Source organism: Actinoplanes hulinensis (assembly GCF_019429605.1).
In the GTDB taxonomy this organism is placed as follows: Bacteria; Actinomycetota; Actinomycetes; order Mycobacteriales; family Micromonosporaceae; genus Actinoplanes; species Actinoplanes campanulatus.
On the sequence record NZ_JAHXZI010000001.1, the window covers coordinates 238133 to 293465 of the forward strand.

Genomic DNA, 55333 nt, shown 5'->3' on the forward strand with positions numbered 1-55333 from the left:
GGGGGGGGGCTCCCCCCGCTCCCGGCGCCGGTGGGGGTTGGGGGGCCCCGCCCCCCCCCCACGCCCGCTTCACTATTCACCGACACTTGCCAGTGAAGCCGAGAGTTATTTCCGAGTGGTGACACACAGGCAAACATCGTTTCACAAGACGTGATCAAATACCGTGTGACCTGCGACAGCACGAGTTGATCGATCACTCGGCAGCCCGGCCGGCGCACCCCCGAAGCGGTGAAATGCGTTGCAGTACGCGCGTCCCTTTTCACCACCCGGCCCGACGGACCGCGACCCGCGTGGACCCTCGCCGGGCGGCACCGTCAACCGGACGGGGTCAACTGTCGGATACCCGTCACTTCGCTCATGAAGCGAGCGGGCGGACCGGGAAACGCTCTCCGCCAGGAGGCTGGTCACGCCCAGCCGATCACGTGTTGCGCCCTCGGGCGCCACTCCACCCGGACGCGCGGCACCTGTCATGTTGCTCACAGCCAGCCCCTCCCACGGACGCGAGGGCCGCACCCACGGGACGTTTTCCCTACCGCAACCCAAGCCGCCCGGGAACCGTCCTTCACGGGTCGTCACCAGCGGAAACGTTGCAGCGCTTTCCACCGCACCCGAACCCGGGACCGGTCGCGGCATTTCCGCACCGCCTGCGTGCCGTTTCTTTCGCCCATTCCCCTTTTCTGTCGATCACCCCCACCCGCGCCCCAGCAGGCAAGATCCTTCCCTACCGAGGGGTAGATTGATTTCGTACCGGAAAATTGCGCCGGAAAGTACCTCGGATATCGAGTCGGCGAATGCCATTCGCCCGCCATTTCGGAGTGCGGCCGGCCCGCTCCGTGCTTAATCGGTTCGGTTCACCCCGGCCGCATAGGTCTCGATAACCGCGCGACCGGTCGCGGAATCCGCGCCCACCGTTTCGTGGGTAACCGCCGTCACGGCCGTGAGCAGCCGGCTCCGGGCGGCCCGCAGGGTCGCCATGATCTCCCGCGCGGTGTCGCCCGCGGGCCGCCGGCGGATGCCCTCACCGAGGTCGAGCGCCGTCAGGTCGCCGCCCGCACCGACCGTCACGGTGACCAGGCCGTCGGGGCTACGGGCGGTCTCGGCGAGCTGTGCCAGGCGGACGGAGAGGGTGCGGGCCCGATCCGCCCGCTCGTCGATGGCGCACCGCCACTCGTCGATCCACCGCTCGGCCTCGTGCAGATCCCGGCCGTCGAACATGGCGCCTCCTCATCCAGCGTGACGACTTCGCGGCAGACGGTAGCGAGATCGGCGCGAGCCCGGGGACGGGCCTGTGGACAACCGTGGTCTGTGGATAGCCGTGGTTCTGTCGGGGACGGGCGATACCGTGCCGGGGTGAGTTCGCACGCACTCGTCACGCCGGCCGAGGAGGCCGCCACCGTCATCGCCGCCGTTCTGGGCGATCTGCTCAGCGGCGCCCACCGTGGGGTGGTGGTCGACTCCCCACCGGGCGCCGGCAAATCGACCCTGGTGGTCCGGGCGGCCGGCGAGCTGGCCGCCACCGGCGCGCCACTGATGATCGTGGCGCAGACCAACGAGCAGGTGGATGATCTGATCGACCGTCTCGGCACCCGGTCGCCGGAGATCGGGGTGGGCCGGCTGTCCGCGGTCGACTACGAGCCGACCGCCCGGGTGCGGGCACATCCGCGGTGCCGGGTGGCGGCCAAGGTGGCCGATCTGGGCTCACCACCGGTCACCATCGGCACGGCGGCGAAATGGGCCACCGTGACCGAGGGCAGGTGGCCGTGGGCGATCGTCGACGAGGCCTACCAGATGCGCTCGGACGCGTTGTTGCGGGTCGCGCCACGGTTCGAGCGGGCCCTGTTCGTCGGCGACCCCGGACAGCTCGACCCGTTCTCGACCGTCGAGGTGGACCGGTGGATCGGCCTCTCCTGGGACCCGATGCAGAGCGCGGTGGCCGTCCTGCTGCGGCACAATCCGGAGCTTCCGGTGCACCGGCTGCCGGTCTCCTGGCGACTGCCCGCGTCGGCGGCGCCGGTGGTGGCCCGGGCCTTCTACCCGTTCACCGGCTTCCGCTCGGGCACGGGGCCGGGCGATCGCACGCTCACTTTCGAGCAGCCCGCGCGGGACACGCTCGACACGGTGCTGGACACCGCGGCGGCCACCGGCTGGGGGCTGCACGAGTTGCCGGAGCGCTTCACCGTGCGTACCGATGCGGAGGCCGCCGCTGCATGTGCCGAGCTGGCCGCACGGGCCCTGACCCGGGAGGGGATCGCCGTCTCCGAGGCCGGGAGCGGGCGGCTCACGCCGGAGCGGATCGCGATCGGCGCGGCCCACCGCGACCAGGTGGCGGCGATCCGGTCCCTGCTGCCACCGGAGGCAGCCGAGGTCACCGTGGACACGGCGAACCGTCTACAGGGCAGGGAGTACGACCTGACCGTCGTGCTGCACCCGCTCTCCGGCCGGCGCGACGCCACCGCCTTCCACCTGGAGTCGGGGCGGCTGTGCGTGCTGACCTCACGGCACCGGCACGCCTGCGTGCTGGTGGCCCGCGCCGGGATCGCCGAACTGCTCGACGCACACCCGTCGACCGAGCCGGTCCATCTCAACGTGCCGGTCAAGTTCCCGGACGGATGGGAGGCGAATCAGTCGATGCTGGCCCATTTGCACCGAACGTAACCCAACGGTAACCATCGATACGTCTACCGTGGGAGCATGCCGTTCGACGGGGCCTACCTCCCCATCCTGCGACCACGCCGGGGTGAGCTGACCGCGCTGGCGCACCTCTCCGCGGAGGAGGCCGCCCGGGTGATCCCGGTCGTCGAGCTGGAGCCGGACAGCGGACTGCTCGCCATGCTCCGGGAGCTCCGCCCGCGTACCGGGACGATCGCCGTCGACTTCGGGCAGTTGCCCGAGATCGACGCCCCGGAGCACCTCGCCGGGCGGCTGGCCGACCTCGGCCTCGGCCTGATCCCGGTGCTGCGGCCGGACGAGAGCGGCCCGCGCCTGGCCGCACACGGCCGGGCCGCGCGGATGCACCGGCGCCGGGCCGTGCTCCGGCTACGGCCGCACGCCGACGCCGGCAACCCGGCCGAGGCCGACGCCGTCACCGAACGGCTGCTGCGTGCCTCCACCCTCGATCCGGACGACGTGCACCTGCTCATCGACCTGGCCGAGACGGCCTGCTCGGCACACGCCAGCGAGGTGGAGGACCGTGCCCGCCGGGTGCTGCGCTGGGCCCGGGCGACACCGTGGCGGTCGATCAGCGTGGCCTCCGGCGCCATGCCGCCCAACCTCGACGATCTGCCGACCGACCGGCCGGTCGCGGTGGGCCGCCTGGACGCCCGGGTCTGGGCCCGGCTCGGCGAGCCCGGCGTGGGGTACGCGGACTACGGCGTCACCTCACCGGTCCGGCGCCGCGGAGTCCAGCATCACCGGCAGCTGCCGACACTGCGCTACACCACCGAGGCGGATTGGTGGATCTACCGCTGGGCCCGGCGCGGCGGCCGGAGCGACGACCGGTGCCACGACCTCTGCCGCACGCTGGTGACCTCACCGCAGTGGCCGGCGGCGGGCGCGCGCTTCTCCTGGGGCGATGCCGAGATCGCCAAACGGGCCCGGACCGCGCGGGGCGCCGGCAGCTCGGCCAGCTGGATCGCGTGGAGCACCTCGCACCACATCGCGCACGTTCTGCGGACTCTGCCGGGGCACTGAAGTGTCGTACGGTTGTTCTAATGTCGCTCACGGCTGCCCTCGCGTACGCACGGCACGGCATCCCCGTCCTGCCGGTGCACACGCCTGACCAGGGTGGCGTCTGTTCCTGCCACAGAGGAGCGCGATGCGACAGTCCCGGCAAGCACCCCCGTCTCCGGCACGGCCTCAGCGAGGCGTCCACCGATCCCCATCAGATCAGGCTGTGGTGGACGTTCTGGCCACGCGCCAACGTGGGCCTGCGGACCGGGGTGGTGATGGACGTGGCCGACGTCGACTCCGCCGAGGGCTGGCACGGGCTGCGTCACCTCCTCGGCGGCGACCTCCCACCCGGCCCCCAGGTGCGCACCGGCGGGGGCGGCCGTCATCTGTGGTTCCGCCCGACCGGCTGTGGCAATCGCGTCCGCCTGCTGCCCGGACTCGACTGGCGCGGGGCGGGCGGTTACGTCCTGGCCCCGCCGTCGAGGCACGCCACCGGCGGCGACTACCGCTGGATCCGGCGCCCGGCCGTGGCCCTGCCCATCGGGCCGGCGACGCTGCTGGCGCTGATCGCGGGCCCTCCGCCACCCGTGCGGGAGCGTCCGGTCACGCATCCCGGCCGATATGCGGAAGCGGCTCTGGAGGCGGAGACCGGCCGGGTCGCGCGCGCCCCCGCCGGTTCACGGAACGACACGCTCAACCGGGCCGCCTTCGCCCTCGGGCGGCTGGTCGGAGCCGGGCTGCTGGCGGAGTCGACGGTGTGCTGGGAGTTGACCGCGGCCGCGCGGCACGCCGGGCTCGGCCGGGCGGAAATTCGCGGCACGCTCCGGTCCGGCCTGACCGCCGGCCGGCGCCACCCGTTAGAGCACGGTCCACCGTCTGCGGCCTGACCGGCGGATACGTCCCGGCTACGGGGTCGGGTCATCCGTTCGGACGAGGCGAAACGGATGATCGGGTCAGGGCTGGAGCGGCGGCTCCCCACCTCCCGCCGGTAGCCTGGCAGCGGACCGGCCGGGGGGCGATGGTGCTTCAGTGGGACCTGATCGGCGAAGCCGAGCGGAGAGTGCTCGCTGATCCGCTACGCCTCAGGTCGGTTCGCCGGCTGATCGGTGGCCCGCTGCCCGACGAGGCCTTCGACCGGGTGGCAATGCTGGTCCGCAAGCTGGTCGACGCCCCGATGGGCGTGGTCTGCCTGGTCGACCTGGACCGTCAGGTGCTGGCCGGTCAGGTCGGTGTTCCGGACCCGCTGGCCTCGACCCGCGAGATGCCGCTCACCCACTCCTTCAGCCGCCACGTCGTGACCGCCGGAGAGATGCAGGTCGTGTCGGATGTGCGCTCCGACCCGCGGATGCGGGACAACCCCGCCATCGCCGAGATCGGCGCCATCGCGTACGCGGGAGCGCCCATCACCGACCCGGACGGGCTGATCGTCGGCACCCTCTGCGCCGTCGACCACGAACCCCGCGTCTGGACCCCGAGTGAGATCGCCCTGCTCAGCGAGCTGGCCGCGGTCTGCTCCTCGGAGGTGTGCCTGCGGATCGCCCGGGCCGCCGCGGACGAGGCCCGGCGGACCGCCGAGTCGGCGCATCAACAACTGGAGCTGCTGGCCGAGCTGACCGAGTCGCTGGCCGCCACCATGGACGTGGAGGAGGCCATGCGCCGCCTCGGTGGCATCGTCACGAGCCGGCTCGCCGACTGGTGCGTGGTCGCGATCGCCGACGATCCGGGCGGCCCGGCATCCGTCGTCGCCACGCACCGCGATCCGGAGCGCGCCACCGACATGGGCCGCCTCGCCGCACTGGCCGACTTCGCCCGCGACGATCTGCGCTCGATGCTGCTCGCCGTCCGGCGGGGCGGGCGGCCGTTCCGCAGCGGCGACGGAGCGGCCGACCTGCGGAGCCGGATCGCCGACACCGAACTGGCCGAGATCACCACCCGGGCCGGGTTCGGGGCGTCGCTGATCGTCCCGATCAGCTCACCGGTGCGGCGGCGTGCGCTCGGTGCGGTGCTTCTCGTCAACCACCCCGAGCGGCGGGGCTTCACGGCCGCCGAGGAGTGGACCGCCGCCGAGATCGGCCGCCGGGCCGGGCTCGCCGTGGAGAACAGCCGTCTCTACCGGGAGCAGCGGCACGTCGCCGAGGTGCTCCAGCGCAGCATGCTCACCGATCTGCCGGAAATCCCCGGCGTCGAGCTGCACGCCCGGTATCTTCCCGCGCAGGACGGCGCGGCGGTCGGTGGCGACTGGTATGACGCCTTCGTCCAGCCCGACGGCAGCGTCATCGTCGCGGTCGGGGACGTCTCGGGGCACGACATCGAGGCCGCCGCGACCATGGGGCAGCTGCGCAATCTGGTCCGGGGAGATGCGTACGGGCGGGACGAGGAGCCCGGCGCCCTGCTCACCGCGCTCGACAACACGCTGCACGGCCTGCGGGTCCCGGCCTCCGCGACCATGGTGCTGGCCCGGGTCCGCAAGTCGGCGACCGGTTACGCGATCGGCTTCGGCAACGCCGGCCACCCACCACCGCTGCTGCTCCTGCCGGACGGCTCGGTCCAGGTCTGGTGGGTGCCACCGGAGCCGCTGCTCGGCCTGCCGCCACGCGAACCGCGCAGCACCGACCATCGCGACGTGCCACCGGGCTCGACGCTGCTCCTCTACACCGACGGCCTCGTCGAGGATCGCGACCAGTTTCTCGACGACGGCATCGACCGCCTGTCCGCGGTCCTGCGCACCTACGCCGGCAGCCCCGGCGACGAACTGTGCACCCGACTCCTGGAGGTCGCCCCCCACCGCAGCGACGACATAGCCCTACTGCTGGTCCGGTTGGGCTGAGCTGAGTTGCTCCGCTGGGCCTGATGGCTCCGCTTCGCTCCGCGGCAAAACGCTGGGCCTGATGGCTCCGCTTCGCTCCGCGGCAAAACGCCTTGTAACCGGTGTCGAGGCAGGTGATCTCCCGCCGCCAGCAAAACCCGCTGGCGTCGGCAGATCACTTGCCTCGACACCGGCGGCGTTTTGCGGGGGACGTCGAGTGCACCGCCGTACCGCTCAGGGTGACCGTTCCGTGGCTGGGACGAGTTCCGCGGGAATGGATCTTCGCGGCTGGCTCTCCGAGATGTCTCAAGGGGTCTCAAACAGCCCGGAGAGCCAGCCGGACAAGATCAACGGCGGGGGCGCCTGGGAGTTGTCAGCTGCGGTGATCGGCGTTCCGGGCGGCGGCGACGGCGGGGGGTGCGTCGGGATCGGCAGCGAGGGGTGCGTCGGCGACGGCGGGGGCTGGATTGGAGTCGCTCGGTGTGCCGGGGGCGGTGTTCGGGTGGGGAACGGGGGCGGACGTGGGTTGTGGTGTGGGGGTGGGAGTTGGGATTTGTGTGGGGGTGGGGGTCTGGTCGGCGGGGGTTGGCGGGCCGCCGTGTGTCCATGGGGTTTCGGCGGGGTCGGGCAGGGCTCCGCTCGGGCGGTAGGCCTCGCTCAGGGTGGTGAGTATGAGGTGTTCGCCGACGGCGGGGACCGAACCCGGCTCGGCCACCAGCTTGCGGCCCATCCCGCCGGAGAGTTCCAGGAGGACGTCGTGGCCTTCGGGGGCCGCCGGGGTCACCGAGACGACCCGGGCCTTCTGGGACGGGCGGGTGGGCGAGGTCAGGGAGGTGCCGGGTTCCACCCGTACCGGCTCGGTGGTGTGGACCATGATGCGCGGGCGGAGGACGGGCCGTTTGCCGCTGTCGTCGATGCGGTCGGCCTTGGCCAGGGTGACGATCCCGGCGAAGGCGGCCCCGGTGAGGCGGTATTCGGCCAGGACCAGCGGGTCGTCGAAGGCGCGCTGGACCGCGTAACGGGTGGCGGCGTTCTCGAGGCGCTGCAACCGGGCCGCGGCGGCGACCGCCCCGTCGCGGCGGGGCTGGGGTGGACCGCCTTCGGCCAGGTGCTGGGTGAAGGCGGTGAAGGCGTCGCGGTCGGTGTCCCAGCGGAGCCGGACCCGTTCTCCGGCCGGGAGCCGGCGGAGCAGGGTGAGCGTGCGCCACATCCGCTCCCAGGTGGGGAGCAGCAGGTCGCGGAGTACGCCCGGGAGTTCCGGGGCGGACCGTTCGATGAGCGGGGCCAGCACCCGGTTGTCGAAGTCGGGGTCGGTGGCGGGGCCCGCGACCGGGCCGTTCTCGGCTTCCCGGGCGGCCGCCGCGCCGGACTCGATCCACGCCAGCTGGGCGCCGAACTGGGCGTCCTCGGCGCCGCTCTGCCCGGTCGCCCAGTGCAGGCCGAGCGCCTGTACCGCGTTGACCAGCAGCGATGAGCCGGGCACCTCGGCGGTGTTGGTGAAGAAGGTGAGCCATCGGCCGAGCAGCGGTACGGCGGCCGGAACCGGGTTCTCGCCGTCGACCGTACGGAAGCGGGTGGATCGCCCGAAGAGCCGCAGGAAGTCGATGCCGCCCGGGTTGGGCACCCAGAGCTGCGGGGCGTCGACGTAGCGCCGGCGGACGTCCTTACCGCGGTCGACCGGGACGTCCTCGGTCTGGTCCGTGAACGAGTCGAGGTACGGGACCAGCACTCCGGCGAGTTCCGCGGCGAAGCCGAACCGGTCGTCCCGGTTCCGCGGCTGCGCGACGGTCAGCAGCCGGGGCCGTGCCGGGTCGGTGCCGACCAGTGCGGCGAGGGGCGCGTTCGCCTCGCCCGCCATGGCCAGCGGGATCAGGATCAGCGGATGGTCGTGCACATGCAGGTGGCGGACGGTCGCGATGGGCTGCGCCCGCCCTTCCGCGACGGCCAGCGCCCGCGCGAGCGCGGTAAGCGTACTCACCGAAACACCACCGGAAGCACGGCGAAAAGAAGGTGGGTCAAGGCAGGACCTCGGTGCGGAGGCGGAGGGCGGCCCGCAGCATCGCCGCCGCCTCGGCCTGCTCCTCGGTGGGCTCGCGCTCACCGGAGGCCAGCGCCAGCACCTCCTCGACGCTCTCGATGCCGCCGAGTGACTCCCGGACCGACCGGCCGAGCGCCGCCGTGCTGCCCGCCGCCTCGCTGCGGCAGAAGACGGAGAGTTCGCAGGCGGAGAGGCACTCGGGCGCGTACCGCGGCTCGATGTGCCCGAGAGCGGTCACCAGCATCGCCGGGTCGAGGGCCAGGTCGAAGCTGAGGTCGTCGGGGAGGGCGGCGGCCAGCGCGTCGACGGAGGCCAGCCGGGAGAGCTGGCGGCGCAGGGTGGAGAGCTGTTTGCGCACGTCGAGGACGACCGCGACGGGCCGGAGCGAGAAGTTCTCCGGGCAGACGAGCACGACCTCGTGGCTGACCAGCGACGGGTCGAGGCCGAGCCGCTCCAGCAGGGCGCGCAGGGCGAGCACGTAGACGGCGGCCTGTACGGCGGCGCCGGACACCTTGGCGCTCTCCGCCTGCCCGTCGAGGATCGCGAACGACTTGATCTCGACGACCTGGAGGCGGCCCTGGTGGGCGTACGCGATCAGGTCCGGTTCGAGGTAGACGGTCTGCCCGGCGACGTCGAGGGTGAGCAGCGGATGGTCGATGAGGGCGGCCGTGGCGCCGGCGAGCAGGCCGGCGGTCCGGTCGTGCCGGGACCCGAGGGTGTCGTCGTCGTCCGCACCCAGGTCCTGGTAGCCGACGCCGAGGTCGACCTCCAGCACGGACCGCAGCAGCGCGCAGTCGTCGGCTTTGAGCATGGCCTCGAAGGCGTTGCCGCGGGTCAGGGCGAACCGCGACTGGCCGAAGCCGCCGGGGAAGCCGACCCGTTCGGCGAGCTTGAGTTTGTCGATGCCGGCCGCGTCGAGGACGGCCCGGCGGTTGCAGCCGGGGTTGCCGGTGAGCGCGGCGATGGTCCGGGCGTTGTGGCGCTTGGCCCGCCCGGAGCCGCGCAGCTGGTCGAGACGAGACATCGGATCCGTTCCTGAAGATCGGAAACTCGACTCTAGAACGTCGGAATCGAAGCGGCAATTCACCCACGGGAGGTGAATAAATCGCACATATCAGACACAAAGCCGCGAGCGCGCTACGTTCGGGACATGCCGAAGGCCATCTGGAACGACGAAGTGATCGCCGAGAGCGACGACACGGTGGTACTCGAGGGCAACCACTATTTCCCTCTCGCCAGCGTTCGTGAGGACGTGCTCGTCCCGTCGGACACGCACACCGTCTGCCCCTGGAAGGGCCGGGCGTCCTACTACTCGCTCCGGGCGGACGGCGAGGTCGCGCCGGACGCCGCGTGGTTCTTCCCGGATCCGAAACCGGATGCCTCGGCGGTCCGCGACCGGGTGGCGTTCCGTAGAGACGTCCGCGTAGAGGCCTGAACCCACCCTCGGAGGCCCGCTCACGTGATACGGGGGTGGGCCTCCTCGATCTTCCCGACCTCCAGATAGTCGAGCAGGTCACGCTGCCCCTCGGGCTCCAGCGCGAAGAACGCCGCGTACGCCTCCTCCCGCGCGTGCGTGGTCTCCGCCGCCAGCAGCGCGATGATCGCCGACCAGGCCAGCGACACCCGGTCGAAGAGCCGCGCCCGGCGCAGGGACGTGAGCCGCGACAGCATCGCCACCTTGGTCGCCGCGTCGTCGTCGAGCGCGACCCGGTCGCAGAGCTCGAAGAGGGCCCTCCCCCGGTAGGGGTGCTCGGACTCGATCATCCGGGCCAGCTCGGCGTTGCTCATCCGGTCGACGGCCGGCGCCGGCCCGCGCCGCGGCAGGGACGCCCCGGGTTCACCGTGCACGGCTGTCCCGCCCGCTCTCGAACCCGTTGCCCGGCAACTGGTGCGGCAGCGTGGGGGTGTGGTGGAAGGTCGGGAACTCCGGAACCGGCATCACCGGCTCATCGACGTCGGCCACGAACCCGGCCGGCTCCGGCTCTTCGCCGGTCCGCGCGGCGGCCTCATCGAAACCCAGCACTTTGCCCTCCGTTACCTGATTACTGCGGTGATGTCCCATGAGATCACGGCCGTACAAACCCCGCGAGCACCCGCCGCGATGACGCCCACCCCTCACCCGACCCGGCGACCGCCGTAACCTTTCAAACAACGCATCGATCGCCACAAGCGGCTCGCGGAGGAGAAGACAGTGCACGAGGGGCAGGACGACGGCGGGCCGGCGGAGTGGCGCTCCGTGATGATCGACCTCTCCGATTCCTCCCTCGCGGACTTGGTCGAGCTGACCGGGCAGGAAGACTCGGCCCTCGCCCGGGCGTTACGCCGGGTCACCGGGGACGGCCGGTCCGGCGAGCCGATCGCCGGGTTCAACTCCGCACTGTGAGCGCCGGTCCGCCCATGACCGTACAACCCTTCCGGCTCAGCGACGCCGCCTTCGCCGCGCTGGGCGCCGGGCGTCCCTCCGGCGACACCCTCGGCGCGTTGCGCCGCGCGGAGTTCAGCCGCCATCTGCTTCTCCTCCGCGAGGTGCGGCGCGGCCTTCCGTCAACCCCTGTCTGGTACGCGGAAAGCGCGGCCGGCGACTCCGGTTCCGCCCGGGACTGGATCGCCGACCCGATGACCGGCCTGTGGGCGGCCGAGGCGCTGCGCCGTGGCCCGTCGGCGATGCCCGCCCCCGCTCCCCGCGACGGTCACCCGCTCACCGCCTCCCACGACGGCCTGACCCTGTCGGTGCGCCTGGAGGACGCCGATCCGGTCCGCGCCCACCTGGGCCTGGTCCCGTCCGCGCCGGTCACCCCCGAGGAGCTGGCGCACTGGCGGTCCTGCCTGGAACAGGCCTGGACGCTGCTGGCCGGCGAGCACCGCGCGGCCGCCACCACCCTGGCCGGGGTGCTGCGGGTGATCGTCCCGGTGCGGCCGGACCCGACCGCCGACGGGATCAGCGCCACCTCGGCGGAGGCCTTCGGCGCGGTGGCCATGTCGGTGCCGCCGGATCCGGTGGCTCTGGCCGTGGGCCTGCTGCACGAGACCCAGCACAGCGTCCTGAACGCCGCGGGCCTGCTCTTCGACCTGGTCGAACCGGACGGCACGAGGGGCTACTCGCCGTGGCGGGACGATCCGCGCCCGGCCTTCGGGGTGTTGCACGGCGCCTACGCGTATCTGGCCGTGACCAGATTCTGGCGAGAGCGGGCGCGGCGGGACCGGAACGCCGGGTTCGAGTTCGCCCGCTGGCGCACGGCCGTCGCGGAGGCCGCGTCCGAGCTGCGGGACGGTGGCGCGCTCACCCCGGCCGGGGACAGGTTCGTGTCCGCCCTGCTCGACGAGGTGCGCCCGTGGCTGGCCGAACCGGTGGACCCCGAGGTGGAACGCCTGGCCGGCATGGCCAACGCCGACCACCGGCTGCGCTGGCGGCTACGGAACCTGCGCGTCGGCCCGGTGGACACGGCCCGGCTCGCGGCGGCCTGGCGGTCCGGGCGGGACGCGCCGGAGGTGACGCCGGTTCAAGTGCCGTGGTCGGGGCGGGAACTGGCGGACGGTTCCCGGTTGCGGCTGGTGAAGGCGCTGCTGAAGGGTGACCCGGCAGCTCCGCCCGGCGGTCGCGGCAATGGCGCGGATGCCGCCTGCTTGCGGGGTGCCCACGGCAGCGCGCGACGAGCGTACGAAATAGATCTTGAAGTTGATCGTGGGAACGACGCGGCCTGGGCGGGCCTCGCCCTGGTCTCCCCGCACCCGGCCGTGCGTGCCCGGCCCGAGGTGATGCGCGCCGTCGCCCAGGCCGTCCCGGAGGCCTCGATCGCGGTGCTCGCCGACTGGCTCGGGAAACCCCGCCGCGGATGACTCAAGCAGGCCCGGCCGGTACCGATGTTCCTCGCCGGAGGTGCAAAATGGGTCGCAACGCTCTGTGGGATCGGGTGCGGATCGTCGTCGACGACGCCGTGGTGCTCGCGTCGCTGGTTCTGCTGGCCTGGCCGGCGGCCGATCCCGCGCAGCCCGGTGGGCTGAGCGGCCGGATCGTGCCGCTGCTCGCGGCGCTCTGCCTGGGCACGGCCGTGCTGCTGCTGGACACCCGGCGCGGTCTTCTGCGGTATGCCACGGTGGCCGCAGCGCTCACCACGGTAGGCATCCGGCATCTCACCGGCGGGTTGCACCCGGGCGCGGTCTGGTTGCTGCTGCTGCTCGCGGCGGCCGGGCTGCTGCGGCAGTTCCTCAGCCACCGGGCCGACCCGGACCGGAACCGGCAGCAGACGCTGCTGGCGCAGCAGGCGTTCCGCGACCCGCTCACCGGGCTCGGCAACCGGCGGATGTTCGTCGAGTTCGCCGAGGACGTCCTGGCCGAGCCGGCCCGCACCAAGACCGCGGTGATCGTGGTGGACCTGGACGGCATGAAGGACGTCAACGAGATGTTCGGGCACGCGGTCGGCGACGACCTGCTGCGCGCCGCGGCCGAGCGGCTCGCCGAGAACGTGCGCGCCAACGACACCGTGGCCCGTCTGGACGGCGACGAGTTCGTGGTGCTGTTGTCCGGCCTGGAGGACGAGCACGCCGCCGTCGGGGTGGCCGAGCGTGTCCTCACCGAACTGCACCGCCCGTTGCAGCTGAACGGGCTGGCGATCAGCATCCGGGCCAGCGCGGGTGTCGCCGTCTCCGACGGCGGCGACGGGCTGGACGGTGTGCTGCGCCGCGCCGACCAGGCCCTGATCCGGGCCAAACGGGACGGCGGTGGGGTGGCCCGGCGGTTCGACCCGGTGCTGTTCGCGAAGGCGGAGCAGCGGCGGCTGGCCGAGCAGGATCTGATGCGCGGTCTGGAGGCCGGCGAGTTCGAGGTGCACTACCAGCCGATCGTGGACCTGAACGCCGGCGGCATGACCGTCGGTGTGGAGGCCCTGGTCCGCTGGCGGCACCCGGAGAAGGGCCTGGTCCCGCCCGCGCTCTTCCTGGAGCTGGCCGAGCAGCTCGGGCAGGTGCCCCGGCTCGGCGGCTGGGTTCTGGAGGAGGCCTGCCGGCAGGCGATGAACTGGCAGAACCAGTTCCCCGGTTTCGAGATGAACGTCAACCTGTCGGCGTCCCAGCTGACCGATCCGCGGCTCGTGGACGAGGTGCGGGAGGTGCTCACCCGTACCGGTCTGCCCCCGAAGGACCTGGTGCTGGAGCTGACCGAGTCGGTGGCGCTCACCGACCTGGTCGAGTCGGCCCGGGTGCTCAGCGCGCTCAAGGCGCTCGGCGTACGGATCGCGCTGGACGACTTCGGCACCGGCTTCTCGTCGCTCAGCCACCTCAGCACCCTGCCGGTGGACGTGGTCAAGATCGACCGCTCGTTCGTGCAGGCCATGCCCGAGACCGGTGGGGCGTCGGTGGCCGAGGCGGTGCTGCACATCGCGCGGACCTTCAACCTGGACCCGGTGGCCGAGGGTGTGGAGGACGCCGGGCAGGCGGAGCGGCTGCGCGAGCTGGCCTGCGGCCGGGCCCAGGGCTTCCACTTCGCCCGGCCGATGCCGGCCGTCGAGGTGACGAACCTGCTCGACAAGCAGTCGGCGGAGATCCTATAGCGGCGGCAGATCGATCTCCGTCTCCACAGCATGACCGGCGGCGGTCACCCGGAACACCGGGTGGCCGTCGCCGTACGCCTTGGTGAACCCGTCGAGCGCCTGCTGCCGCGCCGCGTCGTCGCCGCCGGTGAGCGCCAGGTTCCACGAGCAGGCCACGGTGTCCGGATGATCCGGCCCGCGGACCGCCCGGGAGCGGCGCAGCGTGTCGGCGGCCAGCTCCCGGGCCTGCTGCGCCCGGCCCACCGCCGCGAGATCGGCGGCCAGCCCGTTGGCGCAGCCCAGCGCGAACGGATGATCGGCCCCGACACTGCGCCGCAGCCCGCCGAGAACCTCCTCGCCGATGGTCCGCGCCTCGGCGTGCCGGCCCGCGGCCCGGATCATCCCGGCCAGCCCGGCCGACGCGGCGAGCGTGAACGGATGTTCGTCGCCGAGCACGGCGTGATATCGGGTGACGGCGCGTTCCAGCAGCTCGTGGGCATGATCGAGGTCGCCGTCGGCGCGGGCGCAGTGTGCCGCCGACACGGCGGCGGCCAGGGTGTCGACGCTCAACTCACCGAACCGCTGCCGGCAGACCCGGAGGTTGGCCTCGGCCAGGGCGCGGGCCGACGGGTCGCCCCGGCGGCGGGCGACCATCGCGGCGGCCCGGCCGGCCCACAGTGCGAAGATGTGGTCCTCCGGCAGGTCCGCGCCACGGGCGGCCAGCACCTCGGCGGCGCCCGCGTAGTCGCCGAGGCCGAACAGGTCGAAGGCCAGCCCGGCCCGGGTCGCCACGATCTCCGGATGGCCGTCCACGAAGATCGCCTGGCGGTGCCGCAGCACCTGCTCGTCCAGCACCCGGGCGCCCCGGAAGTCGCCGAGCAGCCGCAGGTCGGCGGCGAGGTTGTTGGCGCAGCGCAGCGCGGTCGGGTAGCCCTCGCCGAACAGCCGGCGGTAGCGGACCAGATTGTCCGCGTCCAGCTGCCGGGCCTGCCCGAAGTGGCCCTGGATCCGCAGGTCGCCGCCGACGCTGTTGGCGGTGGTCAGGGTGACCTCGTCGTCGGCGCCGGCCACCTCCCGCTGGGTACGCAGGGTCTGCAGGTTCAGGTTCCGCGCGTCGGCCGTGCGCCCGACCGCCCGCAGCGCGTTGGCCAGGTGGAACGAGGCCAGCAGGGTCTGCTCGGCGGACTCGCCCAGCACGTCGCGCCAGCGGGTCGCGGCCGAGCCGGCCAGATCCCGGCTGGAGTCGTAGTCGCCGCGGGCGAAGTGGTACCGGATGCAGTTGACCACCAGCTGGCGGACCTCCTCGGCGTCGCCGCCGAGCAGGTCGGACTGGATCAGGTGCGGGGCCAGCTCGGCGTACCGGTACCAGCCCGCCGGGTCGTCGGGGTCGCCCGGATCGGCGGCCGCCAGCATCCCCCGGACCGTACGCCGGAGCGCCGCGTGCCGCTCCGGGCTGAGCTCCCGACTGAACATGCCCCGGATCAGCGGATGCACGGTGAGCCGCTCCCCGGCCGGGTCGAGCTCGGCCAGGCCGTACCGGCTGATCCGGCGCATCGCGGCCCGCAGCCGGCGCTCCACCCGGACGATGCCGGCCAGCTCCGGCTCCAGCGGCAGGGTGCGGGCGGCCCACAGCAGCCGCCAGGAGATCGGCGCGCTGGCCAGGAAGGTGCACAGCTCCAGCAGCATCCGGTCGCCCGGGACACCGGCGCCGAGCGCCTCGGCGGCCAGCCCCCAGGCCACCCGGATCGGGGTGGCTTCGGCGGCGCGGCGATCGTAGTCGGACAGGTAGGCGGAGGCGCTGCGGCCGGTGGCGTCGCGGACGGCGGCGGCCAGGTCGAGGGCCATCGGCACGTCGTCGAGGCGGGCGGCGATCCGGTCGGCGTCGGCCGCGGACAACTCCGGCGCCCGCGACCGCAGCAGGTCCACACTGTCCGCCCGGGAGAACACCGGCACCGGCAGGGCCTGCGCCACCTCGGCCGTCCATCGTGGGTCGCGGCTGGTCACCAGCACGTGCCCGGCGCCGCTGGGCAGGTACGGCGTGATGTCCTCGGGCCGGTTGGCGTTCTCGAAGACGATCAGCCAGTTCCTGTACGGCTCGCCCCGGCTGAGCGCGTCACGCACCGCGCCGAGTGTCCGGTTGAGGTCGCGGGCCTCCGGCACCCCGAGCCGCTGGGCCAGCCCGGCCAGTGACGCCCGTGTCCCGGCGGTCTGCTCGGCCGGGATCCACCAGATGAGGTCGTACGCGTCGGCGTGGCGGTGGGCGTACTCGATGGCGAGCTGGGTGCGCCCGGTGCCGCCGAGCTCCTGCTCCGGACTCGGCAGCAGCACCACCGGACCGTTGCCGAGCAGGCCGCGGACCCGGGTCAGCAGGTCATCGCGGCCCACGAAGCGGGGGTTGCGCGGCGGCAGACCACCACGGTTCGGCATGCCGATTACCGTACGTGGATCCCTGGCCACAGAAAAGGAGGGCCGGTCACGCCGGGACGCGCAGTTCCTCGATGACGGGGAGCCGCTTCCCGGCGTAGAGCATCAGGCTCAGGACCGCGCCGAGGATCGCCAGGCCACCGGCCACGTACCAGGCCGTCGTGTAGTCGCCGAACCGGTCGCGGGCCAGCCCGGCCGCGGTGGCGGCGGCCGCCGCGCCGAACTGGTGGGAGGCGAAGACCCAGCCGAAGACGATCGGCCCGGCCGCGCCGAAGTACTCCCGGCAGAGCGTCACGGTCGGCGGCACGGTGGCCACCCAGTCCAGCCCGTAGAAGAGGACGAAGATCAGCATGCTGGGGTGCGCGGTGGCCGCGAACAGCGACGGCAGCACCAGCAGGGACAGCCCGCGCAGCGCGTAGTAGGCGCCGAGCAGGATCCGGCTGTCCACCCGGTCGGTCAGCCAGCCGGACGCGATGGTCCCCACCACGTCGAAGACGCCGACCAGCGCGAGCAGCGTCGCGGCGGTGGTCTGCGGCATCCCGTGGTCGTGCGCGGCCGGGATGAAGTGCGTGCCGACCAGTCCGTTGGTGGTCGCCCCACAGATCGCGAACCCGCCCGCGAGCAGCCAGAACGCCCTGGTCCGGGCAGCGTCGCGGAGGGCCCGCAACGCGTTCCCCGCGGCCCCTCCGGCCGGTTTCACCGGCGTCTCGATCTCGGTGGCCCCGAGCGCCGGGACGCCCACCTCCGCCGGGTGGTCCCGCAGCCTCCAACCGAGCAGGGGTACGACGGCGAGCGCCGCGATCGACACGGTGACCGCCGCCGTACGCCATCCGTCCGACTCGACGATCCGGGACAGCACCGGCAGGAAGATCAGGTTGCCGGTCGCGCCGGCCGCGGTGAGCACGCCGGTGACCAGACCTCGGTGCCGGACGAACCAGCGCCCGGTGATGGTGGCGACGAAACCGAGGGCGAGCGAGCCGGTGCCGAGGCCGACCAGCACGCCCCAGCAGAGCACCAGTTGCCAGCTCTGGGTCATCCACAGGGTCAGGCCGGAGCCCGCGGAGACCAGCAGCAGCGCGGCCATCGCGATCCGGCGGACGCCGAACCGGTTCATCAGGGCCGCGGCGAACGGCGCGGTCAGGCCGTAGAGCAGCAGGTTCACCGAGACGGCGGCCGAGATGGTGCCGAGCGACCAGCCGAACTCCTCGTGCAGCGGCTGGAGCATGACGGACGGGGTGGCGCGGAAGCCGGCCGCGCCGAGCAGTGCCACGAAGGTCACCGCTGCGACGGACCAGGCGGGATGGATACGTCTCACGGCATCGATCCTGCTGTGTGGGTAGGTCACAGACGAGTGGCCGGGGAGCCATCATGCGCAAGAATCGGGCCATGAAGCCCATCCAACCGCCCCACCCACCGCCCTCAGATCGGATTGAAGAACATCTCATTGCCGTCCTGATCCTGGAGGGTCTCGTCCCCTTCGACCTCGGCACGCCCACACAGGTGTTCCTGTCGGCGCGCGACGACTCTCTCCGCCGGCTGTACCGCGTCCGGGTCTGCGGCAGCGGCCCGGTGCGCTCGGAGGCCGGCTTCACCGTCGTCCCCGACTACGACCTCTCCGAACTGGCCCACGCGGACACGGTGATCGTCCCGGGGATCCACAAGGGCGGCCCGGTGACCGACGGGACCCTGCCGGACGACGTGCGGGAGGCGCTGGTCGCCGCCGCGGCCCGGGGCGCCCGGATCGTCTCCATCTGCACCGGGGCGTCGGTGCTGGCCGCCGCCGGCCTGCTGGACGGCCGCCCGGCCGCCACCCACTGGGCCTGGGCCGAGCGGATCGGCGGGCTGTACCCGCGGGTGCGGTGGGACTTCGACGTGCTCTTCGTCGACGACGGGGACGTGCTCACCTCGGCCGGCGTGGGCGCCGGGGTGGACCTGTGCCTGCACATCGTCCGCAGCGACCACGGCGCCGCGGTGGCCAACCGGACGGCCCGCCGCTGCGTGGTGCCGCCCTGGCGGGACGGCGGGCAGGCGCAGTTCATCGAGCGGCCGGTGCCGGACGCGCACGGTTCGGGCACCGAGCCGACCCGGGCGTGGGTGCTGGACCGGCTGGCCGAGCCGGTCACCCTGGAGGAGATGGCCGGGCACGCCCGGATGAGCGTACGGACGTTCACCCGCCGGTTCCGTGACGAAACCGGGCTCAGCCCGCGGCAGTGGCTGCTCCGTCAGCGGGTCGAGCACGCCCGCATCCTGCTGGAGTCGACCGACCTGGCGGTGGAGTCGGTGGCCCGCCGGGCCGGGCTGGGCAGCGCCACCGCGCTCCGGCAGCACATGCACGCCACGATCGGGGTGGCGCCGTCGGCGTACCGGCGGACCTTCCGGCCTGATCTTCGCGCCCTCAGTTCCGGGCGATACCTTCCGATGGGGCAATGAGCACTCTTTCCCTCCGCCGCTCCGAGGTACGCATGGATCAGACCTTCCGCCCGCTGCTCGACGCCCTGAAACAGATCGGCGTGGACCCCGCCGCGGTCGACCGTGCCGCCGCGGAGGCCCAGCGCAGCGGCCGGTCGGTGCGCGCGGTACTGATCAACGATCAGGTGGTCACCGAGGAGCAGCTCACCGAGGCGGCCGCCGCGGCGTTCGGGATCAAGACGCTGGACCTGGTCGGGTTCACTCCGGAGCCGGCCGCGCTGAAGCGGATCCCGCTGCCGGTGGTGCTCCGGCACCGGGTGCTCGGCCTGGCGATCAACAACAACGAGCTGGTGGTCGGCGTCACCGACCCGGCCGACGTGGTGGCGCTGGACGACGTACGGGCCTCCACCGGCATGACCATCCGCCCGGTGGTGGTGGCACGCAGCGAGGTCCGCCGCTACATCGAGCGGCTCCAGCGTGAGGGCGCCGACCTGGCCGACCTGGCCGACGAGGGGCAGGACGACCAGGCCGGCATGGCGGCGCAGGCCACCAGCACCGACGACGCCCCGATCGTCCGGTACGTGAACAGCCTGATCGAGCAGGCCGTCATGAACCGCGCCTCCGACCTGCATCTGGAGCCGACCGAGGACGACATGCGGGTCCGCTACCGGATCGACGGCGTGCTGCACGAGGTGGACATCGTGCCCCGCGGCGTGATGTCGGCCCTGATCTCCCGCATCAAGATCATGTCCGGGGTCGACATCACCGAGAAGCGGATCCCGCAGAACGGCCGGATCACCGCCCTGATCCGGGACCGCACGGTCGACCTGCGTACCGCCACGCTGCCCACGGTCTGGGGCGAGAAGATCGTGCTCCGGGTCCTGGACACCGGCGGCGGCATCGACCTGGACCTGGCGAAACTCGGCTTCACCCAGCACAACCTGGAGCGATTCTCCGCATCGTTCAGCAAGCCGCACGGGATGGTGCTGGTCACCGGCCCGACCGGCTCCGGCAAGTCGACCACCCTGTACGCCACCCTCGGCAAGATCAGCCGGCCGGAGATCAACGTGATCACGGTCGAGGACCCGGTCGAGTACCGGCTGCGCGGCATCAACCAGGTACAGGTCAACGCCAAGGCCGGGCTGACCTTCGCGGCGGTGCTGCCGGCGATCCTGCGTACCGACCCGGACGTGGTCCTGATCGGTGAGATCCGGGACGGCGCCACCGCACAGATCGCCGTCGAGGCCGCACTCACCGGCCACCTGCTGCTCTCCACGCTGCACACCAACGACGCCCCGGGCGCGGTCACCCGGCTCACCGAGATGGGCATCGAGCCGTTCCTGGTCGGCTCGTCACTCGACTGCGTGCTGGCCCAGCGTCTGGCACGGCGGATCTGCGACTGGTGCAAGGAGCCGTACGCCCCGACCGAGGAGGAGATCGTCGGCGCCCACTGGCCGCTGGCGGATCTGGCCTTCCCGGAGGTGCTGTACCGGCCGGTGGGCTGCCGGAACTGCGCGAACACCGGGTACAAGGGCCGGATCGCGGTGCACGAGGTGATGCCGGTCAGCCCGGAGATCGAGTCACTGTGCATCCGGCGGGCCGCGGCCGGCGAGATCCGCGAGGTCGCCGTGGCCCAGGGCATGTACGACCTGCGCGCCGACGGCCTGGCCAAGGCGGCGGGCGGCCTGACCTCGATCCGCGAGATCTCCCGGGTGGCCGTCTGAACGGTTGCAGAGCTGTACCCGCACCGCACCCGAGCGCTCCTAAACCGGACTTCCCCGGTGCCGAATCAACAGGTGTTGGAAACACCGAGCGGGACCCGGGGGAACAGATGAGCACGCTCCAGCACGAGGCACGGCCCGGCGCCGGCGCCTCCCCGAACGACCTGGACGTGCTCAACCATCTGCTCATCACCCTGGTCGAGGCGAACGGCTCCGACCTCCACCTGACCGTCGGCTCCCCGCCGATGATGCGGGTGAACGGCTCGCTGCGGCCGGTGCCCGGTTACGGCAGGCTCAACACCTCCGACACCGAGCTGCTGGCCCGCGCGGCGGTCACCCCGGAGCAGTGGGACATCTTCATGCGGGTGCAGGAGATGGACTTCGCGCACAGCATCGTCGGCGTCTCCCGGTTCCGCGGCAACCTGTACCGCCAGCGGGCCTCGTACGGCGCGGTCTTCCGGGCCATCCCGCACAAGATCAAGCCGCTGGACGAGCTGGGCATGCCGGAGTCGGTCGCCCGCTTCGCCCATCTGCCCCGCGGTCTCGTCCTGGTGACCGGCCCGACCGGTTCCGGCAAGACCACCACCCTGGCGTCCCTGCTCGACCTGGCCAACCGCAGCCGGGCCGACCACATCATCACGATCGAGGACCCGATCGAGTTCCTGCACCCGCACAAGCGGTGTGTGGTGAACCAGCGGGAGGTCGGCGCCGACACCGACACCTTCGCCACCGCGCTCAAGCACGCGCTGCGGCAGGACCCCGACATCATCCTGGTCGGCGAGCTCCGTGACCTGGAGACCACCGCGACGGCGCTGACCGCCGCGGAGACCGGTCACCTGGTGATGGCGACCCTGCACACGCAGAGCGCCACCCAGACCATCGACCGGATCATCGACATCTTCCCCCCGCACCAGCAGCTCCAGATCCGCGCCCAGTTGGCGGCCAGCCTTCAGGGCGTGGTCACGCAGGCGCTGGCGCCGACCGCCGACGGAAAGGGACGCCTGGTGATCTGCGAGATCCTGACCTGCACGCCGGCCATCCGGAGCCTGATCCGGGAGGGCAAGACGCACCAGATCCCGTCCTTCATGCAGGCCGGCGGCAGCGAGGGCATGCTCGCCTTCGACCAGCACCTGGCCGAGAAGGTCCGGGAGGGCCTGGTCACCATGCCGGCCGCGCTGGAGATCTGCCATTCCGCCGAGGAGCTCAAGCGCCTCGTGGGACGGGTGTGATCCGATGCCGTCAACCAAGACCTTCCGGTACGAGGCGATCGACGCCACCGGAAAGAAGGCCAAGGGCACCATCGAGGCGCCCAACGAGGCCGCCGCCACCCACATGCTGCGCCAGCGCGGTGACGTGCCGCTCGGCGTCACCGAGTCCGGCAAGGGTCTCCAGATGGAGATCAAGATCCCCGGCCTGGGCAGCGGCGTCAAGCTGAAGGATCTCGCCGTGTTCGCACGGCAGTTCGCCACGATGACCGCGTCCGGCATGTCGCTGCTGCGGTCGCTGGCGATCCTCGAGGAGCAGACCTCCGCGCCGGCGTTGAAGAAGGCGATCGCCGAGGTGAGCACCGATGTGGCCGGAGGCGCCGGGCTCTCGGCGTCGATGGCCAAACACGACCGCGTCTTCCCGCGCCTGATGATCGCCATGATCCGGGCCGGTGAGACGGGCGGCATGATCGACCAGGCCCTCGAGCAGATCGCCGAGAGCCTGGAGAAGGACACCGCGCTCCGCGGCAAGATCAAGGGCGCGCTGACCTATCCGGCGATCGTGCTGGCATTCACCTTCGTCATGATCGCCGGCGTACTGATCTTCATCGTCCCGATCTTCGAGGAGATGTTCCGAAACCTCGGCGGCGAGCTGCCGGCGATCACCCAGTTCCTGGTCACCACCAGCCACAACATGGGCTGGATCGGGCCGCTCGCGCTGGGCTCGATGATCGGTGGAAGCGTCCTCTACAAACGCCGGATGCGCGCCAGCGAGGAGTTCCGCCTCAGGGTCGACAAGATCAAGGTTCGGATGCCGGTCTTCGGGCCGCTGCTACAGAAGCTCGCCATGAGCCGCTTCTCCCGCAACCTGGGCCTGCTCCTGAACGTCGGCGTTCCGGTCATGCAGGCGCTGACGGTGGTCGGCGAGACCACCGGCAACGAAGTCATCAACGCCGCGATGAAGGACGTCCAGGCGACCGTCCGGGACGGCAACCCGATGTCCTCGGCACTACGGAATCACCCGATCTTCCCGGCCATGGTCACCCAGATGATCGAGGTCGGCGAAGAGAGCGGTCAGATCAGTCAGATGCTCGACAAGGTTGCCGATTTCTACGACCGCGAGGTCGACGCCGCGGCCGAGTCACTGACCGCGTCCATCGAACCCATCATGGTGCTCGTCATGGGCACCGTGGTCGGCGGCATGGTCATCTGCCTCTACCTGCCGATGTTCACGATCTACCAGAACATCCAGGGCTGACGGCCCGGCAACGACGCCACCGCCGTTCTCCCGGCCGACTCCCGACGGCCGACAGCAACACCCTTCCGGGCGCCCGAGCCCGGCCCTTCCCCAACCACCCCACGCCCATGGAGGCACCCCTAATGCAGGACATCATCGCCCGACTCCGCGCCGGCAAGAAGAACGACGAGGGCTTCACCCTGATCGAGCTCCTGGTCGTGGTGGTCATCATCGGTGTGCTGGTCGCGATCGCCGTGCCGGTGTACCTGAACTACCGGCAGGGCGCTGCCGACAAGTCGGCTCAGTCGGACGTGCGCGGCGCGATCAGCGCGGTCGAGCAGTTCTACACCGAGAACAACAACTCGTACCCGACGACCACGCTCCACGAGAACAACGCGGATGGCCAGAAGCCGACCCTGAAGATGTCGACCGCCACTGACGCCAAGGTGATCACCCTGTCCGACAAGACCGAGCTCACCTACGTCGTCGGCACGAAGGCCGGCACCTACAAGATCTGCGCGACCAACTCCGGCGGCAGCGGCAAGGTCTACCTGTACGACAGCGAGAAGGGCGGCTCGGTCAAGGACGCCGCCGTGAAGATCGCATCCTGCGTCGCCTGACGCACCACTCCCGGGTGGCGCCGACTCCGGCGCCACCCGGCCCCGTTCCCATCCCCTGACGAACCCGAGGAGGACCGCCGTGCCCCAGACCCTGCTGATCGGCATCGTGGCCCTCCTCGGGCTCGCCGTCGGATCCTTCCTGAACGTCGTGATCCACCGGGTGCCCCGCGACGAGTCGCTGGTCCGCCCCGGATCACACTGCCCCGAGTGCGGCAACCCGGTCCGGGCCCGGCACAACGTGCCGGTGCTCGGCTGGCTCGTGCTGCGCGGCCGGTGCGCCGACTGCGGCACCCGGATCAGCGCCCGCTATCCGCTGGTCGAGGCCGGCACGGCCGTCCTCTTCGCGGCGGTCGCGGCCCGCTTCGGCTGGTCCTGGGAACTGCCCGCCTACCTCTACCTGGCCGCCGTCGCGATCGCCCTGGCGATGATCGACCTGGACGTCATGCGGCTGCCCAACAAGATCGTCCTTCCCTCGTACGGCGTGGCCGTCGCACTCCTGGCGCCGGTCTCGCTGGCCGCCGGCTCCCCCGGCGACCTGCTCCGCGGCGCCCTCGCCGCGGTCCTGCTCTACCTGGTCTACCGGGTGCTCGCGATCTGGGGCATGGGCGGCGGCGACGTGAAGCTGGCCCCGCTGCTCGGCTTCTACCTCGGCTGGCTCGGCTGGAACGCGGTCACGGTCGGCGCCTTCGCCGCGTTCCTGCTCGGTGGCCTTGTCGGCGGCGTCCTGCTGGCCCTCAAGCTGGTCAGCCGCAAGAGCCGGGTGCCCTTCGGCCCGTACATGCTGGCCGGCGCCTTCCTGGCGGTCTTCGCCGCGGCGCCGCTCGCCGACTGGTACACCACCACCCTGTTGCTCCCCTCCGCCTGAATCCGAATACCGCTGAGAAGGAAGGAAGACCGATGGCTGGCGCACCGCCGATCGGGCTCGACATCGGCTCGTCCTCCATCCGGGCCGTCGAGGTCCGGCGCAGCAAGGACGACTACTCCCTGGTCAACTTCGGCCAGTTCCCGCTGGAGCCGGGCACCGTCTCGGCCGGCGTGATCCAGAACCCGGGCGCGGTCACCGCGGCGCTCAAGCAGCTCTGGGCCGCCTGCAAGTTCGGCACCAAGCGGGTCACCCTGGCGGTCACCAACCCGCAGCTGGTGGTCCGCGAGACGTCGATCGCCAACCTGCCGGCCGGCCAGATGCGCCAGGCCCTGCCCTTCCAGGTCAAGGAGCAGCTGCCGCTGGCGGTCGAGCGCTCACTGCTCGACTTCTATCCGCTGGAGCAGCCCGGGGACAACCCGACCGTACGCGGACTGCTGATCGCCGTGCCCAAGGAGGCCGTGGTCACCCTGGTCCAGGCGGTCCAGAAGGCCGGCCTCAAGGTCAAGGGCGTCGACCTCGCCTCGTTCGCCATGCTGCGCGCCGCCTCCCGGCTGGACGCCCAGGTGGAGGCGATCGTCGACATCGGCGCGAACATCACCAGCGTGGTGGTGCACGCCGACGGTGAGCCGCTGTTCGTGCGTACCCTGCCCCGGGGCGGCGCCGAGATCACCGAGAGCATCGCCGGCCGCCTGGGCCTGGAGACGGCCGAGGCCGAGGCGCTCAAGTGCCGGTACGGCATGCACGGCAACGGCAACCCGGACGCGGTGGCAGCCCTGGTCGACGCGGTCCGCCCGCTCTCCAGCGAGCTGCGCAGCTCGTTCACCTACCTGGCCTCCGGTGAGCGGCAGAAGCAGGTCACCCGGATCTCGCTGTGCGGTGGCAGCGCGCTCATGCCCGGCCTCGCCGAGCACCTCCAGGAGCAGCTCGGCGTCGCGGTCAGGTACGCGGACAGCGCGGCCCGGCTGCGCGACACCCGCAAGGCGCGCGAGCGTGGTTTCGACAGTTTCGTGCCGTCGGCGGCGGTGTCGATCGGCCTCACCCTCGGAGCGGCCTGATGACCCCCACCGCACTGATGCCCGTGGACCCCACGGTCTCGCCGCAGCAGGCGGCCCGGGTCCTGACGATCCGCGCCGACCTGCTGCCCCCGGAGATCCGGGACGGCCGCCGGGCCCGGCGCACCCGCTCGCTGGTCATCGTGCTGGTGCTGGTCACGCTGGCCGGCCTGGGCACCTGGTACTGGCAGGCCGGGCTGGCGAAGCAGGCCGCGGACGACGAGTACAACGAGACCTTCCAGTCGCTCACCGACGCCCGGTCCGACCAGAAGACCAAGAAGCTCGAGGCCCTGGTCGAGTACCAGGAGGGCGGCGAGGCGCTGGACACCGAGCTGAAAGCGGTGCTGGCGAACGACCTCTCCTGGACCAACATGATGAACCTGCTGCGGAACAAGGCCCAGAAGGGCGTGACGATCGATGAGATCACCGGCGGCCTGGTCGAGGAGGAGAGCGCCGAGGCCTCCGACGGCGTCGTCGGCACCCTGACCGTCACCGGCGCCGCTGAGGACAAGCGCCTGGTCGCCGACTACGTGAACCGGCTCGGCGCCCTCAAGCACGTGGCGAACCCGTTCGTCACCAGCGTGGCGAAGGAGACCGACGGCGAGTTCACCTTCAGCGTCTCGGTCTCCATCACCGACAAGGCCCTGTGCGGCCGGTTCACTTCCGACTGCCCGAGTGGAGGCAAGTGATGACCGCACGCCGTATCGACCATATCTGGCTCTTCGGCGGCCTGGCCCTGACCGTCCTGCTGGCGGCGGGTGGCTGGTTCCTGCTGATCAAGCCGCAGTACACCAACCGGGACAGCGTGCAGGCCGACACCGCCGACACCCAGATCCAGCTCATCAAGGAACGGAAGAGGCTGGCCGAGCTCACGGCCCAGCTCAAGAAGGTCGACACCTACAAGGCCACCCTGGTCGAGGCGCAGCAGGCGCTGCCGTACGGGGAGAACACCAACAAGATCCCCGAGTTCCTGAAGCAGCTCCAGACCCTCGGCACCAAGTACGGCGTCGACGCCAGCGGCTACAGCGCCTCGGCGCCGGAGGAGTCCGAGACCACCCCGACGGTGAAGCGGCTGCCGATCACCCTCAACATCGAGGGCGAGAAGGTCGACGAGATCCTCAAGTTCGTCAAGCACCTGCAGAGCGTGCAGCCGCGCGCCGTGCTGATCCAGAACGCCAAGCTCAGCGGCAACGACAAGGACGGCTGGGAGGTCAACCTGACCCTGAGCGCCTTCGTCACCACCACCGAGACGATCACGGTCGGCTCATGAGTGACCGCTGCAACCGGCTCGCAACCGGTTAGCTCTCCTCGACCGGCCTTCCTCGCCGAAGAGCCAGACGTCACCGAGGAGGAGCTGCCGATGAACCAGAACCTGATCCTGATCGCCGACGACGACAGCGACGTGCGCGACATGCTGACCGTGACGCTGGAGGAGGCCGGTTACCAGGTTCTCGCCGCGAAGGACGGCACCACCGCGGCCCGCATCATGACGCGCGCCAAACCGGTCGGCCTGATCACCGACGTACGCATGCCGGACATGAACGGGATGGAGCTGTGCCGCCTGGCCCGCAACAACCCGGAGCTGCGCGACATGGCGATCCTCATGGTGTCCGGCAACAGCCACACGTACGACGTGGACGCGGGCCTCGGCGCCGGCGCCGACGGCTACCTGTCGAAGCCGCTGTCGCCGCGCCATCTGGTGGCTGAGCTGCAGTCCCTGATCAGCCGCCGCTACGTCGGCGCGGCTTCCTGAAAGAACCGGGAATTCCTGTGGAATTCCTATGCATGGTCGCCAAACTCTCGCATTCTCCCGAAACGACGGATATCGTTACGCTCGGCCCGTGCCGCTCCCCCCGTAGCGGCACGGGCCATCCCGGTTCGCCGGGGTTACCCCCGGATCAAACCTTGGCGCAGGTCAGCACCGGCGTTCCGGAGCTTCCCGATCCGATGAGCCCGAACTGGGCGCTCCCGCCGGCCGGCAGAGTCCCGTTCCAGGCCGCGTTGCGGACCGTGACGGTCGAGCCCGACACGCTGAGCACTCCGCCCCAGACCTGACTGATCGACTGACCGGAGGCCAGGGTCCAGGTGACGGCCCAGCCGTTCGGCGTGCCACTGCCCGCGGCGACGGTGACCTCACCCTGGAAACCACCCTGCCAGGAACTCGTCGTCCGGAAGGTGGCCGTGCACGACCCGCCCGTCGACGGCGATCCGGACGGTGACGGCGATGTCGAGGGCGAGGTGGACGGCGACGCCGAGGTCGAGGGTGACGGTGACGCGGTGGACGGCGTCACGCTCGGTGAGGTCGACGGGTCCGGCGCCGAGCTCGCCAGGCTGTACGCGAGGTCCGGCTGGAACGACCCGGCCGCGTAACGGCATCCATCCGCCTCGCCCGGCGGCTTGACCCACAGGTATCCGTCGATGTTCGCGTCGCCGGTGTTCGTGGTCGGGTACTGCCCGATCCGCCGGTCGGTGTTGTCGTCGCCGCACCAGTCACCGCTGGCCCCACCGTTACGGCTGGTGTCGATCACCTGCCGCTTGCCGGTGATGCCCTGGCCGTTGAGCGCGCTGATGATCGACCGCCCGTACGCCGACTCGGCGGAGGTCCCGTTGAAGTTGGACACGTTGGTGTAGAAGCCGTCGGCGGCGGCGACACCGGCGGCCGCCAGCCGGGACGCCTGGTCGGCGGCGCTGTTCCAGGCGGAGTGGCCCGCGTCGAGGTAGACCTTGGCGTTCGGGTTGGCCGCCTTCAGCGTCTGGGTGGCGGTACGCAGCGCCTGGTTGCGGGCCGCGATCTCGGTGCTGTTCAGACAGGTGAGCAGCGCGATCGAGTCGGGCTCGAGTACCACGACGGCCGTCTGGCCGCCGAGTCCCTGCGCCGCCCCGTTGATCCAGGTCTGGTACTGCGTCAGGTCGGGCGCACCACCCGAACTGGCGCCACCGCAGTCACGATTGGTGATGCCGTAGAGCGTGAGGACCGGAATCTGCCCGGCCGCGTTGGCGGCGCCGACATACGCCGACACCTCGCTGCGGATGGTGGAGACGTTGAACGAGGCGAACCAGCGCGAGGCGGGCTGGCTGGCGACCCGGTTACGGATCACCGTGGTGCGCGAGTCGTTCGGATTGGCCTGCACCCAGCGCGCCACGGCGCTGTCCGGGTCACGGTAGAGCGTGCCACTGATGGTCCCGGCCGAGGCGGCGCCGGTGGCCGCCCAGAGGCCGGCGCCCACCGTGGCACAGACCACGGTGGTAGCCAGGATCTTGGAACGAGAACGGAAACGGGGACGGGTGGGGAACACGGGCCACTCCTGGGGATGAGGGATGCCGAGTGGGAGCGCTCCCAAGATACGGCCGACACCGTGTCACCACAAGAGACAGCGAAGCCAGGAACGCCCGGACCGAAGTCCGGGCGTTCACAAACGGGGCGAAGAGAGCATCAGCCGGTGTAGTCGGTGAGGATCTGCTGGTACTGCCGGGCGGTCTCGCTCATGCCGCCCTGCACGCTGACCTTGCCTTGCAGGATGCGGCCGAGCGCGGTCTCGAACGGTGTGTACAACTCGCCGCCCTTGGCGACCGCGGGCCGGGCCCGGGCGATCTGCAGTGCCGGCTGGAACCCGGCGATAGTGCTGTTCTTCTTCACTTCCGCGGTATACGCCGAGACCCGGGTGGGCATGGTGTTGTTCTTGACCGCGACCTGAGCCTGGCTCTCGGCCGAGTTGATGAACTGGATGAACGCGTGCGCGGCGGCCGCGTTCGGCGAGTCCGCGGACACCACGAGGTTCTGGCCACCGGTCGGCGCGGCCGCGGCGCCTGAACCTCCGGCCGGAACGGGGGCGATGCCGAGGTTGGCCGCGTTCTTGAACGCCGGCCCGGAGGTGGCGTCCGGCACGGACCACGGCCCGTTGATCACCATGGCGACACGTCCCTCCTTGAACGCCGACTGCATGCCGCCGTACAGATCGGCGAAGTTCGGCGCCACGGCCGCCCCGGAGGAGATCAGATCCTGAGCGGTACGGATCGCGGTGGCGACCTTCGACGAGGTCACGGTGATCTTCTTGTTGTCGGCGTCGACCCAGTCGGTGCCCTCGCCGTACAGGAAAGGCAGGAAGAAGTAGGCGCCGGTGTTGAGGTAGAGGCCGTCGGCGCCGGTCTTGGCCTTCACCGCGCGGCCGGCCGCCTTCAGCTCGCTCCAGGTCTGCGGCGGCTTCGTGACGCCGGCCTTCTTCAGCAGCGCCTTGTTGTAGAGCAGGCCGAGGGTGTCGGTGACCTGCGGGGCGCCGTAGACGTGGTCCTTGACGACGGCGGTGTCCAGCGGACCGGGAAGGAAGTCAGGCGCGTCGTCGAGGGCGGGGGTGCCGTCCAGGGGCGCGATGGCACCGGCCGCGGCGAGCGCCGGGATGGCGCCGCCGTCGATGCGCAGCACATCCGGAACGTCCTTACCGGCCTCGGCCGCCGCACTGAACTTCGACTGCGCGTCACCGAAGGCAACGTAGACGTGATCCACCTTCACATCGGGGTACCTGTCCTCGAAGGAAGAGATCAACTGCTCGTAGACCGGCCCCTCCGTCTTGGGGTCGGCGGTGTCCCAGTAGGTCACGGTGCCCGAAATCCCGGCGGTACGCCCCCCGGCGGGCTGGACACCACCAGTCCCACCATCACCGCAAGCGGTGAGCGTGAGAGTGAGCGCACCTACAGCGGCGACCGCCGTCAGTCCTGCACGACCCACGGTATCCACCAACCCTTCAGGTCGAATAGCCCTCGCCGGGGCCGGCATTCCGATCCCGGTATCGCGTTGCATCGGCCCTGGCAGCCCCGACATGACAAGCCCGCCAGCACTGTGAGCTACTACACTCCGTGGTGATCCAATTACTCTGCGGGTCCGTGTGGCCAATGGAGATGACGCCCACGCCGAATGCGCGGACGCCGCGGCCGGGCCACTCATCCGGCCGACCAGACCAGCCAGACATTCAGCCAGCCGGAACTCGGTGAGCTGCCATGGGAGGGACTCGCCGATGAAGGCCGAAGCCACCAGTCACAGCGGGCTGCCGGGCCGCAAACCCACCCGCTCCCCCGTCGCCTGGTTCGCCAACCGTCGCCTGGCAACCAAAATCATGATCACGGTGGGCTCGGTGGCGCTGACCGCCCTGGTCGCCTGCGTCTTCGCGATGACCCGCATGGCCAAGCTGAGCGACAGCCTGGACCAGATGCGCTCGGTCAACGTGGCGGGCCAGGAGCGCCTGGACACCGTCCGCGAGGGCGTTCAGCTCGCCAACGGCAACCTCGCGGCGTATCTGGCCGCCCGCGGCATCGACGCCAAGGCGCAGGTCGTCGAGCAGGCCAAGGAGGACGGGGCCGCCCTGGACCAGGCACTGGACGTGTATCGCGCCGGCATCAGCGCCGACGACCCGCGTCAGGCGGAGATCGCCAAGTTCAGCCAGGCTTGGGCGGACTACCAGAAGGTGCGCGACACCTGGGTGATCGGGGCGAGCGGCACGCCCGGCCCGTCGGTGATCCTGCAGCTACGGCAGACCGCCGACCAGATGGGCGACGCCCTCAGCGCCCTGATGGCCAGCGAACGCGCCAGCGCGGACGCCGCCGCCGACGAGGGCCGTAGCCAATACCGCACCGCACTGGCCGTCACCATCGCCCTGACCGTGAGCGCGCTGGTACTCGGCCTGGTGCTGTCCCTGCTGATCGCCCGCCCCATCGTCCGCCAGCTGCACGAGGTGGCCGCCGCCCTGCAGGCCACCGCCGAAGGCGACTACACCCACTCGCCGCAGGCGCGCAGCAGCGACGAACTCGGCCAGATGGCCGCCGCGATGCAGCGCGCCTCCGAGGCCCTGCGCTCAGCCATGGCCACCATCTCCACCAGCGTCCGCGGTGTCGCCGCCCACGCCGGCACGCTGTCCGAGACCGGCGCGTCGATCCGGGAGCTCTCGCGGGAGGGATCCGCCCAGGCCGCCACCGTCGCGGAGACCGCCGACGAGGTTTCCCGCAACCTGCAAGTGGTCGCCGCCGGCGGCGAGGAGATGGGCGCCTCGATCCGCGAGATCGCCTCCAGCGCCGTCGAGGGTGCCCGGGTCGCCGCCCAGGCGGTGGAGATGGCGGACTCGGCCGGCCGGACGATTGCCAGCCTGGGCACGTCGTCCGCCGAGATCGGCAGCGTGATCGCCACGATCACCTCGATCGCCGAGCAGACCAATCTGCTCGCGCTGAACGCCACCATCGAGGCCGCCCGGGCGGGCGAATCCGGCAAGGGCTTCGCCGTGGTCGCGGGAGAGGTCAAGGACCTCGCCCAGGAGACCGCCAAGGCGACCGAGGACATCTCACAGCGGGTGCAGGCGATCCAGGCCGACACCGAACGCGCGATCGCCGCGATCACCGAGATCAGTGAGATCATCAGCCGGGTCAACGGCCTGCAGGCCACGATCGCGTCGGCGGTCGAGGAACAGAGCGCCACCACCAGCGAAATGAACCGCAGCGTGGGTTACGCCGCCGCCGGTGGCGCCACGATCGCCGGCAGCGTCGACGGCCTCGCCGACTCCGCCCAGGCCACCGCCCGCGGCGTCGAGGACAGCCAGCAGGCCACGGCCCAGCTGGCCGACCTCACCGAAGAACTCGATGCCATGATCAGCCGGTTCCGCTTCTGAACCGGCGCGGACCGACAAAAAACGCCCGGACCGAAGCCCGGGCGTAAACAAGGGTGGAGCTGAGGGGACTCGAACCCCTGACCCCCACACTGCCAGTGTGGTGCGCTACCAGCTGCGCCACAGCCCCTTGCATGATCTTGCCTGTCCCCGGCGTTTCCCCCGGGCACGCTGGAAATACTACACACCTCCGCGACGACCCTTGCGGCACCCCCCTCAGTTGAGGGAGACGTCCGGCGGGAAGTGGGCGACCGCGGCGAGGATGTCGCCCTGCCGGCGCAGGACCATGGCCCAGAGATCGTCCGGGCGCTCGACGAACGGGTCGCCGGGCAGCGCGTCGAAGACGAACCAGGAGCCGGCGGCGATCTCCTCCTCGAGCTGGCCCGCGGACCATCCCGAGTAGCCGGCGAAGACCCGGATGCCGGTGACGTTCTCCCGCATCCGCTCCGGGTCGGCGGAGAGGTCGAGCGTGCCGAGCGCCCCGCTGACCGGGTGGAAGCCGGACAGCCGCTTCTTCACCTCGGGCCGGGTCCGGGCGAGGCAGATGGCCGACTCCGGCTGCACCGGGCCGCCCTCGAAGAGGACCGCCGGGTCACCGGCCAGCTCACCCCAGGTGCCGAGGACCTCGGCCACCGGAACCTCGGTCGCGCGGTTGAGCACGACCCCGAGCGCGCCGCCCGTCTCGTGGGCCACCAGCAGCACGACCGTACGGTCGAAGTTGGGGTCCTTGAGGGTGGGCGTGGCGACGAGCAGCCGACCGGTCATCGACTCCACCGACCGGCCTCCGATCCGCTGCTGCTCACCGAACACCTGATTACCGCCGTCCAGTCGACGTAGCCATGTCAGCACATTAGCTTGGCTTTCCGGCCACCGATAAGGTCTGGACATGAACCCGCCACCTACGGCAGCAGAGATCGGCGTCATCGGCGGATCGGGGCTGTACGCGCTTCTCGACAACGCCACCGAGCACGAGGTCGACACCCCGTACGGCCCGCCGTCGGACCGGATCACCGTGGCCGAGGTGGGTGGCCGCCGCCGGGTGGCGTTCCTGCCCCGCCACGGCCGTGACCACCGTTTTCCCCCGCACAAGATCCCCTATCGGGCGAATCTGTGGGCGCTGCGTTCACTGGGTGTCCGGCAGATCGTCGCCCCGTGCGCGGTCGGTGGCCTGCGCCCGGAGCTGGGTCCGGGCACGTTCGTGGTGCCGGACCAGCTGATCGACCGGACCAGCGGCCGTGAGCAGACGTTCTACGACTCCGGCGCGGTGCACGTGTCGTTCGCGGATCCGTACTGTCCGGTCGGCCGGTCGACGGTGCTGGATTCCGCCGAGCGGGTGAAGGCGGTGGACGGCGGCACCATGGTCGTGGTCGAGGGCCCGCGCTTCTCCAGCCGGGCCGAGTCCCGCTGGTTCACCTCGATCGGCGGCACGATCGTCAACATGACCGGCCATCCGGAGGCCGTCCTGGCACGCGAACTGGCCCTCTGCTACACGGCGATCGCCCTGGTCACCGATCTGGACGCGGGCGTCGAGGGCGAGCACGGCGTGACCCAGGAGGAGGTCTTCCAGGTCTTCGCCGACAACACCGCCCGGCTGCGGGACGTCCTGCTCGACGCGGTGGTCAAGCTGCCCGCCGAGCGGACCTGTGCGTGCAAGGACGCCCTGGCGGGCATCAAACTGCCGATTCAACTTCCCTGATCTGTACGACCGTACGCGGCGCCGAGTCGGGGACCCGGCGCCGCGGCGACGGGTCAGACGACCGCGCAGGTGGCGTTGTTGAGGGTGAAGGCGCCGGGTTCGGCGGTGCTGCCGGTGTGGGTGCCCTGGAAGCCGAAGGTCTGGGATCCGCCGGCGGTGAGCGTGCCGTTGTAGGAGACGTTGGTGGCGGCGACGGCCCCGCTGGTGGGGCTGACGGTGGCGTTCCAGGCGTTCGTCACGGTCTGCCCGGTGGGCAGGGTGAACCGGAGGGTCCAGCCGTTGACCGCCGCGGTGCCGGTGTTGGTGATGGTGATGGACGCGGTGAACCCGGTGTTCCAGGCGTTCACCGTGTAGCCGACCCGGCAGCCACCGGCCGGCGACGGGCTGGACGCGGAGGGACTCGGCGCCGAGGGGCTCGGTGACGACGGGCTGGGCGACGACGGGCTGGGCGACGACGGGCTGGGCGACGACGGCGTGGTGGTGTCGAGCCCGAGGAAGTGGACGGCGGCGGCCGCGTCGACGGGCAGGTTGTGGCTGACCCCGTTCATGCTGATCGCCTCCACCGGCGCGGTGTCACCGGTGCCGCCGTACCGGGTCCGGGTGTTTCCGCTCTGCGGGGTGTCGGTGAACGACGGAGTCTGGGTGAGACCGTGCACGTTCGTCCACTGGTCGATCTGCTCGCCGAAGTTGGGGTAGCGCAGGATCTCGTCGTTCGTGCCGTGCCACGTCTGCATGCGCGGGCGGCGCCCGCTGTAGCCCGGGTAGGCGTTACGGACCAGGTCACCCCACTGCTGCGGGGTCTTGGTGACGAGGCCGTTGGCGCAGTCGCTGTTCCACTCCGAGCCGTTGGTGGTGGCGAAGCACCCGAACGGCACGCCGGCGAACGCCGAGCCCGCGCTGAACACGTCGGGGTAGAGACCCAGCAGGACGTTCGTCATCATCGCCCCGCTGGAGACGCCGGTGGCCACGATCCGGTCGGCGTCGACCGGGTACCGCGCCCGTACGTAATCGATCATCGACTTGATGCCGACCGGGTCACTTCCGCCACCGCGGGTGAGCGCCTGCGGGGAGGCGACGTCGAAGCACTGGCTGCTGCGGGTCACCGACGGGTAGATGACGATGTAGCCGTACCGGTCGGCGAGCGCGGCGAATTGGGATCCGCTGTAGAAGGCCGGCCCGGTGCCGGTGCAGTAGTGGACGGCCACGAGCAGACCCGGCCGGGGCGCCAGGTTGTCGGGCACGTAGAGGTACATCCGCAGGTTGCTCGGATTGGTGCCGAAGCCGGTGACCTCGGTCAGCGCGGCCGCGGATGCGGGCCCGGGAAGGGCGACCGCGCCCAGTGCCGCCATGGTCGCGGTGACCAGTGCGGCGAGCAGGAGCTTGAGTCTCTTTCGCATCGGGGATTCCTCGCACTCGGGGTGGGAACGGGGACGCTTCGGTGTGGGGAGCACCCTAAGCATCGACCAGTATTTATCTTCGGCCGTGACCGCACCAGGGCCGTCCCAGGAGCCGCGCGAGCGGGGAGCGGGGGCGTATGATCCGTCGGATTTCACGCACAGCGACGACCCACGGCCGTCGAAGGGGACCCCCGGTGACTCGACCGCACATCATCCGAACCGTCGGCGCGCGCGCCGCCGCGGCGGCACTGCTGCTGGCCGCCCTGGCCGGTGGCGTCCATCTGGCACAGCGACCGGACTCCGGCCCGAACGCCGCCGGCGCTGCCGAGACCCAGCGCCTGCTGGCCGAGCGCGAGCGGCAGCACGCCGCGGCGCGGGCCGTCCGCGACGAGGCGAAACGACTCGCCGAGCAGAAGGCGAGCGCCGTGGTGAAGACCGCCGTCGCCGACGCCCGGGCGCTGGAGACCGCCCGGAAGAAGGTGGAGGCGGAGAAGGCTGCCGCCGCCAAGCGGGCCGCCGAGGTGGGCCCGGTGCCCTACACCGGCACGATCCCGGCGGCGTGCCGGAGCCTCAGCGGCAGCCGCGAGGTCGGCTGCGCCCTGATGATCGAGGCGGGCTTCGAGTTCAGCGAATTCTCCTGCCTGAACAAGCTGTGGGACCACGAGAGCGGCTGGAACTACCGGGCCACCAACCCGTCGTCGGGCGCCTACGGCATCCCGCAGGCCTACCCGGGCAGCAAGATGTCCTCGATCGCCGACGACTGGAAAATCAACCCGGCCACCCAGATCAAGTGGGGCCTCGGCTACGTCAAGGGCCGCTACGACTCCCCATGCGGCGCCTGGAACCACTTCCAGGACGCCGGCTCCTACTAGAGATGACGAGAGCGGCCCGCAATTCGCGGGCCGCTCTGTTTCTCGGCGAACCTGACGCACCCGGTCCTCGGCTCAGCATCGCCGCCACTTCGGGGATCCGAAGGTCGTCGCCACCAGGCCGGCGGTGCTCGCCGAGCCTCCGGCGACGCGCATCGTCTCAGCGATGGACAGGTTCACCGAGGTGCCGCACGGGGCCCACGCCGCCTGGTGTGGGACAACGCTGGTGTTCCAAGTACCGGTTCGCGGGCCCGCCACCTTCCTGGTGCCGATTACGGTCCACTCGATGCCGGTGAACCACATAGCAGTCGAAAGGGTCGCGGTCGCGGCCCCGTCGAGAGTGACGGTGGCCTGATTGGCCACCGAGGGAATCAGATAGGTCCACCCGGCCGGAGCCGCCACGCTCACGAAGAGGACACAGCTCTTGTAGTCGTTGCCCGAGACCGAAAAACCGCGATACCGCACCGTGACCGCCCCGGACGGCAGCACCAACGCATCGACGGGCGGCTTGGTGGTGGCGCTGCGGCGACAGCCGCTACCGTTCGCGTTGAGCAGCTTCACGGTGAGTTGCGGTTGTGTCCGCGGTGGTAAGGGACTTGCCGAGGCCGCCGGCACGAGCAGGGAAGTGCCGACGAGCGCCATCACGATGATCTTCAATCCGAACACGGGAACCCCTCGGTTGTTTCACGGCTCACCATCCACAACGGAGACCTTGGCGGCGAGTGGCCGGCCGGCCACGGGGAGCCCCGTCGCCGGCCGGTCGGTGTTCGCATGTCAGCACTGCTTCCAGGACAGGTTGAAGATCGTCGACGCCTTCGAGTCGGTGTCGATGAGCTCGGCGGAACTCGAGGTCTTCCCCTTCACCCGCAGCGTGTTGTTGACGTTCAGGTCGAGCGAGTCATTGCACGGCGCGTAGATGAGGTTGTGGGCGGCGCTGGTCGTGGTCCAGAGGTTGGTATCCGGGCCGCTGATCGAATTGTCGGCCGACGCGTTCCACGGGCTTCCGGTGAACCACGAGTTCATCTGCAACCTGGCCGACGACTGCGCGCCCAGGTCAGGCGTCACCCGGTTGATCACCGAGGTGATCGCATAGGTCCAGCCCTGGGGTACGGACACCCGGATCGACACCTTGCAGTTCTTGTAGTCGTTGCCGTACACGCGGAACGCGCTGTAGGACAGACTGAACGCGGTGTTGTCCGCGGTGGACTGAGCGGAGGTGGTGCCCGCGGGGCAGCCGCTGCCGAAGGCACCCAGGACCTTGAGGGTGATCACCGGCGCCGGTGTCGGCGCCGCCTGAGCCGCCGCCGGGAGAAGCGGCCCGAGCAGCGCCCCCGCGAGGATTGCCGCCGCCTTCTTCTTCGTACGGAACATGAGAACTCCTTTTAACAGTGGTGTTTCCGGAATCAGCATTCCTTCCACTTCAGAAGGAATTTGGTCGATACTCGGACGTCCTGAGCGAACAATTCCATCGAACTCGTCTCGGGCCCGGCGACCCGCAGCGTGGTGTTGAGAATCAAGTTGGCCGACGCGCCACAGGGGGCGAAGATCAGCGAATTGGCGGCGCTGTCCGTCTGCCAGAAGTCGTCGTACGGCCCCTTGAACGTCTGGTCCGCGCGCAGGGTCCACGGGAAACCGGTGAACCACGAGTTCATCATAATTCGGCCGGACGCGCCTCTATCGAGAACGGCATAGCCCCGATTGAAAGCCTCGTACACCGAATACGTCCAGCCCGCAGGAATACCGACTTTGATCTGGACATTGCAGTTCTTGAAGCCAGGCCCAGTCGCCTTGAACTGGCTGAAACTCACGGAGAACGCCGTCTTGTCCGGCACGTCGGTGGTGACGCTCGAATCGTGCAGGCAACCGCTGCCTTTGACAGCCTTGACCTCCAGCGTGACGGCGGGGTCCACCAGCCGCGCCAGCGCCAGCGCCGTCGAGGGCATCAGCGGCACGATCAGCGACACTCCGGCGACCGCGGCCGCCATCATCCGCCCCAACCTGAACATGGGATCCTCCCATTCACTATATGCGTTGGAAATTGCGGAATTGCTGGACACTCTGCCGTCCCGCCACGAATGCAGTGGCCCCGCGCAGTTAGGTGAAAACGGCAAACGTGACCGCTACGCCCGATTCGGCGCCTGCAGATCCACGTCAATCTGTCGCCGCCGGCCCGCAATCACCTTCGGAAAGATGAACATCAGGACGATTGTCGGCTACGCGGACAGTCCGGTGATCTTATAAATGACCCGGTGGCTCATACTGGCACACCGCCCGGATCGCTCCGCCGAGCCTACCCATGCCCTCGCCCGATGGGCTCGAAAGAGCAGCGATTACTCGGAAGCCTGGCCCCTCCACGCCGCGACCGCCCATTCATGGAACTCGGCGTGTGGTGTGCCGGTATCCGGGAAACACGCCCGCGCGGACGTTCTGCCACCTGCGGCACGGCTCCGCGGAGCGGATCTGACAAGGCGGCCAGTATCACCCGGCACCCGGCGCCGAGCACGGCATCGTCGCGGGACGGCCTCCGCTCATCCACCGAGACCCGTTCGATCGGATGCTCATCGCCCAGGCCAAGGTAGAGCATTTGACCTTATTGACCCGCGCCGCCGAGATCCAGAAGTACGACGTCGACATCCTGGCCGTATAACGGCGGCGGTTACGAGACGCGTTCGGGCAGCCGACCATCGTTGACAATCGCCTGGGATGAGGATGCCGGGCGCAACCTGCGGGAGACAGCAATGACGCGAACACTGACAGCCGCGGTTCACCAGGAAGACGACTGGTTCGTTGCCCGCTGCCTGGAACTCGACGTGGCCAGTCAAGGCGAGTCACTGGACGAGGCCCTGGCGAACCTCCGCGAAGCGGTAGAGCTGTACCTGGAACAGGTCTCCGACTTCCTGCGGTAGAACGGTCAAGCAACGACATCGGCCGCCCCACCTAGGCGATGGCAGGGCGGCCGATGATCTTTCAGTGGAGCTGATGACCGCTTACTTGAACCTCGGCGAGCGGGTCGAACAGCTGCGGACGGCCGTCGACAGATAACCGACTGGACCCCACCGAGCACTCCAAGGCCGGGCTAACCTCTTAGCTAAGGAGGCCGTCATGCCTGAAGCAGCCGCGCAGTTCAATATCCACGACGCGAAAACGAACCTCTCGCGGATCATCGACCGCGTCGAGCACGGCGAAGAGATCATCATCAGCCGGGCCGGCACACCCGTCGCCAAGGTGATCCCGCTCAATCGCAGGGTTGACAGGGTCGGCAGAGGCTCCCTCGCCGGTCAACTCGTCGTAGCGGACGACTGGGACTCCGCCGAGGTGAACGAGTCGATCGCACGGGATTTCGGCCTCGCATGAGCCTGCTCCTCGACACTCACGTCGTGCTGTGGTGGCTCACTGACGACTCCACGCTTGCCGCCGAGATCAAGGAACGGCTCGATCATGAACCGGACGTCTACATCAGCCCGGCAACGATCTGGGAAGTAGCGATCAAGCAGTCGCTCGGCAAGCTGGAGAAGCCGGCCGATCTCGCTGAGCGCATCCGCGACAGCGGCTTCCGGCACCTGAACATCACCGTCGAACACGGCATCGTCGCCGGACGGCTCCCGCTGATCCACCGAGACCCATTCGATCGGATGCTCATAGCTCAGGCCAAGGTAGAACACCTGACCCTGGTCACGCGTGACGCGCACATCCACAAATACGACGTGTCCGTCCTACCCGTCTGACTCGCCCACCGCGATGCGGCGTCACCGCAACGCCACCACCCGCCGCGCCCACCGTGATGCGGGGGTTCCGGGGCTCGGCCCCCGGAGCGGAATACCGAAACGGCCCCCGGTTCGCGCCTTCCGCGAACAAGGGGCCGCAATGCCTGGAACCAACTGTCAGAAAGTCGGTGTCTTCCGGGCCTGTGTCTTCCACTTTCGGCTCCCCGGCCACCGGAAGATGTCTTCCACGGAAAGCTTGTGTCTTCCGGATACAACGGCCAAGGGGCCGGGTTCTCCGCCAACGCCTCGGCCCAGTACGGCCTGGCCGCCATCCAGTGCCTAGCCCTCATCGGCGACAAGCTCCCGGGCTGACGCCACCAGGTGATCCAGCACCGCGAGGGTGAGATCGGCCAGCTGGAACCGGTCCACCCTCGTGACGTCCAGGGTCAGCTGGGTCGCGAGCCGCCGGTTCCAGTCGTTGCGGAACACCGGATGCAAGCCGCTGAGGTCGCCGTTGCGGAACTCGTCCAGCACGTCGGCGTCAGCGGGCCGGGCCAGGCCACCGTGCTCGTTCGCGGACAGCGCCTGGCCTAGCTCCGGCCGGCCCCGCTCGGTGAGCATCCGCTGGATCGCCGGCAGCACCAGGGCCGGCAGCAGCGCCACGGCCAGGTCGTGCGCCTCCCGCCGGGCCTCGACCGCGGTCCCGTCGCCCACGTCGACCTGCACACACGGCCGGAACAGCCACCGGGCCGCCGGGGTCTTGCGGCCCTCGGAGCGCACGTCCACACCGATCCACGCGTCCGGGTCGCCGTTCGGGTGCCGCCGCCAGGCCAGGAACATCGGGTTGCCGGGGTTCGAGCGGGTCGCCTCGGCCTGTCCGTCCCGCTTCCGCAGTACCCGATCGAGGTCGAGCGCGACACGGCGGGTGACGAGGTCGGGCACATACCAGCCCCGGGACTCGCCGATGACGCCCTCCGCCTGCTGGTCCCAGCTCGCGAACAGCCCGGCGATCTCCCCGCCGAGCCAGGCGGCGTGCGGATCGGTGCTGTCGCGCCAGGCCCCGTAGAGCTCGACGAGCCCGACCGCCCGCCACGGATCCGGCGGCACATCGCCACGATCCAGAGTGCAGTAGAAGAGAGCCGCCTGATGTTTCGCCGCCCACGCCTGATACCGGTCGAGCTGATCTCCGTGCTCGGTCGACGCGCCCTTCAACTCGAGCACCGCCACCGGATGGTTCCCCTGAAACACGACCAGGTCGAACCGGCTCCGCGCGGCCTTGCCCTCACGCCGGACTCGGTACTCCCCGTCCGGCAGCCCCAGCACCCGGACCAGCGGCGCCGGATCCCGCTCGAACAGAAACGCCAGCAGATCACTGGCACTGTTCTCGTTGGCGATCAGGCGGCCCAGCGCCTCGTTGTTCTCCGGCACTTCAAGATCATAAAACCTTTTCGATGGTACGACCTACCCCTCCATGTGGCACTGGGGGGGTCGTCCCGGCGCCGGATCGTCGCCCGCCGCCGGGCTGGTGCGGTGGTCCCGGCCGGCTGAACCCCAGCCCGGCCTATGCAAACGCTGTGAAGCGTAAGATCAACGTCGAGGCGCTGCTGGCCGAGGCCGCCATCGCCGCATGCGGGCCGATCGTATTCATCGGTCTGGTCCTGCCGCACCTAGCCCGGTTCCTGTGCGGGCCCGGCTACCGGTGGATCCTGCCGTACTCGATGTTGCTCGCCTCAACGTGATGCTGCTCGCCGACGTGCTCAGCCGGGTCGCCAGCGCCCCGGCGAACTGCAGGTCTTCGGCCTGTGCTGCCTGATCGTCCCCGACCCCGTAGCCGGCACCCACTCGTCGTCCCGACTGACAACAAGTGGGTGTCAGCAGTGCGGAAGAGACTCGGGCGAGGCGCTGAGGACCTGAGTCCGGGGAGTCAGAGACTCCCCGGACCTGACCAGTGGAGGTGTTGACCGCCTACTTGAACCTCGCCGAGCAGGTGATAACGCTGCGGAGCTTCCTCGGCGGGTAAGCCGAACCGTCAAAGTTGGTTCACGAAGCGACGCGAGCCGGACAGCGTCGCGAACGCGCGCCCAGTTACGCCGCCGTTTTGACCTCGTAGCCAGCCAGCACACGAGCGCCGCCCGACGGCGAGTCAGAGACCCCGTCCATCGGCGGCATCCAGTTCTCCATTCTCATCGGGCTCGATCTCACTGGGGTACGAACGAGATCTGGCCTCCGGCAGCCGACACCGTTCCGGTGAGATAGAAGGTCACATCGTCGCTGTACGGGGACGTCTGGCCCGACCAGCTCGGCACCTCGGTCCCGGTGACGCTCGCCTTGCCCGGCTCCTCGGTGCGGACGCGCAGGCTCCCGCCCTCCTCCACCAGGATGTGCTGCGGGTACTCGTCGATCGTCCAGCGTGCGTTCCGTACCTCCTGCCAGCTGTAGGAGGAGAATGGACACCCGGGCGGGCTGGTGGTGGTCGACTTGGCACAGCCGTCCAGATAAGCGCGGATCCGCTCGTCGACGACTGAGCGCGCGCTCTCCTTCAGGGTCGGCTGGAGCACCGCCACGACCTCGCCACCGCCCTCCGGTGCGGGCTGACCGCCCACCCGTGTGACGACCTCGTCAGCCGACCACAGCGGATGCTCAGCGAGGCCGACCCGGTACGTCCCGGGATAGGCACCCAGCCCGATCCAGCCCTGCTCGGGATCCGGCGTCAGCGTGGTACCCGCCACGATGACCATGTCGATGCCCGGCGCGGACACGGCGAGGGTCTCGACCCCGTTCATGATCCGCCAGCGTTGGAAGATCCCCGCTGAGGTCGCCTCATCCTGTCGCAGGTAGAAGATCTTCTCCGCACGTTCCCCGCCCAGCCTGAACTCGACACGGACCGTCGCCATCTCCACCGGGGTGTCGTAATAGGGATCCTCGGAGGGGGCCGCACCGCCTTCCGGCATGGTCGACTCCAGCACCTTGACGTCGATGGGCGGCTCGTACCCGGAGGAACCGAGCACCTGGGAGGTCAGCAGGCTGACCTCGCCCGCGGCGCCCGGCACGAGCGTGTTCATGACCTCGGCGGCGTCCCGGTCAGCGAGCGCGGAGAAGTACGCCTCGACGGTGTTCGCAGGGTCGAAGAAGACACTCTGCACGGCTTTGACAGCGGACACACCCAGAAACAGCACCCCGAGCACGACGGCCGCGACGATCAGCGGCCGGGGAGTCCGCGACGTGGTACTGACGAAGATCTCGTTCGCTGCGGCGGCTGCGGCGGCTGCGGGGTCACCCGGTGACTCCGGCGGGGCGGCCGACGTTCCCAGACGATGCCCGCAGTGCGAGCAGAAGCGGGCCACCACGGTGTTGAGGTGCGCGCACTCCGTACAGGCCTGCACCGGGGCATCGACCGGATGTCCGCAGCGCAGACACTCGTCGAATCCTGGCAGCAGGGCAGTCCGGCAGTGCGGGCACGCGGCTGTCACGACCATGCGATCCACCACCCGTTCAGACGCCGGGTTCGGTGACGATGACGGGGAACGGGAAGGCCGGGGCGTCCTCGTCCGGCAGCGGGTAGTCCTTGCCCGGTTCCTCGATGGCCTCCAGCCGCAGCTCGTTGGCCGGGTGGGTGGCGCAGATGGCGGCGTTCCAGCCGTTGCGGCCGCCTTCGAAGGAACGGAGCCGGTTCAGAACCTTCCGCATGCCGGCCCGGTATCCGGCCAGTACGGCGCCCTCGTCGGCACGGAACTCCGCCCGACGTGAATCCGAGGCCTGCATCGGCGCCACGAAATACTGCACGGTGATGAAGACCGGCCAGAGCGCCAGCCAGATCAGGAATCGCAGGAAGCCGTTCTGGGTCCGGTCACGCAACCATCCGCCGCCTGCCTGCACGACATAGAGCGGAAGAGCCACACCGCGTACGAAGGCAGTGGAGATCGCGTCGCCGTTTCGCCAGTGAACGAGCTCGTGGGCGATGGTCGCGGCAATCGCATCGGGGGTGTGGATGAAGCTGTCGATCATGCCCTTGTGAATGACGATGTGCCGGGTGTGGGCGTAGGCGGCCGCCTCGGCACTGTCGTGGGTCAGCACCACCGGGTGGTTCCGGAGTCCTAGCCGATCCGCGGCACTGCGGACCAACGGCAGCAGCAAGTCGGCCTCCCGGCGGCTCAACCGCCGTGCCCCGGTGACGACGAGGATGCGGTGCTCGAACAGCACCCGATAGAGCGTGTAGAGCAGGCCGACCACGAACCCGATGATGATCGCGCCCACGACGGTCGCCACCCCGTCGACGACACCCTCCTGGAACGGCCCGAGGAATACCCAGATCATCCCGAGCAGGAAACCGATCAGCGCGCCGAGCAGCACCGCGAGGACCGCGGCCTGGACACCGCTGGACTTGTTCAGCAGGTTCTCCATGGCGTCGCCGAGAAACGGCACCGACCGCGCCGATTCCGGAAGAGTTCGCTCACCGCGCAGCCCGCTGTAGAAATAGGCCCCGATCCCACTGAAAACGGCGAAAACCGCGGCCGCGAACAGCGCACCGGGCACGTAGAGCCAGGCCGCGATGAACGCCGCGACGACACCGCGCGCGTTCCGCAGAATGCCGGCCCGGAGCCACGACGTGACACTCACGAACTCCGCAGGGCGCCCGACGGTGAACCGGCTCGCAATCTCACCGCTCGGAACGGGCCGGTCCGGGACGGCTGTCACCGGCGGTGTCGTCGCGGTGCTGATCTGGCCGCCGTCCTGGGTTTCCTCCGCCACCGATCCCCCCGAGAATCACGCTCTTGAATAGTGATGGCAGTGAGTATTGTGCAACCGGGCCGCTTCGTGCTTCCCCGTTTCGGACCACCATCCGACAGGACGGCAGCCGGCCCCGATCCACCGTTTTTCCGCAGACACGAGGGGGCGACGCGGTGCGAATCACCGTGCGGGCAAGCGACCACCGCGATCCGGACCGGCAAGAGGGCGCCCTGGCAGCCTTCCTCGATCAGCAGCCGCAACTCCGGGGCCGCGTTCAGCTCATCGGCGACGGCCAGCAGGCCGGAGGCATCAGCCAGTCGGTCGCCATGATCATCATCGACCTCGGCCCCACCGTCCTGGGCACCTTCGCCGGCCTGGTGATCGCCTGGCTACGCCACCGAACAGGCAGCACCCAGGTCACCATCACCCGAGCCGACGGCACGAAGTTGGACCTGCAGGCCCAGCGGGTGAAGAACCTGTCCGGCCCCGAGCTGACAGCCCTGGCCGCCGAACTAGGCAAGGCCCTGAACCCCCCACCCCCCGCCGTCAGCCCGGCCCAGCACCAAGAGCAAGCCCCAACACCAGACCCCCGCAGCATCAACGACCCACAAACCCCGTGACCAACCACAGGACGTGACGATGCAGGGCCGGTGCGGGATGAGCCGATCGATAAGCACGATGGATCGGAACCGGGCGCCTTAACGTGATCGACTGGCCGCCGCCGTCAGAGGGGTCGGAACCAGTCCTCGATGATCGAAGCTCCGGAGGACCTGCCTCGACCAGGCGTCCAATGCCCGGACCAGTGCGGCGGGTCCGCGTTCGTCGATCTCGCGGACAAATCTGACCACTTCCCAGACGCCAGGCCCATATGCCTGAATCGCACGACGCCCGGAAGGCCCTTGCGCCTGGTGTTCCGGCCTCACGGAGCTACCGATTCGCTCTTCACTCTCCCCAGCCGACGCTCACAAACGAAATGATGCCCCGGCCGATTGGCCGGGGCATCATTTGATCTTGAAGTGGAGGTAGTGGCCGCCTACTTGAACCTCGGCGGACAGGTAGCCAACGTACGGCTCGCCCTCGCCAACACCCCGGCGGCCGCCGGCAACGCTGACCAGCCTGACCCTGCGGGTCATCGCGACCGCAGGAGCAAACTGTAAATCCGTCGCAAAGCTACAGAAGTTCGGATTCCTACCCGCCACAAGCTAGAGGAGAGGCCCTGGTACCGATGGAACGCTGATTGGGGCCGTTCTCGTTGTGATCCAGCGAGTCCGGCAAGATCCGGTCGCAGAAGGGCGACTACGGGAACGCGCAGAGAGCCTCCCTCACCGCTATCCGTCCGCCGACGACCCAGGAAGCAGACAGGCAACGGTGCCGCCACTGATCACTTCATAGAGATGATTTTGGACGCTGGCGCCCGGCACCGGCCTGTTCGGCTATGCCTGGGTCGACGGTGGCCTGAATAGCCACCCCATCCCAAAAGCTAAAGATCGCCGCCGGATGCGTCCGATCGGGCTGTCTTCCTCAAAGCCACGATCGCGGCCACTCACCGCTGACTACAAAAGACGTGAAGCCGTCTGCTGCAAGATCCTCCACCCACAGGGGTGGAACGGCTTGCACCAGCAGAGATGCGGGATACCCGGGCACACCCGTGTTCCGGAGGACTACGGCAGGAGTCTGCACAGCGACTGTCAGCACCCTGGGGTTCGTAGCAGCCTCGGCACGGGCGACAGCGCTGTTCGTAAAACCTGAGTAGGAGTACAAAACACCGATACCGGCGCCAACGTCAAGTAGCTTGCCGACGAACTGGTCAACCACTTCGATAGACACTGGCCGCCGGTAGCGCTTGCACTCGATCGCTACGTGAACCTCGATCGTTTCCAGGACCGTGCCGACGACCCAGACATCGATCTGTCTGTCGGTCTGGCTGAGTCGTCCTCTGACTTTCTCGTTATGGACGATCTTCGCGCCGGGGTCCAGCTGCTTGAGTAGATCATGCACTGATTCCTCGTACCGCCTCCACAACACGTCATCCGGCGGCCCTGGGTTCGCGTCCATCAAGTCCCATCGTAGGTGCTGTCTCGCACCGAGCCGCATTGAACGGAGGGGCAGATCGAACACTCGTCGCCGTACCTGGGAGATCCGGCCGAAGGCTCGTCGACGCGCTGGCCGATGCCGGACGGAGGACGCCAGCAGGCCGAGCGCCGCCGACCCGCGCCGCGCTCGCGCGCGAGGCCTTGATGGCGAGATCAAACTCGGCAAAGTCGCCTTGCTGTAAGCAGTAAGCTCGCCGCCAAGACCGGCGAGACTATCTCAGGACGGGCGAGCAGATAGGTACCGGATACCGGGACATAAGGGGCGAGGTCGTCCTAACAAATCAGTAGTTATCTAAACCTTAAAAAGGAGATTTTGGTGGAACCGGCATACATCCCTCTCTCGCAGGCAGTTGGCGAACTTCGCACTGAAATTATTGCGGCCGTCAAAAACGCGAAGGGCGAAGACCTCCGCTTCGCTCTGGAACAGATCGAAGTCGAATTTCAGGTTGTTGCCACGACTACGGGGAAGGCAGAAGCACGGGCGAGCATCTGGCAAGTTGTCACCCTTAAGGGATCGATCGAACATGCGAACGCCGCAACCCATAAGGTCAAGCTGGTTCTGAAACCACGTCAAGAGGGATCTCCCGATGAAACCCTAATTGGAGACGAGGTCTCAGAGCGACCGCAATAATCCGAGAATGTATCAGACAGTGAGGGAAGAACTAATAGTAGAAGTTTACGGATCAAGGCTCGGGACGGGCTATGCCATTGCACCTGACCTTATCCTGACAGCACGGCATGTCGTCATAGGTGACACGAACGATAAGCCGGTCAGCATACGCCCGCTAGGATTACCCGATTGGACCAGCGCATCAGTGGTTTGGGCTGGCACACCAAGCCTCGATGCAGCGCTTCTTAAGGTTGAAGAACCGCTCTTTCAGGAATCGCTGGCTCTCCAACCGATTGACTGGGGTCGCCTATCGCCGAGTCAATCCGTACTCTGTCGGGCAACCGGTTTTCCGGCGTCTCAAGCCAAGATAAATGGAACCAGAGATACTGACACGATTGCCGGTTCAACGCTTCCTCTGGCATCTCAAAAGAGCAATCGGATAGTCGTCGCATCACCCTATGGCGGACCTACAAAGACACCGACTGAGGGATCGCCGGACGCCTGGGGCGGAATGTCAGGAGCAGCGCTTTTCTCCTCACCCGATGCCTATCTAATTGGAATTGTTACTCACTCTCCGAAGAATTTTGGAAGCAACCGCCTAGAGGCTACGCCGATAACGCAAGTGATATCTAGCCCGGATTTTTCATCCTTAGTAGGCAATATCAGTCTCAAGACGGTCGGCGAAGATGGGGTTCTTCTACGTCCTATAGCTAAACGCCTCCCTCAACGCTATCCGGATTCGTGGCTCCTGGATCCGCAGTACGCGGTCGTTGACTTCGTTGGGCGATCGACCGAGCTGGAACAGCTAAAGGGCTGGGCGGCAGAGAACACAAACTTGAGCGTGGCCATTGTTATCGGCTCTGGCGGGAGCGGAAAAACCCGGCTTGCTATCGAACTGGCCCAGCATTTCGCAATGAAGGGCTGGGATGCCGGACTTCTGTCATCTGAGGACTCTGAACGATGGTCATTCAATAGCCTTCCATATCCAACTCTTCTTATAGTTGACTACGCCAGCCGTCATCAGAGCTCTCTGAGTAAGTTGCTCATTCACTTAAATAGCATGGCTTTACATCAGCCCGTCAAGATACTCCTCTTAGATCGCCGTATGGGATTCTGGTGGGAGAACTTAAATCGTGCGACCAAGCGGGTGGCTGAGGAAATCTGCGACTTAAAGCTCTCTCTAACATCAGCAGATATCAGCGATTCAGAGCGGAATTCCCATGCTCAGCACGCTTTGACTGCATATAGCAGAATATTTGGGATAGATCTACCAAAAATTGACGAAGCTGGATATTCGAGGTTAGATACGCCGCTGCTAATTCACATGAACGCCCTTCTCCTATGCCGGACAGGAGAAGCAACGGTTTCTTCCCGCTCTCCCAAAGACGTTATCTTAACTCGACTTCTTGATCGCGAACGTGAACGCTGGGAGGAGGCCAGATACATACACGAATTGACGGAGCTAAGCTCAATACAGTCTCAGCGGGCGGTAGCACTTGTTGCGCTCACACGTCCCGCACTGTCTCAAATTGAGACGATGATTGAGGCCATCTCGGACTTCGGCGCACCCTCTCTCCGCTCGCGGATTGCAAACTGGCTCGAGGACCTGTTCGATGACAACGCAGGGAGCCTGGGAGCACTGGGGCCAGATCTTCTTATTGGGAAGCTTCTAGCAGACACAGCAGATCTTAGATCGCTACTTATGGGGTTACTGGATTGGGGCGGGTTAACCACTGATCAGCGGGTTCGCGCGCTTCACATTCTTACGATATCTGCGGAGGACTCCGTCCGAATTAAGGAAATTTTTGCTGATTTCCTTATTGCGAATCTAGAGGGGTTGATCGAAGCCGCCGTCTCTGATCAACAAGATGACGTAATTGACTCGCTGCACACAGCGCTTTCGTCGGCTGAAAGCTCGCACAGACTATCGAAAGCTACGGATCTTGTTTGGGCGAAGTTGCCACGCCGAAATGATCGACTTGCGTTTCTCACGTCGGAAATTGCGGTCCTTCGCGCCCAGTGGCATCGGAAACGAACACCTGGACTCGTATCAGATGTCGCAAACCTCGGCTCAGATGACCTACTGAGCGAACGCTTCCGCAATCTTGGAGGCGCACTGATGGACAGTGCCGAAGCAAGGTCGAACGTTGGGTCTTGGGGAGAAGCTGTCAATGATATCGCCGAAAGCGCTTCGATTTACAGAGCACTCTATATAGCCAATGACGACATCGATGATGCCGACCAACTCGCCATATGCCTCAGTCGGGCGGGACTCTATCAGCGAAACATGGAATCCAACGAAATAGCGGTTGATGCTGGCGAGAGAGCCGTCCGCCTTTGGCGGGAAGTAGTTCAACGCAAGCCACATCGCCGCACCGAGCTCGCAATCGCATTGACTAATCTTGCTGGCTCTTACTGTTCCGCCGGCAGGCCGTCAGCCGGATTTCGGCACTGCACGGAGGCGATCACGATACTTAGCAACGAGATTCGGGCACATGAATCCGAACAGGTTCGAGACGCTCTCGAAACCGTCTATGTTGAATTCGCACACCATTGCATGGAAGCCGGCTACTTGAAAACCGCAAAGACGAACCTGCAGAAGTCTTTGCGGTTCTCGAACGCCTCAGATCCGGACAACGGATACTATAACAAACTTATGGCAGAAATCTCTTTGCGCGAAGAAGAATTCGATGCAGCCATCGCGTATGCCGAGACCGCCGCAATGGCGTATCTCGCGAAGGCCAAGCAAAACATTTCTAGAATCTTCTGGTTCCGCGGCGCGATGCGCCTACTGCTTGAAACGTTCGAGAAGGCCGGCCGGACAGCAGAAGCGCTACAGATGCGCGAAGAGTTTCCCGAACTATTGCGAGAAAGCACATCGCAAGAATATGAGTCCGAAAGAAGCAAGATTGGGGATCGAGCACTTATACTGCTTTTCGGTGGAAACTAGCGCCAGCCTTCCGGAAGCCGGGTGCTCCCGCCGAAGGCATCCCTCGGGTCGATACCACAGCAAAGGATCGGCCGGCGCGCCGGGCGATGCCGTGCATGCGCGGCTCCTTGATCGAAGAAAGCCAATTCATCGATTGCACGGGGCCTGCCGCTGGCCGGACCACAGTAGGGACGACAAGACATTCCCTAGACGTCCGGCAAGACGTGGTTGGGTTGCTGCTAAGCAGGTTCGAGGCTGTGAGCAACGCCGAGGCAGCCACGTTCCAGGGGTCACGACGCGCCCTGAAGCCGTGCGGTGCGGGGTGGCAACGGCGTCAACCAGGGTCCGGTCGTACATGCTCCCAACGCTGTGCGACCGGGCCTCTGTTTGCTCGTCAGCTTGCGGAGGAAGCGATGCCACGTTCACGTCGGCATGCACCGACCTCGACCCCGCCGAAGCACCGCCTCGGAAACGATCATCGACCGTCACGCCGCTGGTGGGCGCCATGGCGTTCAGGCTGCACCTGTGGGCTCAGCGGTTGGCCCTGCCAAGCCAAGCGGGCATCCCCTTCGCCTGCACCAACCCGAACGTCAGGCCCGGCGTCCGCCGGTCCGGCATCGAGGATCTTGCCGGGTACGTCCTGGGATGGGCCGACGATCCTGCTCACCCCGCTACTCACCCGCGGGCAGCGGTGGCGCAGCAACGGCGGTGCCGAATGAGCGCCGGCGTGCTGCATGTTCCCGACCGCCCGTCCTGGCAGTGCCGTCAATGCGGCGCGGCCTGGCCCTGCGAACCGGCCAAGGACGACATCGTCGCCACGACGGACCGAACTTGTCGGATGATCTATCTGGGCCTGCACCTGGCCGATGCGATCGTCGATCAGCCGGGTGCCGATCCGGCCGCCGTCTTTGACCGCTTCGTCGGGTGGGCCCGCAACTCCTGAGCCGCCGCCCACACTCTCTCGAACGAGTCCAGGTAGGTGCTGGCCATCCCGCCCTGGGTCGCCAGTCGCAGGTGCAGGACGGGCGACCGAGAAGCGGCACAGCCGTAGGCGTGGGTGTTGACCATCAACTCGTCGTCAGCCCGGTAGATCGAGTTGTAAAGCACGGTGTCATGCGACCGAACAGACACTCCCCGCTCATCCATCAACGGCCGGAGCAGGATCAACGCGTTGTCGATGCGCGTGGACATCATCTCGCCGATCCGCTCGTCGGCACCGCGCTGGGCGACCTGAGCGCCGTCCATGTCGCCGAGCGCGATCCGAACTCGTACGCCGGCTCGGGCCTTGTCCCGAAGGATGCCCAGGACGCCGGCGTCTTCGGCCAGGAAAAGACTGCTGTACGCGAGGATGCCGACCTCCCGCTCAGCGCCGGCGAACAGCTTCCGCCAGGTGTCCGCGGGTACGGAGCAGCGCTGGGCGTACGTCATCAGGATGTCGCCGGTGTCCGGTGCCGCGTGCTCGCGAGCGTCGATGCCGGGCCAGAGGTCGCGTTCCGGCCATCCGGTCAACGCCACCAGCGCGGTGCGGTGACGCGGGTACGGCAACCGGCCGCTGATCCACCGGTCAACGGTCTTGGGATCGACGCTGAGCCGCCCGGCCACATCCACGGCATCGAGTCCGGCCGAGCGCAGCGCCCGAGACAGGGGGTGCTTCATCGCGTTCCTCCCCGGGTGTGGAGTTCCAGCCAGCATAGCCAAGAAGTCCCAAGACGTCCCAGGACGCGGTTCACAGTCCGTGATCATGCGCGGATCCTGGATCGAACATCAGGAACTGTCCGGCCGAACGCCCGCCCGGCTCGGCGCCGATGACGACCGAGCGAGAGGGAGTGCCGATAGTGGCCGACGACAACCTTCACCAAGCCGAGGCCGCACGGCAGGCCGCCGATCGGCTGGCGCTCGCCCTCGAAGAAGTCGGCTTCGATGTCGGCATGGCGTTCCCCGGGCTCCGGAGTGGTTGGGACGGCTCCGCCGCACCCGGCGTCCTGCTCGGGGCGGTCACCTGCGAGGTCGCTGCCGACCTGGCGGCGATTCTGGGTAACGCCGCCGAGGCCGGTGTGACTCTCCCGCCCCGGTGAAACACTGGCCACTACGCTCGGCTCAGCAGTGACACGGCCGGGAGGATGGACACCGTTGGCGCCACGGACGACAGCATGGGGTGCGTACAAAAGCATCGTTGTGGCCATCCGCGCCCGGATCACCGAAGGCGAGTTCGCTCCGGGATCGAAGCTTCCCTCCGAAGCCGCCTTGTGCGAGCAGTACGAGGTCTCCCGCAACACCTTGCGCCGCGCCCTAGACGAACTCGCGGCCGAAGGACTTCTCGTCACCCAGCCGGGCCGGGGCCGGACCGTGGTCGACGGCATCGAGGCGAGCCACACCCCGATGCCGCAGTACCGCAGCATGGCAGCCGAACTCCGCGCCCTCATCGAGTCCGGCGAGCTGGCCCCCGGTGACCCGCTGCCGAGCGAATCCGCGCTGGCCGAGCGGTACGGCGTCGCCCGGGGAACCGCCCGGCACGCTTTGGCCGAACTGGAGGGCGCCGGCCTCATCGAGTCGATTCACGGGAAGGGCCGCTTTGTTCTAGACCGCTAGTCTCGGTCGTGTGGAGGATGTCTCGTGGGCGCGCGACCTGGCAAGGGACCTTCTGATCGATACGTTGCCGCGCCGCTGGGCACACTCCCAGGGCGTCGGCCGCAAAGCCGAATCGATCGCCCACCTACTCGGCGACGACGCCGAGAAGGTGGTGTGCGCGGCCTGGCTGCACGACATCGGCTACGCCCCGAGTCTGGTTCAGAGCGGCTCCCACGCGCTCGACGGCGCGCGGTATCTCCGGGACGTCACGCACGCCGACGACATCATCTGCCGGCTCGTCGCCCACCACTCCTATGCCGTGGTCGAAGCCGGTCGACGCGGGCTTGCCGCAGAGATGAAGGACGAGTTCCCCGCCGTCGGAGGGTTGCCCGCCCACGCGATGGTCTACAGCGACATGACCACCAGCCCCGACGGCGATCCGGTGGAGGTCGAGAAGCGGCTTCAGGAGATCGCCGCGCGATATGCGCCCGGCAGCGTCGTCGCGGACTCCATTGCCGAGGTCGGTCCCCGCATCGTGCACTCCGTGCGGGTGATCACCGGCCTGTCAGGCTTCCGGGCCGGTTAAGTCGGTGGACTGGCCCGCCTGAACCAGCGTGCCTTGCTCGTCACGGGTCCATCGCCGGCCGGCGCTGTCCTGGAACTCGATCTGGATCGGTTCGGGGTCGACGTACGTCCGCAGCCAGTCGGCGGGCGCCGGCCGGCGGATGGTCTGGCCCGGCGGCACGAGGCCGACGAACTCGGTGACCTCCGGGCCGTCCGGGCTGGGTAGCGGTAGTTCTACCTCGTAGATCGGCATGTCGCTGGCGTTGTGGATGTGAAAGGCCAGCTCACGACTGCCATCCACCTTGCGGTGCATCTCCACCCAGGCGCTGATCTTCGCAGCCTGTTCCTTGCGCTCATCCTCGGACCGTTCCGCTTCCCGGCGCTGCTCCTTACGCAGGAGCCGGAATCCCACCACGAACGCGCCCACGGTGCCGATGGCCGAGAAGGTGTCTGCGGCGTCGCCGATCCATCCGCCGTCAGCCAAGGTGAGGCCGTTCCTCGTGGGCCAGGTACCGCTCGATGCGCATCCGCATCGAGCGGTCCATGGTCAATCCGGCAACGTCGCCCGGCTCCACCCACCGCACCTCGCGGGATTCCGCACTGGGCGTTGGCTCACCGCCGACGGGGCGCGCCGTGAAGACCACGGAGAACTCCTGACGTGCTTCGCCGTCGCTGGTATAGAGAATGACGTGCCGCGGATCGGTGTAGAGGCCGACCAGCCCGGTGATCTCGACCTTGATCCCGGTCTCCTCGAACGTCTCCCGGACCGCCGCTTCCGGCAGCGACTCACCGAAGTCCATCGCGCCGCCCGGCAAGGCCCAGTTGTCGTTGTCGGTGCGGTGGATCAGCAGGATCCGGCCTCGCTCATCAGCGGCCACGACATTGACCGAGGGGACGATCGAGTTCGCGGCCGGGGCGTCCGGATCATCGAAGTAGTCGATACGGCCTGACATGACCGGTCACCTCACTCCAACGGGGTCGCGCCGTCCCACACGCGCTCGAAGCTGTCCAGGTAGGTGCTGACCATGCTGCCACCGGCGACTTTCCGCAGGCGGAGAACCGGGGCCTCGGCCGCGGTGAAGCCATAGATGTGGGTGTTCACCAGAACCTGGTCGTCGGCCCAGTAAATCGAGTTGTAGAGCACCGTGTCGTGCAGGCGGAACTCGATGCCGTCGAGGTCCCGCAACGGCTGGTACATCACCAGTGCATTGCGGATCTTCGCGGCCATGGCGTCATCGACGCCCTCATCCGCTCCGCGCTGCGCCACCGACTCACTGTTCGGATCGCCGAGCAGGATCCGCACCGGCACGCCGGCGTCGGCCTTCTCCCGGAGCACCTTGCGCACGCCGGCGTCCTCGGAGAGGAACAAGCCGCTGTAGACCAGGACGCCGATCTCGACCTCGGCGGCCTCGAAGAAGTTGCGCCACGTCTCGGACGGGACGGCCCAGCGGTGCGGGAACACGTTGACGATCTCGCTCTCCGAGGCGTCCGCGACCTGGCTGCGTGACAGCGCGTCGGGCCACAGGTAGGCCTCGTCGACACCGAGCTTCGCGGCGACCGCGTACCGATGCCGGCGGTACGGCGTCCGGCCTGCGATCCATCGTTCGACGCTCTTGGGATCGACCTTCAAGGCTACGGCGAGATCGGCCGGGGTGATTCCCCGTTCGAGGAGTGAGGTGCGCAGGCGATCGTTCGACATCGTCATCTCAGGCTAGGACGTCCCGGCAAGACGCTCACTTTAGGACAGACATCTCGCACACGTCCAGCTACGTGGTGATCACGTCCCGCTGATCCAGCGCATTCTCGTTGGCGTCGGTGCGACCGCGCCGACAGAGCGAGAGCCGCATCGATCCAGACCCTGCTTGACAAGCCGGGGAAACGTCACGACTCTAGATCTGTACATGTTCAACATGTTCAGATTCATGGCGAAGGATTCGGATGAAGCGGCTCCCTGTGAAGG

Annotated in this window: 54 protein-coding genes, 1 tRNA gene and 1 pseudogene; 33 read left to right on the top strand and 23 right to left on the bottom strand. The window is 68.8% G+C overall.

Going from position 1 to position 55333, the window contains the following annotated elements; genetic code table 11:
- Positions 1–837 precede the first annotated feature (837 nt).
- Positions 838–1215 carry a YbaB/EbfC family nucleoid-associated protein gene (locus KZ829_RS01170; RefSeq protein WP_220142016.1) on the bottom strand — a complete coding sequence of 126 codons (378 nt, stop codon included), beginning with the start codon at positions 1213–1215 and terminating at the stop codon, positions 838–840.
- Positions 1216–1350: 135 nt separating this feature from the next.
- Between KZ829_RS01170 and KZ829_RS01175 the strand changes: the two genes are divergently transcribed.
- From KZ829_RS01175 to KZ829_RS01190, 4 genes are all read left to right on the top strand, one after another.
- Entirely contained in the window at positions 1351–2655 is a 1305-nt protein-coding gene (locus KZ829_RS01175) for an AAA family ATPase (RefSeq protein ID WP_220142017.1), read from the top strand.
- A gap of 36 nt (positions 2656–2691) precedes the next feature.
- Entirely contained in the window at positions 2692–3690 is a 999-nt protein-coding gene (locus KZ829_RS01180) for a beta family protein (protein ID WP_220142018.1), read from the top strand.
- A gap of 20 nt (positions 3691–3710) precedes the next feature.
- Positions 3711–4556, top strand: a complete 846-nt coding sequence (locus tag KZ829_RS01185) for a bifunctional DNA primase/polymerase (RefSeq protein WP_220142019.1) — start codon at positions 3711–3713, stop codon at positions 4554–4556.
- Between the two features lie 131 nt (positions 4557–4687).
- Positions 4688–6496 (top strand): SpoIIE family protein phosphatase, encoded by a 1809-nt coding sequence (locus KZ829_RS01190; RefSeq protein ID WP_220142020.1) that lies wholly within the window; start codon positions 4688–4690, stop codon positions 6494–6496.
- A 352-nt stretch (positions 6497–6848) separates the two neighbouring features.
- Here the strand turns inward: KZ829_RS01190 and KZ829_RS01195 are convergent, their stop codons facing one another.
- A complete protein-coding gene (locus tag KZ829_RS01195; RefSeq protein ID WP_308285292.1) occupies positions 6849–8453 on the bottom strand; it encodes a hypothetical protein in 1605 nt (534 codons plus the stop codon).
- 37 nt (positions 8454–8490) lie between these two features.
- Positions 8491–9537: a hypothetical protein gene (locus tag KZ829_RS01200; protein ID WP_220142021.1), complete on the bottom strand. Its 1047-nt coding sequence runs from the start codon at positions 9535–9537 to the stop codon at positions 8491–8493.
- Positions 9538–9663: 126 nt separating this feature from the next.
- Here KZ829_RS01200 and KZ829_RS01205 point away from each other — a divergent pair, with 126 nt between their 5' ends.
- Entirely contained in the window at positions 9664–9948 is a 285-nt protein-coding gene (locus KZ829_RS01205; RefSeq protein WP_204297245.1) for a DUF427 domain-containing protein, read from the top strand.
- Between the two features lie 20 nt (positions 9949–9968).
- Here KZ829_RS01205 and KZ829_RS01210 read toward each other — a convergent pair whose 3' ends face one another.
- Both KZ829_RS01210 and KZ829_RS01215 read right to left on the bottom strand, forming a co-directional pair.
- Complete coding sequence (locus KZ829_RS01210; RefSeq protein WP_229795257.1) at positions 9969–10361, bottom strand: hypothetical protein; 393 nt, start codon at positions 10359–10361, stop codon at positions 9969–9971.
- Positions 10351–10536 (bottom strand): hypothetical protein, encoded by a 186-nt coding sequence (locus KZ829_RS01215; protein WP_220142022.1) that lies wholly within the window; start codon positions 10534–10536, stop codon positions 10351–10353. Before KZ829_RS01215 ends, KZ829_RS01210 begins: the two co-directional genes overlap by 11 nt.
- Before the next feature lie 168 nt (positions 10537–10704).
- Between KZ829_RS01215 and fxsA the strand changes: the two genes are divergently transcribed.
- Genes fxsA through KZ829_RS01230 form a run of 3 tightly spaced genes read left to right on the top strand, consistent with a single transcriptional unit; the run spans position 10705 to position 14059 of the window.
- Positions 10705–10896: an FxSxx-COOH cyclophane-containing RiPP peptide gene (gene fxsA / locus KZ829_RS01220; protein ID WP_308285293.1), complete on the top strand. Its 192-nt coding sequence runs from the start codon at positions 10705–10707 to the stop codon at positions 10894–10896.
- 14 nt (positions 10897–10910) lie between these two features.
- On the top strand, positions 10911–12350 hold the full coding sequence (locus KZ829_RS01225; protein ID WP_220142023.1) for an aKG-HExxH-type peptide beta-hydroxylase: 1440 nt from the start codon (positions 10911–10913) through the stop codon (positions 12348–12350).
- 47 nt (positions 12351–12397) lie between these two features.
- The gene (locus tag KZ829_RS01230; RefSeq protein ID WP_220142024.1) at positions 12398–14059 is read left to right on the top strand and encodes a putative bifunctional diguanylate cyclase/phosphodiesterase; all 1662 of its coding nucleotides are present in this window, start codon (positions 12398–12400) and stop codon (positions 14057–14059) included.
- On the opposite strand, the gene fxsT is transcribed toward KZ829_RS01230, so the two are convergent.
- Both fxsT and KZ829_RS01240 read right to left on the bottom strand, forming a co-directional pair.
- Positions 14054–16465 carry an FxSxx-COOH system tetratricopeptide repeat protein gene (gene fxsT / locus KZ829_RS01235; protein WP_220142025.1) on the bottom strand — a complete coding sequence of 804 codons (2412 nt, stop codon included), beginning with the start codon at positions 16463–16465 and terminating at the stop codon, positions 14054–14056. The genes KZ829_RS01230 and fxsT overlap by 6 nt on opposite strands.
- Positions 16466–16511: 46 nt before the next feature.
- A complete protein-coding gene (locus tag KZ829_RS01240; RefSeq protein WP_220142026.1) occupies positions 16512–17777 on the bottom strand; it encodes an MFS transporter in 1266 nt (421 codons plus the stop codon).
- A 71-nt stretch (positions 17778–17848) separates the two neighbouring features.
- Between KZ829_RS01240 and KZ829_RS01245 the strand changes: the two genes are divergently transcribed.
- From KZ829_RS01245 to KZ829_RS01290, 10 genes are all read left to right on the top strand, one after another.
- The gene (locus KZ829_RS01245; protein WP_220142027.1) at positions 17849–18892 is read left to right on the top strand and encodes a GlxA family transcriptional regulator; all 1044 of its coding nucleotides are present in this window, start codon (positions 17849–17851) and stop codon (positions 18890–18892) included.
- The gene (locus KZ829_RS01250; protein WP_246634886.1) at positions 18889–20595 is read left to right on the top strand and encodes a GspE/PulE family protein; all 1707 of its coding nucleotides are present in this window, start codon (positions 18889–18891) and stop codon (positions 20593–20595) included. Before KZ829_RS01245 ends, KZ829_RS01250 begins: the two co-directional genes overlap by 4 nt.
- Before the next feature lie 107 nt (positions 20596–20702).
- On the top strand, positions 20703–21821 hold the full coding sequence (locus tag KZ829_RS01255; RefSeq protein WP_220142028.1) for a type IV pilus twitching motility protein PilT: 1119 nt from the start codon (positions 20703–20705) through the stop codon (positions 21819–21821).
- Between the two features lie 4 nt (positions 21822–21825).
- Complete coding sequence (locus tag KZ829_RS01260) at positions 21826–23055, top strand: type II secretion system F family protein (RefSeq protein ID WP_220142029.1); 1230 nt, start codon at positions 21826–21828, stop codon at positions 23053–23055.
- A gap of 107 nt (positions 23056–23162) precedes the next feature.
- The gene (locus KZ829_RS01265; protein WP_281428011.1) at positions 23163–23654 is read left to right on the top strand and encodes a prepilin-type N-terminal cleavage/methylation domain-containing protein; all 492 of its coding nucleotides are present in this window, start codon (positions 23163–23165) and stop codon (positions 23652–23654) included.
- Positions 23655–23733: 79 nt separating this feature from the next.
- A complete protein-coding gene (locus tag KZ829_RS01270; protein ID WP_220142030.1) occupies positions 23734–24519 on the top strand; it encodes a prepilin peptidase in 786 nt (261 codons plus the stop codon).
- 32 nt (positions 24520–24551) lie between these two features.
- Positions 24552–25574: a type IV pilus assembly protein PilM gene (gene pilM / locus KZ829_RS01275; RefSeq protein ID WP_220142031.1), complete on the top strand. Its 1023-nt coding sequence runs from the start codon at positions 24552–24554 to the stop codon at positions 25572–25574.
- The gene (locus KZ829_RS01280) at positions 25574–26260 is read left to right on the top strand and encodes a PilN domain-containing protein (RefSeq protein ID WP_220142032.1); all 687 of its coding nucleotides are present in this window, start codon (positions 25574–25576) and stop codon (positions 26258–26260) included. The genes pilM and KZ829_RS01280 overlap by 1 nt, the downstream gene beginning before the upstream one ends.
- The gene (locus tag KZ829_RS01285; protein ID WP_220142033.1) at positions 26260–26841 is read left to right on the top strand and encodes a type 4a pilus biogenesis protein PilO; all 582 of its coding nucleotides are present in this window, start codon (positions 26260–26262) and stop codon (positions 26839–26841) included. Before KZ829_RS01280 ends, KZ829_RS01285 begins: the two co-directional genes overlap by 1 nt.
- Before the next feature lie 90 nt (positions 26842–26931).
- Entirely contained in the window at positions 26932–27324 is a 393-nt protein-coding gene (locus tag KZ829_RS01290) for a response regulator (RefSeq protein WP_220142034.1), read from the top strand.
- Positions 27325–27469: 145 nt separating this feature from the next.
- Here the strand turns inward: KZ829_RS01290 and KZ829_RS01295 are convergent, their stop codons facing one another.
- Together KZ829_RS01295 and KZ829_RS01300 are read right to left on the bottom strand one after the other, a co-directional pair.
- Positions 27470–28867 (bottom strand): glycoside hydrolase family 6 protein, encoded by a 1398-nt coding sequence (locus KZ829_RS01295; protein ID WP_308285294.1) that lies wholly within the window; start codon positions 28865–28867, stop codon positions 27470–27472.
- 137 nt (positions 28868–29004) lie between these two features.
- On the bottom strand, positions 29005–30165 hold the full coding sequence (locus tag KZ829_RS01300) for an extracellular solute-binding protein (protein WP_220142035.1): 1161 nt from the start codon (positions 30163–30165) through the stop codon (positions 29005–29007).
- Positions 30166–30580: 415 nt separating this feature from the next.
- Here KZ829_RS01300 and KZ829_RS01305 point away from each other — a divergent pair, with 415 nt between their 5' ends.
- A complete protein-coding gene (locus KZ829_RS01305) occupies positions 30581–32218 on the top strand; it encodes a methyl-accepting chemotaxis protein (protein WP_220142036.1) in 1638 nt (545 codons plus the stop codon).
- A gap of 54 nt (positions 32219–32272) precedes the next feature.
- Here the strand turns inward: KZ829_RS01305 and KZ829_RS01310 are convergent.
- Both KZ829_RS01310 and KZ829_RS01315 read right to left on the bottom strand, forming a co-directional pair.
- Positions 32273–32345 (bottom strand) — tRNA-Ala (locus KZ829_RS01310).
- A gap of 86 nt (positions 32346–32431) precedes the next feature.
- Positions 32432–32980 (bottom strand): YqgE/AlgH family protein, encoded by a 549-nt coding sequence (locus KZ829_RS01315; protein ID WP_188126952.1) that lies wholly within the window; start codon positions 32978–32980, stop codon positions 32432–32434.
- Between the two features lie 121 nt (positions 32981–33101).
- Here KZ829_RS01315 and KZ829_RS01320 point away from each other — a divergent pair, with 121 nt between their 5' ends.
- A complete protein-coding gene (locus KZ829_RS01320; RefSeq protein ID WP_220142037.1) occupies positions 33102–33911 on the top strand; it encodes an S-methyl-5'-thioadenosine phosphorylase in 810 nt (269 codons plus the stop codon).
- 53 nt (positions 33912–33964) lie between these two features.
- Here the strand turns inward: KZ829_RS01320 and KZ829_RS01325 are convergent, their stop codons facing one another.
- The gene (locus KZ829_RS01325; protein WP_220142038.1) at positions 33965–35308 is read right to left on the bottom strand and encodes an extracellular catalytic domain type 1 short-chain-length polyhydroxyalkanoate depolymerase; all 1344 of its coding nucleotides are present in this window, start codon (positions 35306–35308) and stop codon (positions 33965–33967) included.
- Between the two features lie 194 nt (positions 35309–35502).
- On the opposite strand from KZ829_RS01325, the gene KZ829_RS01330 reads away from it, so the two are divergent.
- On the top strand, positions 35503–36180 hold the full coding sequence (locus KZ829_RS01330) for an aggregation-promoting factor C-terminal-like domain-containing protein (protein ID WP_308285295.1): 678 nt from the start codon (positions 35503–35505) through the stop codon (positions 36178–36180).
- 72 nt (positions 36181–36252) lie between these two features.
- Here KZ829_RS01330 and KZ829_RS01335 read toward each other — a convergent pair whose 3' ends face one another.
- From KZ829_RS01335 to KZ829_RS01345, 3 genes are all read right to left on the bottom strand, one after another.
- Positions 36253–36843: a DUF4360 domain-containing protein gene (locus tag KZ829_RS01335; protein WP_220142039.1), complete on the bottom strand. Its 591-nt coding sequence runs from the start codon at positions 36841–36843 to the stop codon at positions 36253–36255.
- A 108-nt stretch (positions 36844–36951) separates the two neighbouring features.
- Positions 36952–37548 carry a DUF4360 domain-containing protein gene (locus KZ829_RS01340; RefSeq protein ID WP_220142040.1) on the bottom strand — a complete coding sequence of 199 codons (597 nt, stop codon included), beginning with the start codon at positions 37546–37548 and terminating at the stop codon, positions 36952–36954.
- A gap of 32 nt (positions 37549–37580) precedes the next feature.
- Positions 37581–38183, bottom strand: a complete 603-nt coding sequence (locus KZ829_RS01345; RefSeq protein WP_220142041.1) for a DUF4360 domain-containing protein — start codon at positions 38181–38183, stop codon at positions 37581–37583.
- Between the two features lie 494 nt (positions 38184–38677).
- On the opposite strand from KZ829_RS01345, the pseudogene KZ829_RS44370 reads away from it, so the two are divergent.
- From KZ829_RS44370 to KZ829_RS01360, 4 genes and pseudogenes are all read left to right on the top strand, one after another.
- Positions 38678–38824 (top strand): annotated as a pseudogene (locus tag KZ829_RS44370) (PIN domain-containing protein); the annotation flags it as partial.
- Positions 38825–38915: 91 nt separating this feature from the next.
- Positions 38916–39083: a type II toxin-antitoxin system HicB family antitoxin gene (locus tag KZ829_RS01350; RefSeq protein ID WP_220142042.1), complete on the top strand. Its 168-nt coding sequence runs from the start codon at positions 38916–38918 to the stop codon at positions 39081–39083.
- A gap of 196 nt (positions 39084–39279) precedes the next feature.
- Positions 39280–39531, top strand: a complete 252-nt coding sequence (locus tag KZ829_RS01355) for a type II toxin-antitoxin system Phd/YefM family antitoxin (RefSeq protein WP_220142043.1) — start codon at positions 39280–39282, stop codon at positions 39529–39531.
- Positions 39528–39902: a type II toxin-antitoxin system VapC family toxin gene (locus KZ829_RS01360; RefSeq protein ID WP_220142044.1), complete on the top strand. Its 375-nt coding sequence runs from the start codon at positions 39528–39530 to the stop codon at positions 39900–39902. The genes KZ829_RS01355 and KZ829_RS01360 overlap by 4 nt, the downstream gene beginning before the upstream one ends.
- A gap of 318 nt (positions 39903–40220) precedes the next feature.
- Here KZ829_RS01360 and KZ829_RS01365 read toward each other — a convergent pair whose 3' ends face one another.
- On the bottom strand, positions 40221–41309 hold the full coding sequence (locus KZ829_RS01365; RefSeq protein WP_220142045.1) for a PDDEXK-like family protein: 1089 nt from the start codon (positions 41307–41309) through the stop codon (positions 40221–40223).
- A gap of 146 nt (positions 41310–41455) precedes the next feature.
- Between KZ829_RS01365 and KZ829_RS44770 the strand changes: the two genes are divergently transcribed.
- Positions 41456–41620: an iron chelate uptake ABC transporter family permease subunit gene (locus KZ829_RS44770; protein WP_372453817.1), complete on the top strand. Its 165-nt coding sequence runs from the start codon at positions 41456–41458 to the stop codon at positions 41618–41620.
- A gap of 459 nt (positions 41621–42079) precedes the next feature.
- Here KZ829_RS44770 and KZ829_RS01375 read toward each other — a convergent pair whose 3' ends face one another.
- Positions 42080–43357 carry a zinc ribbon domain-containing protein gene (locus KZ829_RS01375; protein ID WP_220142046.1) on the bottom strand — a complete coding sequence of 426 codons (1278 nt, stop codon included), beginning with the start codon at positions 43355–43357 and terminating at the stop codon, positions 42080–42082.
- Positions 43358–43373: 16 nt separating this feature from the next.
- On the bottom strand, positions 43374–44630 hold the full coding sequence (locus KZ829_RS01380; protein ID WP_220142047.1) for a M48 family metalloprotease: 1257 nt from the start codon (positions 44628–44630) through the stop codon (positions 43374–43376).
- A gap of 152 nt (positions 44631–44782) precedes the next feature.
- Between KZ829_RS01380 and KZ829_RS01385 the strand changes: the two genes are divergently transcribed.
- Positions 44783–45229 carry an effector-associated constant component EACC1 gene (locus tag KZ829_RS01385; protein WP_220142048.1) on the top strand — a complete coding sequence of 149 codons (447 nt, stop codon included), beginning with the start codon at positions 44783–44785 and terminating at the stop codon, positions 45227–45229.
- A 901-nt stretch (positions 45230–46130) separates the two neighbouring features.
- Here the strand turns inward: KZ829_RS01385 and KZ829_RS01390 are convergent.
- Positions 46131–46664 carry a restriction endonuclease gene (locus KZ829_RS01390; RefSeq protein ID WP_220142049.1) on the bottom strand — a complete coding sequence of 178 codons (534 nt, stop codon included), beginning with the start codon at positions 46662–46664 and terminating at the stop codon, positions 46131–46133.
- Positions 46665–47018: 354 nt separating this feature from the next.
- Here KZ829_RS01390 and KZ829_RS01395 point away from each other — a divergent pair, with 354 nt between their 5' ends.
- The 3 genes from KZ829_RS01395 to KZ829_RS01405 all read left to right on the top strand — a co-directional run bounded on the left by KZ829_RS01395 (position 47019) and on the right by KZ829_RS01405 (position 51184).
- Positions 47019–47333, top strand: a complete 315-nt coding sequence (locus KZ829_RS01395; protein ID WP_220142050.1) for a trypco2 family protein — start codon at positions 47019–47021, stop codon at positions 47331–47333.
- Between the two features lie 7 nt (positions 47334–47340).
- Positions 47341–50262, top strand: a complete 2922-nt coding sequence (locus KZ829_RS01400) for a S1 family peptidase (RefSeq protein ID WP_220142051.1) — start codon at positions 47341–47343, stop codon at positions 50260–50262.
- 484 nt (positions 50263–50746) lie between these two features.
- A complete protein-coding gene (locus KZ829_RS01405) occupies positions 50747–51184 on the top strand; it encodes a hypothetical protein (RefSeq protein WP_220142052.1) in 438 nt (145 codons plus the stop codon).
- On the opposite strand, the gene KZ829_RS01410 is transcribed toward KZ829_RS01405, so the two are convergent.
- Positions 51121–51897 (bottom strand): phospholipase D-like domain-containing protein, encoded by a 777-nt coding sequence (locus KZ829_RS01410; protein ID WP_220142053.1) that lies wholly within the window; start codon positions 51895–51897, stop codon positions 51121–51123. The two genes, KZ829_RS01405 and KZ829_RS01410, sit on opposite strands and share 64 nt — an antisense overlap.
- 149 nt (positions 51898–52046) lie before the next feature.
- Here KZ829_RS01410 and KZ829_RS01415 point away from each other — a divergent pair, with 149 nt between their 5' ends.
- Genes KZ829_RS01415 through KZ829_RS01425 form a run of 3 tightly spaced genes read left to right on the top strand, consistent with a single transcriptional unit; the run spans position 52047 to position 53395 of the window.
- The gene (locus KZ829_RS01415) at positions 52047–52316 is read left to right on the top strand and encodes a hypothetical protein (RefSeq protein WP_220142054.1); all 270 of its coding nucleotides are present in this window, start codon (positions 52047–52049) and stop codon (positions 52314–52316) included.
- A gap of 28 nt (positions 52317–52344) precedes the next feature.
- The gene (locus tag KZ829_RS01420; RefSeq protein WP_308285296.1) at positions 52345–52830 is read left to right on the top strand and encodes a GntR family transcriptional regulator; all 486 of its coding nucleotides are present in this window, start codon (positions 52345–52347) and stop codon (positions 52828–52830) included.
- Between the two features lie 10 nt (positions 52831–52840).
- Complete coding sequence (locus KZ829_RS01425; RefSeq protein WP_220142056.1) at positions 52841–53395, top strand: HD domain-containing protein; 555 nt, start codon at positions 52841–52843, stop codon at positions 53393–53395.
- Here KZ829_RS01425 and KZ829_RS01430 read toward each other — a convergent pair.
- The 3 genes from KZ829_RS01430 to KZ829_RS01440 are packed head-to-tail and all read right to left on the bottom strand — an operon-like array spanning position 53375 to position 55072.
- The gene (locus tag KZ829_RS01430; protein ID WP_220142057.1) at positions 53375–53800 is read right to left on the bottom strand and encodes a hypothetical protein; all 426 of its coding nucleotides are present in this window, start codon (positions 53798–53800) and stop codon (positions 53375–53377) included. The genes KZ829_RS01425 and KZ829_RS01430 overlap by 21 nt on opposite strands.
- A 49-nt stretch (positions 53801–53849) precedes the next feature.
- Positions 53850–54326: an NUDIX domain-containing protein gene (locus KZ829_RS01435; protein WP_220142058.1), complete on the bottom strand. Its 477-nt coding sequence runs from the start codon at positions 54324–54326 to the stop codon at positions 53850–53852.
- A gap of 11 nt (positions 54327–54337) precedes the next feature.
- On the bottom strand, positions 54338–55072 hold the full coding sequence (locus KZ829_RS01440) for a helix-turn-helix domain-containing protein (RefSeq protein ID WP_220142059.1): 735 nt from the start codon (positions 55070–55072) through the stop codon (positions 54338–54340).
- Between the last annotated feature and the right edge of the window lie 261 nt (positions 55073–55333).

What these genes read in the sequence shown, in the direction of transcription:
- KZ829_RS01170 (WP_220142016.1), bottom strand. Translation starts at nt 1,215, where the DNA reads ATGTTCGACGGCCGGGATCTGCACGAGGCCGAGCGGTGGATCGACGAG.
- KZ829_RS01180 (WP_220142018.1), top strand. Translation starts at nt 2,692, where the DNA reads ATGCCGTTCGACGGGGCCTACCTCCCCATCCTGCGACCACGCCGGGGT.
- KZ829_RS01185 (WP_220142019.1), top strand. Translation starts at nt 3,711, where the DNA reads ATGTCGCTCACGGCTGCCCTCGCGTACGCACGGCACGGCATCCCCGTC.
- KZ829_RS01190 (WP_220142020.1), top strand. Translation starts at nt 4,688, where the DNA reads ATGGTGCTTCAGTGGGACCTGATCGGCGAAGCCGAGCGGAGAGTGCTC.
- KZ829_RS01200 (WP_220142021.1), bottom strand. Translation starts at nt 9,537, where the DNA reads ATGTCTCGTCTCGACCAGCTGCGCGGCTCCGGGCGGGCCAAGCGCCAC.
- KZ829_RS01205 (WP_204297245.1), top strand. Translation starts at nt 9,664, where the DNA reads ATGCCGAAGGCCATCTGGAACGACGAAGTGATCGCCGAGAGCGACGAC.
- KZ829_RS01225 (WP_220142023.1), top strand. Translation starts at nt 10,911, where the DNA reads ATGACCGTACAACCCTTCCGGCTCAGCGACGCCGCCTTCGCCGCGCTG.
- KZ829_RS01230 (WP_220142024.1), top strand. Translation starts at nt 12,398, where the DNA reads ATGGGTCGCAACGCTCTGTGGGATCGGGTGCGGATCGTCGTCGACGAC.
- fxsT (WP_220142025.1), bottom strand. Translation starts at nt 16,465, where the DNA reads ATGCCGAACCGTGGTGGTCTGCCGCCGCGCAACCCCCGCTTCGTGGGC.
- KZ829_RS01245 (WP_220142027.1), top strand. Translation starts at nt 17,849, where the DNA reads ATGAAGCCCATCCAACCGCCCCACCCACCGCCCTCAGATCGGATTGAA.
- KZ829_RS01250 (WP_246634886.1), top strand. Translation starts at nt 18,889, where the DNA reads ATGAGCACTCTTTCCCTCCGCCGCTCCGAGGTACGCATGGATCAGACC.
- KZ829_RS01255 (WP_220142028.1), top strand. Translation starts at nt 20,703, where the DNA reads ATGAGCACGCTCCAGCACGAGGCACGGCCCGGCGCCGGCGCCTCCCCG.
- KZ829_RS01260 (WP_220142029.1), top strand. Translation starts at nt 21,826, where the DNA reads ATGCCGTCAACCAAGACCTTCCGGTACGAGGCGATCGACGCCACCGGA.
- KZ829_RS01265 (WP_281428011.1), top strand. Translation starts at nt 23,163, where the DNA reads ATGGAGGCACCCCTAATGCAGGACATCATCGCCCGACTCCGCGCCGGC.
- pilM (WP_220142031.1), top strand. Translation starts at nt 24,552, where the DNA reads ATGGCTGGCGCACCGCCGATCGGGCTCGACATCGGCTCGTCCTCCATC.
- KZ829_RS01280 (WP_220142032.1), top strand. Translation starts at nt 25,574, where the DNA reads ATGACCCCCACCGCACTGATGCCCGTGGACCCCACGGTCTCGCCGCAG.
- KZ829_RS01285 (WP_220142033.1), top strand. Translation starts at nt 26,260, where the DNA reads ATGACCGCACGCCGTATCGACCATATCTGGCTCTTCGGCGGCCTGGCC.
- KZ829_RS01290 (WP_220142034.1), top strand. Translation starts at nt 26,932, where the DNA reads ATGAACCAGAACCTGATCCTGATCGCCGACGACGACAGCGACGTGCGC.
- KZ829_RS01305 (WP_220142036.1), top strand. Translation starts at nt 30,581, where the DNA reads ATGAAGGCCGAAGCCACCAGTCACAGCGGGCTGCCGGGCCGCAAACCC.
- KZ829_RS01315 (WP_188126952.1), bottom strand. Translation starts at nt 32,980, where the DNA reads ATGACCGGTCGGCTGCTCGTCGCCACGCCCACCCTCAAGGACCCCAAC.
- KZ829_RS01320 (WP_220142037.1), top strand. Translation starts at nt 33,102, where the DNA reads ATGAACCCGCCACCTACGGCAGCAGAGATCGGCGTCATCGGCGGATCG.
- KZ829_RS01325 (WP_220142038.1), bottom strand. Translation starts at nt 35,308, where the DNA reads ATGCGAAAGAGACTCAAGCTCCTGCTCGCCGCACTGGTCACCGCGACC.
- KZ829_RS01340 (WP_220142040.1), bottom strand. Translation starts at nt 37,548, where the DNA reads ATGTTCCGTACGAAGAAGAAGGCGGCGGCAATCCTCGCGGGGGCGCTG.
- KZ829_RS01345 (WP_220142041.1), bottom strand. Translation starts at nt 38,183, where the DNA reads ATGTTCAGGTTGGGGCGGATGATGGCGGCCGCGGTCGCCGGAGTGTCG.
- KZ829_RS01350 (WP_220142042.1), top strand. Translation starts at nt 38,916, where the DNA reads ATGACGCGAACACTGACAGCCGCGGTTCACCAGGAAGACGACTGGTTC.
- KZ829_RS01355 (WP_220142043.1), top strand. Translation starts at nt 39,280, where the DNA reads ATGCCTGAAGCAGCCGCGCAGTTCAATATCCACGACGCGAAAACGAAC.
- KZ829_RS01360 (WP_220142044.1), top strand. Translation starts at nt 39,528, where the DNA reads ATGAGCCTGCTCCTCGACACTCACGTCGTGCTGTGGTGGCTCACTGAC.
- KZ829_RS01375 (WP_220142046.1), bottom strand. Translation starts at nt 43,357, where the DNA reads ATGGTCGTGACAGCCGCGTGCCCGCACTGCCGGACTGCCCTGCTGCCA.
- KZ829_RS01390 (WP_220142049.1), bottom strand. Translation starts at nt 46,664, where the DNA reads ATGGACGCGAACCCAGGGCCGCCGGATGACGTGTTGTGGAGGCGGTAC.
- KZ829_RS01400 (WP_220142051.1), top strand. Translation starts at nt 47,341, where the DNA reads ATGTATCAGACAGTGAGGGAAGAACTAATAGTAGAAGTTTACGGATCA.
- KZ829_RS01405 (WP_220142052.1), top strand. Translation starts at nt 50,747, where the DNA reads ATGGCGTTCAGGCTGCACCTGTGGGCTCAGCGGTTGGCCCTGCCAAGC.
- KZ829_RS01410 (WP_220142053.1), bottom strand. Translation starts at nt 51,897, where the DNA reads ATGAAGCACCCCCTGTCTCGGGCGCTGCGCTCGGCCGGACTCGATGCC.
- KZ829_RS01415 (WP_220142054.1), top strand. Translation starts at nt 52,047, where the DNA reads ATGACGACCGAGCGAGAGGGAGTGCCGATAGTGGCCGACGACAACCTT.
- KZ829_RS01435 (WP_220142058.1), bottom strand. Translation starts at nt 54,326, where the DNA reads ATGTCAGGCCGTATCGACTACTTCGATGATCCGGACGCCCCGGCCGCG.
- KZ829_RS01440 (WP_220142059.1), bottom strand. Translation starts at nt 55,072, where the DNA reads ATGTCGAACGATCGCCTGCGCACCTCACTCCTCGAACGGGGAATCACC.